The sequence below is a fragment of the Enterobacter cloacae complex sp. BZL2005 genome (assembly GCF_049238885.1).
Lineage (GTDB): Bacteria > Pseudomonadota > Gammaproteobacteria > Enterobacterales > Enterobacteriaceae > Enterobacter > Enterobacter roggenkampii.
Window position 1 is genome coordinate 679,975 of record NZ_JBMKGI010000001.1, and the last position, 57,671, is coordinate 737,645.

The 57,671-nt window shown below is 55.4% G+C and carries 50 protein-coding genes, 7 tRNA genes and 1 pseudogene (2 of these 58 only partly in view); 49 read left to right on the top strand and 9 right to left on the bottom strand.

The window, feature by feature from the left end:
• On the bottom strand, positions 1-41 hold the 5' end (the start) of the coding sequence (locus ACOTXI_RS03455) for a YbfA family protein (RefSeq protein ID WP_008501079.1). Its footprint begins 166 nt before the window's first position; 41 of the gene's 207 nt are visible here — the first part of the coding sequence; it begins with the start codon at positions 39-41; the stop codon falls past the left edge of the window.
• A gap of 309 nt (positions 42-350) precedes the next feature.
• Between ACOTXI_RS03455 and kdpF the strand changes: the two genes are divergently transcribed.
• The 9 genes and pseudogenes from kdpF (at position 351) to potE (ending at position 12,281) form a co-directional block, all read left to right on the top strand.
• Positions 351-440, top strand: coding sequence for a K(+)-transporting ATPase subunit F (gene kdpF / locus ACOTXI_RS03460; RefSeq protein WP_014069365.1), 90 nt, complete (start codon positions 351-353; stop codon positions 438-440).
• Positions 440-2,119 (top strand): potassium-transporting ATPase subunit KdpA, encoded by a 1,680-nt coding sequence (gene kdpA / locus ACOTXI_RS03465; protein WP_058653532.1) that lies wholly within the window; start codon positions 440-442, stop codon positions 2,117-2,119. Before kdpF ends, kdpA begins: the two co-directional genes overlap by 1 nt.
• Positions 2,120-2,137: 18 nt before the next feature.
• Complete coding sequence (gene kdpB, locus ACOTXI_RS03470) at positions 2,138-4,186, top strand: potassium-transporting ATPase subunit KdpB (protein WP_008501077.1); 2,049 nt, start codon at positions 2,138-2,140, stop codon at positions 4,184-4,186.
• 12 nt (positions 4,187-4,198) lie between these two features.
• Positions 4,199-4,774, top strand: coding sequence for a potassium-transporting ATPase subunit KdpC (gene kdpC, locus ACOTXI_RS03475; RefSeq protein ID WP_023343593.1), 576 nt, complete (start codon positions 4,199-4,201; stop codon positions 4,772-4,774).
• Positions 4,775-7,462 carry a two-component system sensor histidine kinase KdpD gene (gene kdpD, locus ACOTXI_RS03480; RefSeq protein ID WP_058653534.1) on the top strand — a complete coding sequence of 896 codons (2,688 nt, stop codon included), beginning with the start codon at positions 4,775-4,777 and terminating at the stop codon, positions 7,460-7,462.
• Complete coding sequence (gene kdpE, locus ACOTXI_RS03485; protein WP_008501074.1) at positions 7,459-8,136, top strand: two-component system response regulator KdpE; 678 nt, start codon at positions 7,459-7,461, stop codon at positions 8,134-8,136. The genes kdpD and kdpE overlap by 4 nt, the downstream gene beginning before the upstream one ends.
• A 278-nt stretch (positions 8,137-8,414) precedes the next feature.
• A complete protein-coding gene (speFL, locus tag ACOTXI_RS03490) occupies positions 8,415-8,519 on the top strand; it encodes a leader peptide SpeFL (protein ID WP_003858645.1) in 105 nt (34 codons plus the stop codon).
• 254 nt (positions 8,520-8,773) lie between these two features.
• Positions 8,774-10,971, top strand: a pseudogene (speF, locus tag ACOTXI_RS03495) (ornithine decarboxylase SpeF).
• On the top strand, positions 10,968-12,281 hold the full coding sequence (gene potE / locus ACOTXI_RS03500; protein WP_008501072.1) for a putrescine-ornithine antiporter: 1,314 nt from the start codon (positions 10,968-10,970) through the stop codon (positions 12,279-12,281). Before speF ends, potE begins: the two are co-directional and overlap by 4 nt.
• A 90-nt stretch (positions 12,282-12,371) precedes the next feature.
• Here the strand turns inward: potE and pgm are convergent, their stop codons facing one another.
• On the bottom strand, positions 12,372-14,012 hold the full coding sequence (gene pgm, locus ACOTXI_RS03505; RefSeq protein ID WP_058653536.1) for a phosphoglucomutase (alpha-D-glucose-1,6-bisphosphate-dependent): 1,641 nt from the start codon (positions 14,010-14,012) through the stop codon (positions 12,372-12,374).
• 24 nt (positions 14,013-14,036) lie between these two features.
• Entirely contained in the window at positions 14,037-14,585 is a 549-nt protein-coding gene (gene seqA / locus ACOTXI_RS03510) for a replication initiation negative regulator SeqA (RefSeq protein WP_008501070.1), read from the bottom strand.
• A 183-nt stretch (positions 14,586-14,768) separates the two neighbouring features.
• On the opposite strand from seqA, the gene ybfF reads away from it, so the two are divergent.
• The 4 genes from ybfF to fur all read left to right on the top strand — a co-directional run bounded on the left by ybfF (position 14,769) and on the right by fur (position 17,382).
• Positions 14,769-15,542 carry an esterase gene (gene ybfF, locus ACOTXI_RS03515; RefSeq protein ID WP_058653538.1) on the top strand — a complete coding sequence of 258 codons (774 nt, stop codon included), beginning with the start codon at positions 14,769-14,771 and terminating at the stop codon, positions 15,540-15,542.
• 128 nt (positions 15,543-15,670) lie between these two features.
• Positions 15,671-15,958 carry a LexA regulated protein gene (gene ybfE, locus ACOTXI_RS03520; protein WP_008501068.1) on the top strand — a complete coding sequence of 96 codons (288 nt, stop codon included), beginning with the start codon at positions 15,671-15,673 and terminating at the stop codon, positions 15,956-15,958.
• 155 nt (positions 15,959-16,113) lie between these two features.
• A complete protein-coding gene (fldA, locus tag ACOTXI_RS03525) occupies positions 16,114-16,644 on the top strand; it encodes a flavodoxin FldA (RefSeq protein ID WP_008501067.1) in 531 nt (176 codons plus the stop codon).
• A gap of 291 nt (positions 16,645-16,935) precedes the next feature.
• Entirely contained in the window at positions 16,936-17,382 is a 447-nt protein-coding gene (gene fur, locus ACOTXI_RS03530; protein WP_008501066.1) for a ferric iron uptake transcriptional regulator, read from the top strand.
• 91 nt (positions 17,383-17,473) lie between these two features.
• Here fur and chiQ read toward each other — a convergent pair whose 3' ends face one another.
• The 4 genes from chiQ to nagE form a co-directional block, all read right to left on the bottom strand.
• On the bottom strand, positions 17,474-17,800 hold the full coding sequence (gene chiQ, locus ACOTXI_RS03535) for a ChiQ/YbfN family lipoprotein (RefSeq protein ID WP_025912725.1): 327 nt from the start codon (positions 17,798-17,800) through the stop codon (positions 17,474-17,476).
• Between the two features lie 47 nt (positions 17,801-17,847).
• Positions 17,848-19,245, bottom strand: coding sequence for a chitoporin ChiP (chiP, locus tag ACOTXI_RS03540; protein ID WP_058653540.1), 1,398 nt, complete (start codon positions 19,243-19,245; stop codon positions 17,848-17,850).
• Between the two features lie 446 nt (positions 19,246-19,691).
• Positions 19,692-21,359 carry a glutamine--tRNA ligase gene (gene glnS, locus ACOTXI_RS03545; protein ID WP_021242997.1) on the bottom strand — a complete coding sequence of 556 codons (1,668 nt, stop codon included), beginning with the start codon at positions 21,357-21,359 and terminating at the stop codon, positions 19,692-19,694.
• A 179-nt stretch (positions 21,360-21,538) separates the two neighbouring features.
• Complete coding sequence (nagE, locus tag ACOTXI_RS03550; protein ID WP_032663960.1) at positions 21,539-23,491, bottom strand: PTS N-acetyl glucosamine transporter subunit IIABC; 1,953 nt, start codon at positions 23,489-23,491, stop codon at positions 21,539-21,541.
• A 326-nt stretch (positions 23,492-23,817) separates the two neighbouring features.
• Between nagE and nagB the strand changes: the two genes are divergently transcribed.
• From nagB to ACOTXI_RS03610, 12 genes are all read left to right on the top strand, one after another.
• Positions 23,818-24,618 carry a glucosamine-6-phosphate deaminase gene (gene nagB / locus ACOTXI_RS03555; RefSeq protein ID WP_008501061.1) on the top strand — a complete coding sequence of 267 codons (801 nt, stop codon included), beginning with the start codon at positions 23,818-23,820 and terminating at the stop codon, positions 24,616-24,618.
• 55 nt (positions 24,619-24,673) lie between these two features.
• The gene (gene nagA, locus ACOTXI_RS03560) at positions 24,674-25,822 is read left to right on the top strand and encodes an N-acetylglucosamine-6-phosphate deacetylase (RefSeq protein WP_008501059.1); all 1,149 of its coding nucleotides are present in this window, start codon (positions 24,674-24,676) and stop codon (positions 25,820-25,822) included.
• 8 nt (positions 25,823-25,830) lie between these two features.
• A complete protein-coding gene (nagC, locus tag ACOTXI_RS03565) occupies positions 25,831-27,051 on the top strand; it encodes a DNA-binding transcriptional regulator NagC (protein WP_021242995.1) in 1,221 nt (406 codons plus the stop codon).
• A gap of 45 nt (positions 27,052-27,096) precedes the next feature.
• On the top strand, positions 27,097-27,849 hold the full coding sequence (nagD, locus tag ACOTXI_RS03570; protein ID WP_008501057.1) for a ribonucleotide monophosphatase NagD: 753 nt from the start codon (positions 27,097-27,099) through the stop codon (positions 27,847-27,849).
• 249 nt (positions 27,850-28,098) lie between these two features.
• The gene (gene asnB, locus ACOTXI_RS03575) at positions 28,099-29,763 is read left to right on the top strand and encodes an asparagine synthase B (RefSeq protein ID WP_021242994.1); all 1,665 of its coding nucleotides are present in this window, start codon (positions 28,099-28,101) and stop codon (positions 29,761-29,763) included.
• 226 nt (positions 29,764-29,989) lie between these two features.
• Positions 29,990-30,066, top strand: a tRNA-Met gene (locus tag ACOTXI_RS03580).
• A 9-nt stretch (positions 30,067-30,075) separates the two neighbouring features.
• Positions 30,076-30,160 (top strand) — tRNA-Leu (locus ACOTXI_RS03585).
• Between the two features lie 23 nt (positions 30,161-30,183).
• Positions 30,184-30,258 (top strand) — tRNA-Gln (locus ACOTXI_RS03590).
• A gap of 32 nt (positions 30,259-30,290) precedes the next feature.
• A tRNA-Gln gene (locus ACOTXI_RS03595) sits at positions 30,291-30,365 on the top strand.
• Positions 30,366-30,382: 17 nt separating this feature from the next.
• Positions 30,383-30,459, top strand: a tRNA-Met gene (locus tag ACOTXI_RS03600).
• A 42-nt stretch (positions 30,460-30,501) separates the two neighbouring features.
• A tRNA-Gln gene (locus ACOTXI_RS03605) sits at positions 30,502-30,576 on the top strand.
• Between the two features lie 36 nt (positions 30,577-30,612).
• A tRNA-Gln gene (locus tag ACOTXI_RS03610) sits at positions 30,613-30,687 on the top strand.
• A 105-nt stretch (positions 30,688-30,792) separates the two neighbouring features.
• Here the strand turns inward: ACOTXI_RS03610 and ubiF are convergent.
• A complete protein-coding gene (gene ubiF, locus ACOTXI_RS03615) occupies positions 30,793-31,968 on the bottom strand; it encodes a 3-demethoxyubiquinol 3-hydroxylase (RefSeq protein WP_058653543.1) in 1,176 nt (391 codons plus the stop codon).
• 135 nt (positions 31,969-32,103) lie between these two features.
• On the opposite strand from ubiF, the gene miaB reads away from it, so the two are divergent.
• From miaB to rihA, 10 genes are all read left to right on the top strand, one after another.
• Positions 32,104-33,528 carry a tRNA (N6-isopentenyl adenosine(37)-C2)-methylthiotransferase MiaB gene (gene miaB, locus ACOTXI_RS03620; protein ID WP_028012350.1) on the top strand — a complete coding sequence of 475 codons (1,425 nt, stop codon included), beginning with the start codon at positions 32,104-32,106 and terminating at the stop codon, positions 33,526-33,528.
• 163 nt (positions 33,529-33,691) lie between these two features.
• The gene (locus ACOTXI_RS03625) at positions 33,692-34,738 is read left to right on the top strand and encodes a PhoH family protein (RefSeq protein WP_008501053.1); all 1,047 of its coding nucleotides are present in this window, start codon (positions 33,692-33,694) and stop codon (positions 34,736-34,738) included.
• On the top strand, positions 34,735-35,202 hold the full coding sequence (ybeY, locus tag ACOTXI_RS03630) for an rRNA maturation RNase YbeY (RefSeq protein ID WP_008501052.1): 468 nt from the start codon (positions 34,735-34,737) through the stop codon (positions 35,200-35,202). The genes ACOTXI_RS03625 and ybeY overlap by 4 nt, the downstream gene beginning before the upstream one ends.
• An 89-nt stretch (positions 35,203-35,291) precedes the next feature.
• Positions 35,292-36,170, top strand: coding sequence for a CNNM family magnesium/cobalt transport protein CorC (corC, locus tag ACOTXI_RS03635; protein WP_021242574.1), 879 nt, complete (start codon positions 35,292-35,294; stop codon positions 36,168-36,170).
• Positions 36,171-36,175: 5 nt separating this feature from the next.
• A complete protein-coding gene (gene lnt, locus ACOTXI_RS03640; RefSeq protein WP_025912718.1) occupies positions 36,176-37,714 on the top strand; it encodes an apolipoprotein N-acyltransferase in 1,539 nt (512 codons plus the stop codon).
• Between the two features lie 400 nt (positions 37,715-38,114).
• Positions 38,115-39,020 carry an amino acid ABC transporter substrate-binding protein gene (locus ACOTXI_RS03645; RefSeq protein WP_008501049.1) on the top strand — a complete coding sequence of 302 codons (906 nt, stop codon included), beginning with the start codon at positions 38,115-38,117 and terminating at the stop codon, positions 39,018-39,020.
• A 155-nt stretch (positions 39,021-39,175) separates the two neighbouring features.
• Entirely contained in the window at positions 39,176-39,916 is a 741-nt protein-coding gene (gene gltJ, locus ACOTXI_RS03650) for a glutamate/aspartate ABC transporter permease GltJ (protein WP_058653545.1), read from the top strand.
• The gene (gltK, locus tag ACOTXI_RS03655; RefSeq protein ID WP_058653547.1) at positions 39,916-40,593 is read left to right on the top strand and encodes a glutamate/aspartate ABC transporter permease GltK; all 678 of its coding nucleotides are present in this window, start codon (positions 39,916-39,918) and stop codon (positions 40,591-40,593) included. The genes gltJ and gltK overlap by 1 nt, the downstream gene beginning before the upstream one ends.
• A complete protein-coding gene (locus tag ACOTXI_RS03660) occupies positions 40,590-41,315 on the top strand; it encodes an amino acid ABC transporter ATP-binding protein (protein WP_014883001.1) in 726 nt (241 codons plus the stop codon). Before gltK ends, ACOTXI_RS03660 begins: the two co-directional genes overlap by 4 nt.
• Positions 41,316-41,435: 120 nt before the next feature.
• A complete protein-coding gene (rihA, locus tag ACOTXI_RS03665; protein ID WP_058653549.1) occupies positions 41,436-42,374 on the top strand; it encodes a pyrimidine-specific ribonucleoside hydrolase RihA in 939 nt (312 codons plus the stop codon).
• Between the two features lie 64 nt (positions 42,375-42,438).
• Here rihA and ACOTXI_RS03670 read toward each other — a convergent pair whose 3' ends face one another.
• Positions 42,439-42,921, bottom strand: a complete 483-nt coding sequence (locus tag ACOTXI_RS03670; RefSeq protein ID WP_023617134.1) for a zinc ribbon-containing protein — start codon at positions 42,919-42,921, stop codon at positions 42,439-42,441.
• A gap of 214 nt (positions 42,922-43,135) precedes the next feature.
• Here ACOTXI_RS03670 and leuS point away from each other — a divergent pair, with 214 nt between their 5' ends.
• From leuS to lipA, 14 genes are all read left to right on the top strand, one after another.
• Positions 43,136-45,718: a leucine--tRNA ligase gene (leuS, locus tag ACOTXI_RS03675; protein WP_058653551.1), complete on the top strand. Its 2,583-nt coding sequence runs from the start codon at positions 43,136-43,138 to the stop codon at positions 45,716-45,718.
• A gap of 14 nt (positions 45,719-45,732) precedes the next feature.
• Complete coding sequence (gene lptE, locus ACOTXI_RS03680) at positions 45,733-46,302, top strand: LPS assembly lipoprotein LptE (protein ID WP_103786706.1); 570 nt, start codon at positions 45,733-45,735, stop codon at positions 46,300-46,302.
• The gene (holA, locus tag ACOTXI_RS03685; protein ID WP_039024429.1) at positions 46,302-47,333 is read left to right on the top strand and encodes a DNA polymerase III subunit delta; all 1,032 of its coding nucleotides are present in this window, start codon (positions 46,302-46,304) and stop codon (positions 47,331-47,333) included. The genes lptE and holA overlap by 1 nt, the downstream gene beginning before the upstream one ends.
• Positions 47,326-47,991 carry a nicotinate-nucleotide adenylyltransferase gene (gene nadD, locus ACOTXI_RS03690; RefSeq protein WP_025912714.1) on the top strand — a complete coding sequence of 222 codons (666 nt, stop codon included), beginning with the start codon at positions 47,326-47,328 and terminating at the stop codon, positions 47,989-47,991. Before holA ends, nadD begins: the two co-directional genes overlap by 8 nt.
• A 269-nt stretch (positions 47,992-48,260) precedes the next feature.
• Positions 48,261-48,578, top strand: coding sequence for a ribosome silencing factor (gene rsfS, locus ACOTXI_RS03695; RefSeq protein ID WP_003858696.1), 318 nt, complete (start codon positions 48,261-48,263; stop codon positions 48,576-48,578).
• Between the two features lie 3 nt (positions 48,579-48,581).
• On the top strand, positions 48,582-49,049 hold the full coding sequence (gene rlmH, locus ACOTXI_RS03700; protein WP_058653552.1) for a 23S rRNA (pseudouridine(1915)-N(3))-methyltransferase RlmH: 468 nt from the start codon (positions 48,582-48,584) through the stop codon (positions 49,047-49,049).
• A 28-nt stretch (positions 49,050-49,077) separates the two neighbouring features.
• Positions 49,078-50,979, top strand: a complete 1,902-nt coding sequence (gene mrdA / locus ACOTXI_RS03705; RefSeq protein WP_023293034.1) for a peptidoglycan DD-transpeptidase MrdA — start codon at positions 49,078-49,080, stop codon at positions 50,977-50,979.
• 2 nt (positions 50,980-50,981) lie between these two features.
• Positions 50,982-52,094 carry a peptidoglycan glycosyltransferase MrdB gene (mrdB, locus tag ACOTXI_RS03710; RefSeq protein ID WP_008501037.1) on the top strand — a complete coding sequence of 371 codons (1,113 nt, stop codon included), beginning with the start codon at positions 50,982-50,984 and terminating at the stop codon, positions 52,092-52,094.
• A 16-nt stretch (positions 52,095-52,110) separates the two neighbouring features.
• Positions 52,111-53,223, top strand: coding sequence for an endolytic peptidoglycan transglycosylase RlpA (gene rlpA / locus ACOTXI_RS03715; protein ID WP_021242581.1), 1,113 nt, complete (start codon positions 52,111-52,113; stop codon positions 53,221-53,223).
• A gap of 139 nt (positions 53,224-53,362) precedes the next feature.
• Complete coding sequence (dacA, locus tag ACOTXI_RS03720; protein ID WP_008501035.1) at positions 53,363-54,574, top strand: D-alanyl-D-alanine carboxypeptidase DacA; 1,212 nt, start codon at positions 53,363-53,365, stop codon at positions 54,572-54,574.
• Positions 54,575-54,680: 106 nt separating this feature from the next.
• Positions 54,681-54,944 carry a DUF493 family protein YbeD gene (ybeD, locus tag ACOTXI_RS03725; RefSeq protein WP_003858718.1) on the top strand — a complete coding sequence of 88 codons (264 nt, stop codon included), beginning with the start codon at positions 54,681-54,683 and terminating at the stop codon, positions 54,942-54,944.
• A gap of 94 nt (positions 54,945-55,038) precedes the next feature.
• Entirely contained in the window at positions 55,039-55,680 is a 642-nt protein-coding gene (gene lipB, locus ACOTXI_RS03730) for a lipoyl(octanoyl) transferase LipB (RefSeq protein ID WP_058653554.1), read from the top strand.
• A 291-nt stretch (positions 55,681-55,971) separates the two neighbouring features.
• Positions 55,972-56,925, top strand: a complete 954-nt coding sequence (locus tag ACOTXI_RS03735) for a YbeF family transcriptional regulator (protein ID WP_058653556.1) — start codon at positions 55,972-55,974, stop codon at positions 56,923-56,925.
• A 207-nt stretch (positions 56,926-57,132) separates the two neighbouring features.
• Positions 57,133-57,671 carry the 5' portion of a lipoyl synthase gene (gene lipA, locus ACOTXI_RS03740; protein WP_008501032.1) on the top strand. 427 nt of this gene lie beyond the right edge of the window, so 539 of the gene's 966 nt are visible here — the first part of the coding sequence; it begins with the start codon at positions 57,133-57,135; the stop codon falls past the right edge of the window.

The following is a 57,671-nucleotide window of genomic DNA, read 5'->3' on the forward strand; positions in this document are numbered from 1 at the left end:
ATGAACACGATATGAGCCGGAAACTCTTTATAAAGATCCATATTTTTCTCCCCTATAGTTGGCCGGAAACGTCATCCGGAAAATTCAAAATCTGTGACCTGGCTAAAATAATATCGCTTTGTTTGTAATTTTACTACTCATCCGACCACTTATTTTCGTCCGTTTAGCCAAAATTTACATTCACGCCGTAATTAAGTTACAAAAAAGTTAACAATTTACTTATCAATAGTTAAATTGTGGGCTTTGCCATTTTTATACTTTTTTTACACCCGCCCTTCTCATTTTTGCGAATTCTTTGCGCCATAAATCCTACCGTTAGCACAACAACAAAAGTCACCCGGAGGTGGATTGTGAGTGCAGGTCTTATTGCCGGCATCGTGCTGGTGTTCCTGTTATTGGGTTATCTGGTTTATGCCCTGATTAATGCGGAGGCATTCTGATGGCTGCTCAGGCGTTTTTGCTTATTGCCAGTTTCTTAGTGGTGTTGTTCGTCCTGGCAAGGCCACTGGGCTCGGGGCTGGCACGGCTGATCAATAACGTTCCTCTGCCCGGCACGGGAAGCGTTGAAAAAGGGATCTGGCGCGTACTGGGTATAGACGATCGGGAGATGAACTGGCGTGACTATCTGATCGCTATTCTGCTGCTGAATATCGTTGGCCTCATCGCGCTTTTTGCCATGCTGATGTTGCAGGGTGTCCTGCCTTTGAATCCGCAGCAGTTACCGGGCCTGTCCTGGCATCTGGCGCTAAACACGGCGGTCAGTTTTGTCACCAACACCAACTGGCAGTCCTATGCCGGTGAAACCACGCTCAGCTACTTCAGCCAGATGGTCGGGCTAACCGTGCAGAACTTCCTCTCTGCCGCCAGCGGTATTGCGGTGATCTTCGCGCTAACGCGGGCGTTTGCGCGCCAGAAAGTGAGCACGCTGGGTAACGCGTGGATAGACCTGACGCGCATTACCCTGTGGATCCTGCTGCCGATTGCGCTGCTGATCGCGCTGTTCTTCATTCAGCAGGGCAGCCTGCAAAACCTGCTGCCTTACGCACCTTATACCTCGCTGGAAGGCGCAAAACAGCTCCTGCCGATGGGGCCAGTGGCGTCGCAGGAAGCCATCAAAATGCTCGGGACGAACGGTGGCGGCTTCTTCAACGCCAACTCGTCGCACCCGTTCGAAAACCCGACCGCCCTGACCAATTTTGTGCAGATGCTGGCGATTTTCCTGATCCCCGCCGCGCTCTGCTTTGCCTTTGGCGACGTGGTCAACGATCGCCGTCAGGGGCGTACCCTGCTCTGGACGATGTCGCTGATCTTTGTGGTCTGTGTTGCGCTGGTGATGTGGGCCGAATGGCAGGGTAATCCGCACTTCCTCTCACTGGGTGCAGATAGCGCAATCAACATGGAAGGTAAAGAGAGCCGCTTTGGCATTCTCGCCAGCAGCCTCTATGCAGTCGTCACCACGGCAGCGTCGTGCGGGGCCGTCAATGCCATGCATGATTCCTTTACGGCGCTGGGCGGCATGATCCCGATGTGGCTGATGCAGATTGGCGAGGTGGTGTTTGGCGGCGTGGGCTCCGGTCTTTACGGCATGCTGCTGTTCGTGCTGCTGGCGGTGTTTATTGCCGGTCTGATGATTGGCCGCACCCCGGAGTATCTGGGTAAAAAGATCGACGTTCGCGAAATGAAATTAACCGCGCTGGCAATTCTGGTCACCCCGGCTCTCGTGCTGCTCGGCACCGCGCTGGCGTTGATGACCGAGGCTGGACGCAGCGGCATCTTTAACCCCGGCATTCACGGTTTTAGCGAAGTGCTGTATGCCGTCTCCTCTGCCGCCAACAACAACGGCAGCGCCTTTGCAGGCTTAAGCGCCAACTCTCCGTTCTGGAACTGTCTGCTGGCGTTCTGCATGTTTGTGGGCCGCTTCGGGATCATTGTGCCGGTTATGGCGATAGCCGGATCGCTGGTGAACAAAAAAATCCAACCGACCACTACCGGGACATTACCGACCCACGGCGCGCTGTTTATCGGCCTGCTGACGGGCACCGTGTTGCTGGTCGGCGCCCTGACCTTTATCCCCGCCCTCGCGTTAGGCCCGGTCGCGGAATACCTCTCTTTACGCTGATTTTGCGGAGAAATTGTCATGAGTCGTAAACAACTGGCCCTGTTCGAACCGTCATTAGTTCGCCAGGCGCTCATGGATGCGGTGAAAAAGCTGAGCCCGCGCGTGCAGTGGCACAACCCGGTGATGTTTATCGTCTGGGCGGGAAGCGTCCTGACCACCGCCCTGGCGATTGCCATGGGAACGGGCCATATGCCGGGAAATGCGATGTTTACCGGCGCCATCAGCCTGTGGCTGTGGTTTACCGTGCTGTTCGCCAACTTTGCAGAAGCGCTGGCGGAAGGCCGGAGCAAAGCCCAGGCCAACAGCCTGAAAGGGGTGAAAAAGACCGCCTTCGCACGCAAGCTACGTGAGCCTAAGTACGGCGCGCAGATGGACCACGTTCCGGCAGATGAACTGCGTAAAGGCGATGTGGTGCTGGTGGAAGCCGGTGACATCATCCCTTGCGACGGCGAAGTTATTGAAGGGGGCGCATCGGTGGATGAGAGCGCCATCACCGGCGAATCCGCGCCGGTGATCCGTGAGTCCGGCGGCGATTTCGCCTCCGTGACGGGCGGGACGCGCATTCTCTCCGACTGGCTGGTGATCCAGTGCAGCGTTAACCCGGGTGAAACCTTCCTCGACCGGATGATCGCCATGGTGGAAGGCGCACAGCGTCGTAAAACGCCAAACGAAATTGCCCTGACCATCCTGCTGGTGGCCCTGACCATTGTCTTCCTGCTGGCAACCGCGACGCTGTGGCCGTTCTCTGCCTATGGCGGTACCGCGGTCACCGTCACGGTGCTGGTGGCGCTGCTGGTTTGTCTGATCCCCACCACCATCGGCGGCCTGCTGTCGGCCATCGGCGTGGCCGGCATGAGCCGTATGCTCGGTGCCAACGTCATCGCCACCAGCGGGCGTGCGGTAGAAGCCGCCGGTGACGTGGATGTGTTGCTGCTGGATAAAACCGGCACCATTACCCTCGGTAACCGCCAGGCGTCGGATTTCTTACCCGCCCCGGGCGTGGATGAAAAAACGCTGGCGGATGCCGCCCAGCTCTCCTCGCTTGCCGATGAAACCCCGGAAGGCCGCAGCATTGTGATCCTCGCCAAGCAGCGCTTTAACCTGCGCCAGCGCGACGTTCAGAGCCTGCACGCCACGTTCGTGCCCTTTACGGCGCAAACCCGCATGAGTGGCATTAACATTCAGGATCGCATGATCCGTAAAGGCTCGGTTGACGCGATCCGCCGCCACATCGAGGCTAACAACGGCCACTTCCCGCCGGAAGTGGACAGCCTGGTCGAAAGCGTGGCCCGTCAGGGGGCGACGCCGCTAGTGGTGGCCGAAGGCGCGCGCGTGCTCGGGGTCATTGCCCTGAAGGACATCGTCAAAGGCGGCATCAAAGAGCGCTTTGCCCAGCTGCGTAAAATGGGGATCAAAACGGTGATGATCACCGGGGATAACCGTCTTACCGCCGCGGCGATTGCCGCCGAAGCGGGCGTGGATGATTTCCTTTCCGAAGCCACACCGGAAGCCAAGCTGGCACTGATTCGTCAGTATCAGGCGGAAGGCCGTCTGGTGGCGATGACCGGCGACGGGACCAACGATGCTCCTGCCCTCGCGCAGGCCGACGTGGCGGTGGCGATGAACTCCGGTACCCAGGCCGCAAAAGAGGCAGGCAACATGGTCGACCTCGACTCTAACCCGACCAAGCTGATTGAAGTGGTGCACATCGGCAAGCAGATGCTGATGACGCGCGGTTCGCTGACCACGTTCAGTATCGCCAACGACGTGGCGAAGTATTTCGCCATCATTCCGGCCGCGTTTGCTGCGACCTATCCGCAATTAAACGCGTTGAACGTGATGCACCTGCACTCTCCGGCCTCGGCCATTCTGAGCGCAGTCATCTTTAACGCCCTGATTATTGTCTTCCTGATCCCGCTGGCGCTGAAGGGCGTGAGCTATAAGCCGCTCACGGCGGCTGCCATGCTGCGCCGCAACCTGTGGATTTACGGCCTGGGCGGGCTGGTGGTGCCCTTCGTCGGTATCAAGGTTATCGACCTGCTGTTGACCCTGTTCGGCCTGGTTTAAAAGGTGAATCAAATGACCATGTTACGCCCCGCTATACTTCTGTTCATACTGCTGTCTCTCATTACCGGCGGGCTGTACCCGCTGGTGACCACCGCGCTGGGCCAGTGGTGGTTTAAGGATCAGGCCAACGGCTCGCTGATACTGCAAAACGGTGAAAACCGCGGCTCTCGCCTGATTGGTCAGAACTTTACGGATGCCCGCTACTTCCAGGGACGCCCTTCCGCCACTGCCGAAAGCCCGTATAATCCGATGGCATCCGGCGGCAGCAACCTGGCGGGCAGCAACCCCGAGCTGGACAAAGCCGTCGCTGAGCGCGTGGCAGCCCTGCGCGCCGCGAATCCGCAGGCCAGCCGTGACGTTCCCGTGGAGCTGGTAACCGCCTCGGCCAGCGGGCTGGACTACAGCCTGACGCCAGCAGCCGTGGCATGGCAGATCCCGCGCGTCGCCGCTGCCCGTCAGCTGACCGTCGAACAGGTGAGCAGGCTTGTGGCAGAGCACACGCAAAAGCCGCTGGTCAGCTTCATCGGCATGCCCGTGGTAAATATTGTTGAGCTGAATCTGGCGCTGGACGCGCTAAGGAAAAACTAAATGACCGACGAGCCCATGCGCCCGGATCCGGACAGGCTGCTCGAACAAACAGCTGAAGCCCATCGCGGCAAACTGAAAATTTTCTTCGGCGCCTGCGCGGGCGTCGGGAAAACCTTCGCCATGCTGACGGAAGCCCAGCGGCTTCGGGCGCAGGGGCTCGATATTCTGATCGGCGTGGTTGAAACCCACGGACGTAAAGAGACGGCATCACTGCTGAAGGGGCTGGCTACCCAGCCGCCCCGCCGCATCAGCCACCGCGGTCGGTTAGTCACCGAATTCGATCTCGATGCCGCCCTCGCCCGCCGTCCCGCGCTTATCCTGATGGACGAGCTGGCGCACAGCAATGCGCCAGGCTCGCGCCACCCCAAACGCTGGCAGGACGTTGAAGAATTACTTGAAGCCGGTATCGATGTGTTCACCACGGTTAACGTTCAGCATCTCGAAAGCCTGAACGACGTGGTCAGCGGCGTAACCGGCATCCAGGTACGCGAGACGGTGCCCGATCCCTTCTTCGATTCCGCCGATGAGGTGGTGCTGGTCGACCTGCCGCCCGATGATTTACGCCAGCGCCTGCATGAAGGCAAGGTTTATATTGCCGGCCAGGCCGAGCGCGCCATCGAACATTTCTTCCGTAAAGGCAACCTGATTGCCCTGCGCGAGCTGGCCCTGCGCCGAACCGCCGACCGGGTGGACGATCAGATGCGCGCCTGGCGCGACCTGCAGGGCCAGGAACGCGTCTGGCACACGCGGGATGCCATCCTGCTGTGCGTGGGCCACGGCAGCGGCAATGAAAAGCTTGTCCGCACCGCCGCGCGCCTGGCGGCCAAATTTGGCAGCGTCTGGCATGCGGTGTATGTTGAAACGCCGCAGCTGCACGCGCTGCCCGAAAACCAGCGTCGTGCGATCCTGAGTTCGCTGCGCCTGGCGCAGGAGCTGGGCGCGGAAACCGCCACCCTTTCCGATCCGCAGGAAGATAAAGCGATTCTGCGCTACGCGCGCGAGCATAACCTGGGGAAAATCGTCATCGGCCGTCGCCAGCATCGCCGCTGGTTTAGCCGCGAATCCTTTGCCGACAAGCTGGCCCGTCGCGCGCCGGATCTGGATCTGGTGATCGTGGCGCTGGATGACAAACCTACTCCCTTACCCAATCGCGCGCCGGACAGCCGTACCTTCAGCGATAAATGGCGCATTCAGCTTCGCGGCTGTCTCGTCGCCGTCGTGCTCTGCGCCCTGATTACCGTGATTGCCAGCCAGTGGCTGATTGCGTTTGATGCCGCCAACCTGGTGATGATCTACCTTTTGGGCGTGGTGGTGGTGGCGCTCTTCTACGGGCGCTGGCCGTCGGTCCTGGCGACGGTGATCAACGTCATCAGCTTCGATCTGTTCTTTATTGCCCCCCGCGGTACGCTGGCCGTCTCGGACGTGCAGTACATCCTCACCTTTGCCGTCATGCTCACCGTCGGGCTGGTGATCGGCAATCTGACGGCGGGCGTGCGCTATCAGGCGCGCATCGCCCGCTATCGCGAACAGCGCACGCGCCATCTCTATGAGATGTCGAAATCGCTGGCGGTGGGCCGCACGCCGCTGGATATCGTGCAGACCAGCGAGCAGTTTATCCGCTCGACGTTTCATGCCAGCAACCTGATTTTACTCCCGGACGAACACGGCAAGCTGCGCCCACTGACCTCCGCCACAGGCATGACGCCCTGGGACGAAGCCATCGCGCGCTGGAGCTTTGACAAAGGCTTACCGGCGGGCGCAGGGACCGACACCCTCCCCGGCGTGCCCTACCAAATTCTGCCCCTGCGCAGCGCCGATAAAAATCAGGGGCTGGTCATCGTGGAGCCTTCCAACCTGCGCCAGCTGATGATCCCCGAACAGCAGCGTTTACTGGAGACGTTTACGCTGCTGGTTGCCAGCGCGCTGGAACGACTGGCCCTCACCGCCAGCGAGGAACAGGCCCGGCTGGCAAGCGAGCGTGAAAGCATTCGTAACTCGCTGCTGGCGGCGCTGTCTCACGATCTGCGTACCCCGCTCACCGTCCTGTTTGGTCAGTCAGAAATTCTGACGCTGGACCTGGCGGCGGAAGGCTCGAAGCATGCCCTTCAGGCCAGCGAGATCCGCCAGCACGTGCTGAATACCACGCGCCTGGTGAATAACCTGCTCGACATGGCGCGTATCCAGTCGGGCGGTTTTAACCTCAAAAAAGAGTGGCTCACGCTGGAAGAGGTGGTGGGCAGCGCGCTGAAAATGCTCGAACCCGGCATGGGCGGGCGACATATTGCGCTGAACATGCCCAAACCCCTGACCTTAATTCACGTTGATGGTCCGCTGTTTGAACGGGTGCTGATCAACCTGCTTGAAAATGCCGCCAAATATGCGGGCGCCAGCGCGCAGATTGGCGTGGATGCGACGGTGGACGACGGCGCGCTTCGCCTTAACGTCTGGGATACCGGCCCGGGCATTCCTGCCGGGCAGGAGTTGGCTATTTTCGAGAAATTCGCGCGCGGCAATAAGGAGTCGGCCATTCCGGGCGTGGGGCTGGGGCTGGCCATTTGCCAGGCGATCATTGACGTGCATGGCGGCTCCATTTCCGCGGAGAATCGTCCGGAAGGCGGTGCGCGTTTTTGTGTTACACTTCCTCTGGAAACCCCGCCAGAACTTAATGAATTACCAGAGGATTTGTGATCAACGTTCTGATTGTTGAAGATGAGATCGCCATTAGCCGCTTTCTGCGCGCTGCGCTGGAAGGAGACGGTCTGCGCGTCCATGATGCAGGTACGCTTCAGCGGGGGTTAATTGAAGCCGCCACCCGCAAGCCGGACCTGGTGATCCTCGATCTGGGTCTCCCGGACGGTGACGGCATCGATTTTATTCGTGAAGTCCGTCAGTGGAGCCAGATGCCGATTCTGGTGCTCTCCGCCCGTACTGAAGAGACGGATAAAATCGCCGCGCTGGATGCCGGGGCGGATGACTACCTGATTAAACCGTTTGGCATCGGCGAGCTACAGGCTCGCCTTCGCGTGGCGCTGCGTCGCCACAGCGCCACCACGCCAGCCGACCCAACCTACACGTTTGGGGATATCCGGGTTGACCTGGCCGCGCGGCGCATTGTGCGCGGCGAAGAGGAAATTCACCTCACGCCCATCGAATTTCGCCTGCTCGCCGTGCTGCTCAACAATCACGGCAAGGTTCTCACCCAGCGCCAGCTGTTAAGTCAGGTGTGGGGACCCAACGCCGTGGAACATAGTCACTATTTACGCATATATATGGGCCATCTTCGTCAGAAACTCGAAGTCGACCCCGCTCGCCCTCGCCATTTATTAACTGAAACCGGTATCGGTTATCGGTTTATGCTCTGAATAACTATTCATTTTATTTTTAAATAAAATAAAAATCTCTCAGAAAATATTTCATAAATAATCCACTCGATATTTTTTGGGTTATTTATGTCCATTTTAAACATTTGCAATACATCCTATTAACCCGATACCAACAAATCAGAATTTTGATCTGCGATATTCATCAAAAACGACTATTTATTTCTAAAATGATCGGTTAACGGTGATCTCCTTCACAGTTAATCGCGCTTTCCTGGATAAAATGACCGTGCTTTCAATTACTGAAAGGAAAATAAATCATGGAAAACAACAATCGTTTAATGCCCCATATAAGGCGGACAACACATATCATGATGTTTGCCCACCGAAACTGCTTTGACTTTCATCTCTTTAATGCCCGGTAGTCCTTCGACTTCTGGCGCACTCGCTTACAGGTTACCCTGAAACATCTTATTTTACAGGCCATTGCCTGTGAACGCGTGCGCTCATTCATTTTGATTCAGACCCATCCGCACCGGGCGGACTGAATTTCAATCATCAAAAAAGCAATGTACTGATTTTAATCAGCGGCCACCCTTTGCTTTTTTTCCGGAAAATTATCGATTTCTTTTTTGCAAGAAATCGAGGGACGCTTATTACCTAAAATAAAGAGAGAAAGATGAAAAGTTTAAAAATCGCAGCCAGCCGCGCCTGTCCTGATTGCTTTACCACCCAGCGTGAACTGGTGGATGTCCGGGCCTCGGATTATATCGACGTTGCCGCTATTGTGCTGGCGGTCAGTGATATTACCGATGGCATACTGGAAGAAATAGAAGCCACCGGATTTGGCATTCCTGTTTTTGTCGCGACGCATAAAGAAGAATTCATTCCGGCAGATTATTTATCGCGCATCATGGCGTATTTGAGTATTCAGACACCAGCAACGACTTTTATGGACGCCAGCTGGAGGCGGCTGCCCTGAAGTATGAAACCCAGCTGCGCCCGCCGTTTTTCCGCGCCCTTGTCGACTATGTAAAACAGGGCAACAGCGCGTTTGACTGCCCGGGGCATCAGGGCGGCCAGTTCTTCCGCCGCCATCCTGCCGGTAATCAGTTCGTTGATTTCTTTGGCGAGACGCTTTTCCGCGCCGATCTGTGCAACGCCGACGTGGCAATGGGCGATCTGCTGATTCACGAGGGCGCGCCGTGCATCGCACAGCAGCATGCGGCGAAGGTCTTTAATGCCGATAAGACCTATTTCGTGCTCAACGGCACCTCGTCATCCAACAAAGTGGTGCTTAACGCCCTGCTCACCCCGGGCGACCTGGTGCTGTTCGATCGTAATAACCACAAATCCAACCATCACGGTGCCCTCCTTCAGGCAGGCGCAACGCCGGTCTATCTGGAAACCGCGCGCAACCCGTACGGCTTTATCGGCGGCATTGACGCCCACTGTTTTGAAGAAAGCTATCTTCGCGAGCTGGTGGCAGAAGTCGCACCCGGCCGTGCACGCGATGCGCGTCCGTTCCGTCTGGCGGTGATCCAGCTGGGCACCTACGATGGCACCATCTACAACGCCCGCCAGGTGGTGGATAAGATTGGGCACCTGTGTGATTACATCCTGTTTGACTCGGCCTGGGTGGGTTACGAGCAGTTCATTCCGATGATGGCCGACTGCTCGCCGCTGCTGCTGGAGCTGAACGAAAACGACCCGGGGATTTTGGTTACCCAGTCCGTGCATAAACAGCAGGCCGGCTTCTCCCAGACCTCGCAAATTCACAAGAAAGACAGCCACATCAAAGGTCAGCAGCGCTATGTCCCGCATAAGCGGCTGAATAATGCCTTTATGATGCACGCCTCCACCAGCCCGTTCTATCCGCTGTTTGCCGCGCTGGACATCAACGCCCGTATGCATGAAGGCCAGAGCGGCCGCAACATGTGGATGGACTGCGTGGTGAACGGTATTGAGGCGCGAAAACTAATCCTGGAGCACTGCCGGTATCTGCGCCCCTTCGTGCCGGAGACGGTGGATGGCCGTCCGTGGGAAAGCTGGGACACGGCGGAGATTGCGACCGATCTGCGCTTCTTCCACTTCGTACCGGGTGAAAACTGGCACGCTTTTGAAGGCTACGCCGAGCATCAGTATTTTATCGACCCGTGCAAGCTCCTGCTGACCACGCCGGGCATTAACGCCCGCACCGGGGAGTATGACGGCTTCGGCGTGCCCGCCACCATCCTCGCCAACTTCCTGCGTGAAAACGGCATCGTGCCGGAGAAATGCGATCTCAACTCGATCCTGTTCCTGCTCACGCCTGCGGAAGATATGGGCAAGCTGCAGCAGCTGGTGGCGCAGCTGGTGCGTTTCGAAAAACTGCTCGAGAGCGATGCTCCATTAAAAGAGGTGCTGCCTTCCATCTGCAGACAACATCCGGAACGTTACGCGGATTACACCCTGCGCCAGATCTGCCAGGAGATGCATGACCTGTACGCCCGTCACAATGTCAAACAGCTGCAGAAAGAGATGTTCCGCAAGTCTCACTTCCCGCGCGTGATGATGAACCCGCAGGACGCGAACTACGCCTATCTGCGCGGAGAAGTGGAACTGGTCTCCCTGCGCGACGCGGAAGGCCGCATCGCCGCGGAAGGCGCCCTCCCTTATCCACCGGGGGTATTGTGCGTGGTTCCAGGGGAGGTCTGGGGCGGCTCCGTGCTGCGCTACTTCGCCGCGCTGGAAGAAGGCATCAACCTGCTGCCGGGCTTCGCGCCGGAGCTGCAGGGTGTGTACGTCGAAGAGTGCGAGGGCCGCAAACAGGTTCGCTGTAACGTCATCAAACAACCCGCCGCTCAGCCCGCGCTGCTGAAAGGAGAGAAATTATGAGTAAGTCCAATAAGATGGGCGTGGTGCAGCTGACCATCCTCACCATGGTGAACATGATGGGTTCAGGGATCATTATGCTGCCCACCAAGCTTGCCGAAGTAGGAACCATTTCAATTATCTCCTGGCTGGTGACCGCCGTCGGCTCGATGGCGCTGGCATGGGCGTTTGCCAAGTGCGGGATGTTCAGCCGCAAGTCAGGCGGCATGGGGGGCTACGCCGAGTATGCCTTTGGTAAATCTGGCAACTTTATGGCCAACTATACCTACGGGGTGTCACTGCTGATCGCCAACGTGGCGATTGCCATCTCCGCCGTGGGCTACGGTACGGAGCTGTTTGGCGCGACGCTTAGCCCGGTACAGATTGGCCTGGCCACCATCGGCGTGCTGTGGATCTGCACCGTGGCTAACTTTGGCGGGGCGCGTATCACCGGACAGCTCTCCAGCATCACCGTCTGGGGCGTGATTATTCCGGTTGTCGGCCTGTGCATCATCGGCTGGTTCTGGTTCAGCCCGACCCTGTACGCCAACTCCTGGAACCCGCACCATGTGCCGTTCTTCAGCGCAGTCGGCTCTTCTATCGCCATGACGCTCTGGGCCTTCCTGGGCCTGGAATCCGCCTGCGCGAACGCAGAAGTGGTTGATAACCCTGAAAAGAACGTGCCGATTGCGGTCCTCGGCGGTACGCTGGGCGCGGCGGTGATCTATATCGTCTCGACGAACGTCATTGCGGGCATCGTTCCGAACATGGATCTGGCCAACTCCACGGCGCCGTTCGGACTGGCCTTCGCGCAGATGTTCACGCCGGAAGTCGGGAAAGTGATTATGGGTCTGATGGTCATGTCATGCTGCGGTTCACTGCTTGGCTGGCAGTTCACCATCGCACAGGTATTTAAATCTTCGGCTGATGAAGGTTACTTCCCCAAAATCTTCTCCCGTGTGACCAAAGCCGATGCGCCGGTGCAGGGCATGCTGGCGATTGTTATCTTCCAGAGCGGATTGTCGCTGATGACCATTAGCCCGTCGCTGAACAGCCAGTTCAACGTGCTGGTCAACCTGGCGGTGGTGACGAACATCATTCCGTATATTCTGTCGATGGCGGCGCTGGTGATTATTCAGAAGGTTGCGAAGGTGGATCCGCGCAAGGCGCGTGCGGCCAATATCGTGGCGCTGATTGGCGCAATCTACAGCTTCTATGCGCTCTATTCCTCCGGCCAGGAAGCGATGCTGTATGGTGCGATGGTGACCTTTATGGGCTGGACGCTGTACGGTCTGGTGTCACCACGGTTTGAATTGAAGAATAAGCACAGTTGAAAAAAAACCCGGTGGCGCTAGCGCTTACCGGGCCTACGATCGTTGTTGTAGGCCGGGCAAACGCAGTGCCGCCCGGCACACAAACCGCACTTACGCGTTTTTCAGCACTTCGCTGACAATCTCTACCGCTTCTTTCTCAATCTGCTGACGATGCTCAGCACCGAGGAAGCTTTCGCAATAGATTTTATACGCATCTTCCGTACCGGATGGACGCGCAGCGAACCAGCCGTTTTCGGTCATTACTTTCAGACCACCAATAGACGCACCGTTACCCGGTGCCGCCGTCAGACGCGCGGTGATCGGATCGCCCGCCAGAGTGCTTGCACTGACCATCTCCGGAGAGAGTTTGGACAGGGCCGCTTTCTGGGCAGACGTTGCGCTGGCCTGAATACGGTTATAGCTTGGCGCACCAAAGCGTGCTGCCAGGTCGTTGTAATGTTCCTGCGGGTTTTTACCGGTGACCGCGGTGATTTCCGCCGCCAGCAGGCACATGATGATGCCGTCTTTATCGGTTGACCACGGCGTGCCGTCGAAGCGCAGGAAAGAGGCCCCCGCGCTCTCTTCACCACCGAAGCCAAAGCTGCCGTCGTGCAGACCGTCAACAAACCATTTGAAGCCCACAGGTACTTCCACCAGCTTGCGGCCCAGCGCCTCGACCACGCGGTCGATCATCGCGGAGGACACCAGCGTTTTACCAACAGCCACCTCTTTGCCCCACTGCGGACGGTGCTGGAACAGGTAGTTGATCGCAACAGCCAGATAGTGGTTCGGGTTCATCAGCCCGGCAGGAGTGACGATACCGTGACGGTCGTAATCCGGGTCGTTCGCAAACGCCAGATCGAATTTATCACGCAGCGCCAGCAGGCCCGCCATCGCGCACTCGGAGGAGCAGTCCATGCGGATCGCGCCGTCTTTGTCCAGGTGCATAAAGCGGAAGGTCTGATCGACGTGATCGTTCACGATGGTCAGATCCAGCTTGTAGTGCTCGGCAATACGTTTCCAGTATTCAATACCGGAGCCGCCCAGCGGATCCACGCCCAGCTTCAGGCCGGCTTTCTGGATGGCCGCCATATCGACGATCTCCGCCAGCCCTTCCACGAACGGCTGAACCAGATCCTGCTCTTTTACGTGGCCGGACGCCATGGCCGCATCCAGAGAGATGCGCTTCACGCCTTTCAGGCCGTCAGCCAGCAGGGCGTTCGCACGATCTTCCACCACTTTGGTGACGTTAGTGTCTGCCGGGCCACCGTTAGGCGGGTTGTATTTGATGCCGCCGTCTTCCGGCGGGTTGTGGGATGGCGTGATCACGATACCGTCAGCCAGCGCGCCACCTTTTTTGTTGTGCACCAGGATGGCGTTAGAGACCGCAGGCGTTGGGGTGAAGCCGTTGTTCTCCTGAACAATCACCTCGACGCCGTTCGCAGTCAGAACTTCCAGCACGGAGATAAAGGCCGGTTCAGACAGCGCATGGGTATCTTTCCCCACGTAGCACGGACCGGTAACGCCATTTTTAGCGCGCTCTTCCGCAATGGCCTGAGCAATGGCCAGAATGTGCGGTTCGTTAAAGCTGTGGCGAGCCGCGCTGCCGCGGTGACCAGATGTACCAAACTTCACTGCGTGTTCTGCGTTGCCCACGACCGGCTTCAGCACGTAATACTGCGCGGTCAGCTGAGCGACGTTAATCAAATCGCTTTGTTGTGCAGGTTGGCCTGCACGGCTGTGATTTGCCATTACCGGGTCCTTCTGATGCAAGGGTTAAATTGTACCGCAAACCTTCTCAATCAATTCCGCCGGGAACTGCATGGACTGCATGATGTGTTCAATCATGCTGCACTTGCGGCCCGTATTGGTATTGGTGATCACCCAGTATGGGGTGCCAGGAACATGTTTGGGTTTGGTTTGATTGCCATTTTGCAGCAGCGTCTGCTCGTCGCCCGCGAAGTAGACGCGAGTACGGCCGTGCAGCGACTCGGTCGCTTCAGCAAACGCTTTGTTATCCAGTGAATAAAGTGTAGACAGCACCAGCATAAAGCGGTTAACCGCCTTTTTTTGCTCCGCATATTCATCGGAGAGCAGCAGCTCGCGCATCGCGCGCACTTTATCTTTTGCCGGTGTCACGGCAGGTTTTGCTTGTGCAACAACGCTTGGCTGAGACACGACATCTTTGGTGACTGGGGTAGCAGGCTGTGAAGCGGCGGAAATTTTAAGCATGCGCCGTAAAATGTCGGACGCGCTCTCCCCGATATGCCGCGTCTGGCTGGCAATATACTGATAGAGTTCGTCATCAACTTCGATTGTTTTCATCTTAATCCAGTGCGATATCTTATCTGAATACAAGTCATTGGGATTATAAGGTCAAATCCCAACAGCGGATAGCGTCAAACCAGGTTGGCGGCAAAAGTCAGATTAAACTGGAACCTTGCAGCCGGGCGGCAGAATGGACAACATGATACCCTAACCTGACATACGTAAAAAAAGAACTTTGCCATGAAATTGAATACCCGAGCGCAAACTGCACAAACGCCGAACAATAATTCTCCCATCGTACTGGTTCACGGGCTTTTTGGCAGCCTGGATAACCTGGGCGTGCTGGCGCGCGATCTGGTTACCGACCACGATATTCTTCAGGTTGATATGCGCAATCACGGTCTTTCCGGCCGTTCCGACGAGATGACCTACGCGGCGATGGCGCAGGATCTGCGGGATACGCTGGATGCCAACGACTTGCAAAAGGTGACCCTCATCGGACATTCAATGGGCGGTAAAGCGGTGATGGCCCTGACGGCGCTGGCCCCGGAGCGTATTAACGGCCTGGTGGTGATTGATGTTGCGCCCGTGGATTACGACGTCCGCCGTCACGACGAAATTTTTGCCGCCATCAATGCGGTCACCGAAGCGGGTGCCGCGACGCGTCAGCAGGCGGCTGCCGTCATGCGTGAGCATCTTGATGAAGAAGGCGTCGTCCAGTTCCTGCTGAAGTCGTTTGTTGACGGGCAATGGCGTTTTAACGTGCCGGTGCTCTGGAACCAGTACAACAATATTGTGGGCTGGCAAACCGTACCCGCCTGGCCACACCCTACCCTCTTTATTCGCGGCGGCAATTCCCCTTACGTTACCGACGCGTACCGCGACGCCATACTGGCGCAATTCCCGCAGGCTCGCGCCCACGTCATTGCCGGAGCCGGACACTGGGTGCATGCGGAAAAACCTGACGCCGTGCAGCGCGCCATTCGCCGCTATCTTGCTGACACTGCAAATTGATTAAAAAGAAAGCGACTGGAAGGCTGCGGGCTTCCAGTCGTTGGCGCGCCGTTTTTGGTGATGTATGATGGCGCGCTTATCGCCCGGGCATTAGCAGGGCGGCGTGTTTCCCCCGAAGTCTCAGAATCATGGCCAAAGAACAAACGGACCGTACGACACTAGATCTGTTCGCGAATGAGCGTCGCCCGGGACGACCGAAGACGAATCCGCTTTCACGCGATGAACAGCTGCGTATCAATAAACGCAATCAGCTTAAACGCGATAAAAATCGTGGGCTTAAGCGTGTCGAACTGAAGCTCAACGCCGACGCGGTAGATGCGCTTAACGAGCTGGCCGACGCGCGAAATATTAGCCGCAGCGAGCTCATTGAAGAGATGTTGATCGCCCAGCTTGAGATGCTGCGCAGCCAGGCATAAGTCTGAAAATTCCCTTAATTACCCTTTTCATGTAGCACAGAGTGCAGTCCTGCGCGATAGCTGTTTCCGCAGGGTTGCCAGTTCTGCTATTATTGCCCTTATCCGTGGCCGAATTGCGCCACCATACTATTAAGTTTCAAGAGGTTATTTTACTCATGGCAATCATCGGCATTTTCTTTGGCAGTGATACCGGCAATACCGAAAATATCGCGAAAAACATTCAAAAACAGCTCGGTAAAGACGTTGCTGATGTGCATGACATCGCCAAGAGCAGCAAAGAAGATCTCGAAGGCTATGACATTCTGCTGCTGGGTATTCCGACCTGGTACTACGGCGAAGCCCAGTGCGACTGGGATGATTTCTTCCCGACGCTGGAAGAAGTGGACTTCAACGGTAAGCTGGTTGCCCTGTTTGGCTGTGGCGACCAGGAAGACTACGCCGAGTACTTCTGTGACGCGCTGGGTACCATCCGCGACATCATTGAGCCGAATGGCGCTGTGATCGTCGGCCACTGGCCAACCGCCGGTTACCACTTCGAAGCGTCCAAAGGTCTGGCCGATGACGATCACTTCGTGGGTCTGGCCATCGACGAAGACCGTCAGCCAGAACTGACTGCAGAGCGCGTCGAGAAATGGGTTAAGCAGATCCGTGAAGAACTGCACCTGGACGATATTCTCAACGCCTGATTTTTATCGCGGCGCAACGGCGGTTGCGCCCGCGCACCAGGTCAAACCGATTAAATTAATTGCTACAATCTTTTAACTTTTTCGCCCAGACCTGTACAATGTCTCCCTGATAAAATGTGGTTTTCCACCGAGCAAGTTTGTTGGTGATACCCCATTTTTATAAGCATATTTTGCCTGAGACTTGCAGTTTTCATTTAGCCATGGCAGTTCTATAATGAGACGCATTATCCCGGGTGCATTTTCTGTCACTTCCTACAGAAGTGAATCGTTTAGCAACAGGACAGATTCCGCATGACTGACAACAATACCGCATTAAAGAAGGCTGGCCTGAAAGTTACGCTTCCTCGGTTAAAAATCCTCGAAGTGCTTCAGGGTCCAGACAATCACCATGTCAGTGCGGAAGACCTTTATAAACGTCTTATCGACATGGGTGAAGAGATTGGGCTGGCTACCGTCTATCGCGTGCTGAACCAGTTTGATGACGCGGGCATTGTCACCCGTCATAATTTCGAAGGTGGTAAATCTGTCTTCGAACTGACCCAGCAGCAGCACCACGATCACCTGATCTGCCTCGACTGTGGCAAGGTCATTGAATTTAGCGATGACTCTATCGAAGCGCGCCAGCGTGAAATCGCCGCGCGTCACGGCATCCGTCTGACCAACCACAGCCTGTACCTTTATGGTCACTGCGCTGAAGGCGATTGCCGCGAAAATGAACATGCGCATGACGCAAAATAAGTGAGTGTTCATACTCTGAGCCAGCCGTAAGGTTGGCTTTTTTTTGCCAGAAAAAAGCCCGGTGGCACAGTGCCATCGGGCGTAAAGCAACTTATTTATTGTTATTGCGTATCTCGTTCCAGATCTTATCGCAACGCTTCGCCACTTCCTGATCGTTACCGGTTTTACGTGCCTGGATACAGGCCTGGTAATCCATCACGCGGACATTCTCCTGCGTCGCGAACTGCTCGTGCGCTTTCTCTTTCTTCAGCACGTTCAGCACGCTCTGGCAGGCTTCAATTTTCTCCGGCGAACCTTCCGCTGTATTAATACAGGCGCTGTAGGCCTCCTTGAGACGGGAGTCCTCTTTCGGTGCCTGAGTCTGGGCACACGCCACCAGCCCCGATGCCAACAGCGCGACGATTACGATTTTTTTCATCATTTGCAGTCTCCGGTCCGGCGGGATCTAACCCGCCGGACGATTCATCAGAAGATGGTGAACGGTGCGATAACCATGAATTTCACGTCACGTTCATCCTGGAAGATGTTGCCGTAACCGCCCGCGTAGCTCGGGATATCGGAGTGGTTGTCGTACTGGGTGAAGTGCAGTTTGAACATCGTGCCTTTCGCGCGGCCATCCTGCAGGGTATAGATAGCATCCAAGCTGTAGGAAGACTCTTTCAGGCGATAGTTTGGATCGTAGTAAGCATCCGGTGTTGCCATGTCGGCTGGTTTTGCATCCCAGGCGTAAGCATAAGAAGCGCCCACGGCCCAGCCCGGCAGGTTCCAGTTTTTCAGGTCATACATCGCGCCGAAGAAGACTGCTTTCTCACCGTCGGCGTTGAAGTCGGAGCGGTTATCCCACCAGATATCAAGACGACCGTTGGAGGAAGCATAGGTCGGGGTCATACGCTGCAGGAAGTAGCCCTGCTGCCCTTCCGCTTTCACCCATGTGCCTTCCAGACGCAAATCAACCTGACCGACCTTGTAGCCGAAGGTTAACGCCTGCAGCCACGCGGTGCCGTCGTAGATATCATTGACGCCACCGTTACTGACTTTGTCGCGCGTACCGTAGAACTGGTAGCTGGTACTCAGCGGGCTACCCGCAATATCAAACTTATAGCTGGCCTTGGCAAAGTATTGATCGATATACCCTTGCGCCTGGCCGAATGCCGCTTCGAGAACCAGATCGTTTTTGAAGTCGTATTTCGCACCCAGCGAGTGAAGGTAATCGACTTTGGTTTTCTTATCGTTCTGGTAGAACTTGTCCATTTCAATGTGCCACGGTGCTTTGTACTCGTTGGTCCACATATAGGAGAAGCTCAGCGCACCTGCGTCACCGTAGTCAAAGTTAGCCCCGGCTTCTGCACCCTGATAGGTACCCGGCATAAAGCTCCAGTGTGGGGCTAAGAGCGTCTGGCCGGTTGGCTGAATATAGCCCCCACGCGCCCAGACCGTGCCGTATTTGAATTTCGCTGCGGCTTTGTAGAGGCTGATACCGCTCTTATCCCCGGACCAGTCTTCATCATAGGCTTTGTTGCTGGAGGAGAAGGCGATTTCGTTCGGGTGGCCGCTGTCGCCGTTTTCCGCCATTTCGATCGCGGTGAACGCGGCGATATCCAGACCGAACATATCCGCGGCGTAGCCTGACTGGAAGTCCAGGTTGGCGTTCCAGGTGGAGTGCGAGAGGTTGGTTTTGTATTTATTTTCAGTGACGTCTTTACGGTCACGCTCACGCTGCCAGTAATAAATACCGCCCGTGAGGGTAGAATCTTCGATGAAACCCGCTGCTTTTGCCTCTGGCGCAATCACCAGGCCCGACATTGCTGTCACACCGGCAATAGCCAGCGCCAGCGCACTACGTTTGCCACTGAACGTACGCATAGATTATTCCTCTTTGACGAATTAAAACGCCTGAAACGGCGTAAATAAAAAAGACCAAATGGTCAGGGGTAGTGTTAAATACCCTCGAATTAACTACCGTCTTTAGGTTATTTTTCGCGACGCGAATTATCAATGCTTTTCAGCGGGCAAAAGTCAGGATTATGACGAAGTGCACATAATTGGTAGTGCTTTGTAACATTTACAGGAAGGCGAGGAATGACGGGAAATTCTCAGCTATTTCAGTGTCCAGGCGTGGGATCGGTTTCCTTTTTTATAACCCTTTTGAATTTCGTAATGACACAAACTTTTTTTTAAAAAATAAGTAGCACCTCATTGACCTGTTATTTTCATGACGCCCCTTTAACCCCTGACTTAATACTCTGATCGTTAAATAAAAAAACGCCGCATAATGCGGCGTTTGTTTCTCATTGACCAGAGCAGCAATATTATTCGCCGATCTTCGTCCAGGTATCACGCAGACCCACGGTACGGTTAAATACCGGTTTTTCCGCCGTGCTGTGACGGCTGTCCAGGCAGAAGTAACCTTCACGTTCGAACTGGAACGCTTTGCCTGCTTCAGCCGCTTTCAGAGAAGGCTCCGCATAACCCTGCTTGATCACCAAAGATTCCGGGTTAATGGTCGCCAGGAAGTCTTCCGCCGCACCTGGGTTAGGCACGCTGAACAGGCGATCGTACAGACGAATCTCCACCGGCAGCGCGTGGGATGCGCTCACCCAGTGGATAACGCCTTTCACCTTGCGGCCATCCGCCGGATCTTTACTCAGCGTCTCAGCGTCATAAGAACAGAAGATGGTGGTGATATTCCCTTCCGCATCTTTTTCAACGCGCTCGGCTTTGATGACGTAAGCATTACGCAGACGCACTTCTTTACCCAGCACCAGACGCTTGTACTGCTTGTTGGCTTCTTCACGGAAGTCAGCGCGGTCAATCCAGATCTCGCCGCTGAACGGCACGTCGCGGCTTCCCATTTCCGGTTTGTTCGGATGGTTAGGCATGGAGACCAGCTCGCTCTCGCCCTGCGGATAGTTTTCGATAACCAGCTTCACCGGGTCGATAACGGCCATCGCGCGCGGGGCATTTTCATTGAGGTCTTCACGAATGCAGGATTCCAGAGACGCCATCTCAATGGTGTTGTCCTGCTTGGTCACGCCGATACGCTTGCAGAACTCACGGATTGACGCAGCGGTGTAGCCACGGCGGCGCAGACCCGAGATGGTTGGCATACGCGGGTCGTCCCAGCCCTCAACGTGCTTGTCGGTGACCAGCAGGTTCAGCTTACGCTTGGACATCACGGTGTATTCCAGATTCAGACGAGAGAACTCGTACTGACGCGGATGCACTGGAATGGTGATGTTATCCAGCACCCAGTCGTACAGACGACGGTTGTCCTGGAACTCCAGCGTACACAGCGAGTGGGTGATGCCTTCCAGCGCATCGCTGATGCAGTGGGTGAAGTCGTACATCGGGTAGATGCACCACTTGTTGCCGGTCTGGTGGTGTTCTGCGAACTTGATGCGGTACAGCACCGGATCGCGCATCACGATGAACGGAGACGCCATATCGATTTTGGCACGCAGGCACGCTTTGCCCTCTTCGAAGCCACCGGCACGCATTTTTTCAAACAGCGCCAGGTTCTCTTCCACGCTGCGATCGCGGAACGGGCTGTTTTTACCCGGTGCGGTCAGCGTACCGCGGTACTCACGGATCTCATCTGCAGACAGTTCGTCTACATACGCCAGACCTTTGTTGATGAGCTCTACCGCGTAGGCATACAGCTGATCAAAATAGTCAGAGGAGTAGCAGATATCGCCAGACCAGTTGAAGCCCAGCCATTGCACGTCGTTTTTGATGGACTCAACGTATTCGATGTCTTCTTTTACTGGGTTGGTGTCATCGAAACGCAGGTTGCACTGTCCCTGGTAGTCTTGCGCAATGCCAAAGTTCAGGCAGATGGACTTCGCATGCCCGATATGCAGGTAGCCATTCGGCTCCGGCGGGAAACGGGTATGAATTGTGGTGTGCTTACCACTGGCCAGATCTTCATCGATGATCTGACGAATAAAGTTACTCGGGCGGGCTTCTGCCTCACTCATCGTGGATTCCTCAAAGCGTAAACAACGTATAACGGCATATGATCTTATAAGCCGGACGTAGTGACAACCCTTAGTTACGGAAAATACGTATCAGATGAAAATAATGGGGGCATTTGCTGCAAAAAAAAGCGGCGGAGGATATCCCCCGCCGCTTAAGGCATGACTCTACTCAGGAGCGATTACTTGCCTTTAATCTCATACAGCGGGGTTTGACCCGCAACAACCTGACCTTTCGCCTGGATGACCAGACCGCTGAAGTCGTCAATGTTGCTGCAAACCACCGGGCTAATCATGGAACGCGCGTTGGCATTCAGGAAGTCCAGATCCATTTCCAGAATCGGCTGCCCGGCCACCACTTCAGCGCCCTCTTCCACCAGGCGAGTAAAGCCCTGACCATTCAGCGCAACGGTATCGATACCCATGTGGACAACGATCTCCGCGCCCTTTTCGGTTTCGAGGCAGAACGCGTGGTTGGTGTTGAAGATTTTCACGATGGTACCGGCAGCAGGAGACACCACGGTTTTATCCGTTGGTTTCACCGCCACACCGTCACCGACCGCTTTGCTGGCGAACGCTTCATCAGGTACCTGCTCAAGGTCAACCACGTCACCCGTTACCGGAGAGACCAGCGCGGCCACCGTTACGGCGTTAGGCACGGCCTGCGGCTTCGCTACCGGGGCAGCCGTCGACGCAGGCGCGCTGTCGGCTGATGCCGCCGCGACCGGTCCACGGGCAACCACTTTCTTCATTTCGTCACCGATGGATTCCGCTTTGGCACCCACGATAACCTGGATAGTTTGTTTGTTCAGTTTAACCACGCCCGATGCACCAAGGCGTTTACACATTGCGTCGCTGACGCGCGCAGAGTCACCTACCGTCAGACGCAGACGGGTGATACAGGCATCAATGGCTTTCAGGTTGTCAGTCCCCCCGACGGCAGCGATATAGCTGGTCGCCAGCTGGGTCAGACCCTCTTCGGTGTTGCTGTTGGCTTCGTTGGTGACCACTTCATCTTTGGTGTCTTCGCGGCCCGGCGTTTTGAGGTTAAACATACGAATAACCGCAGTGAACAGCACGAAGTAGATGACGAAGAAGACCAGACCCATTACCACCAGCATCCAGACGTTCTTGCTTGCCGCCGGCAGGTTGTACATCAACACGTAGTCGATCGCGCCTGCAGAGAAGGAGAAGCCAGCATGGATACCCAGCAGGGTCGCCACAAACAGGCTGATACCGGTCAGGACCGCATGCATGAGGTACAGCACCGGCGCCAGGAACATGAACAGGAATTCCAGCGGCTCGGTTACACCGGTCAGGAACGCGGTAATCGCAACGGACAGCAGCATGCCGCCAACCATTGGGCGACGCGCTTTTGGCGCAGCCAGGTACATTGCCAGCGCAGCGCCCGGCAGACCAAACATCATGATTGGGAAGAAGCCAGACATGAACATGCCTGCGGTGCCGTCACCCGCGTAGAAGCGGTTGATGTCGCCGTGGAATACGGTGCCCGCAGCATTGGTGAACTCACCAATCTGGAACCATGCGATAGTGTTCAGCACCTGATGCAGACCGGTTGGGATCAGCAGACGGTTGATGAAACCAAAGATACCTGAGCCAAGTGCACCCGCTGATACAATCCACTCACCACCCGCATGGATCGCATGCTGTACCGGTGGCCAGACGTAGCCAAAGATAGCGGCCAGAACCAGACAGAAGAAACCTGTCGCGATCGGCACGAAACGTTTGCCGCCAAAGAAACTCAGGAAGTCTGGCAGCTTAATGTTTGCCCAGCGGTTGTACACAGCACCACCGACCAGACCGGTAATGATACCTGCCAGCACGCCCATGTTGATTTCTGGGTTAATGGTTACCATCGCTTTCGTCAGGATGAAATAACCGACTGCCCCTGCCAGCGCTGCGGCACCCGCGCTGTCTTTTGACCAGCTAGAGGCAACACCGATGGCGAAAATCAGCGCCAGGTTGTCAAAAATGGCACCGCCAGCCTGAGCAATAAACGGTACGTTAAGAAGATCGGGTTGCCCGAATCGCAGCAGCAGCGCTGCAACCGGTAGCACGGCGATAGGGAGCTGCAAAGCCCTACCGAGGCGCTGGAAAAAACCTAAAATATTCATCCTATTCCCCCTACGAGACCCTTTTTCAGGCTCGCGCATAAACTATGTTTTTATTGTGTCACGAACGATAGATACCGTTGATAATTCACTGGCAGTCTGAGTGTGTGAAAAATTAATTCGTATCGCAAATTAAACACCTATTTTTTGTGATTTTTGTCACCAAATATCGTATTCAGCCCTCCCTTGCACTGGCTAACAGTGAAAACTTATTTTATCATTCAAAAAATCAAGACGGATTGATCCGGCCTGAAAGTTTCCAGGTTACGCTTTAGTATCAGGTTCCGAAGCCATCCGCCCACTCTTCTACTTAAACTTTGAGGTGAACAATGAGACTGATTCCCCTTGCAACTGCAGAACAAGTTGGTAAATGGGCCGCTCGCCATATCGTAAACCGCATTAACGCGTTCAAACCGACCGCCGATCGTCCTTTCGTTCTGGGCCTTCCAACCGGCGGCACACCGCTGACCGCTTACAAGGCGCTGGTTGAGATGCATAAAGCAGGCCAGGTTAGCTTCAAACATGTTGTGACCTTCAATATGGATGAATATGTTGGCTTACCGAAAGACCACCCGGAAAGCTACCATAGCTTTATGCACCGCAATTTCTTTGATCACGTTGATATCCCAGCTGAAAATATTAACCTGCTGAATGGAAACGCGCCGGATATTGACGCAGAATGCCGTCAGTATGAAGAAAAAATCCGTTCCTACGGTAAAATCCACCTGTTCATGGGTGGCGTAGGTAATGATGGTCATATCGCGTTTAACGAACCGGCGTCCTCTCTGGCTTCCCGTACCCGTATTAAAACGCTGACCCATGACACGCGCGTGGCAAACTCCCGCTTCTTTGACGGTGACGTGAACCAGGTTCCAAAATACGCCCTGACCGTAGGCGTAGGCACCCTGCTAGATGCTGAAGAAGTGATGATTCTGGTGCTGGGCGGCGTGAAAGCGCAGGCGCTCCAGGCTGCTGTTGAAGGCAACGTTAACCATATGTGGACCATCAGCTGTCTGCAGCTGCATCCTAAATCAGTCATCGTCTGCGACGAACCGTCCACGATGGAGCTGAAGGTTAAAACGCTGAAATACTTCAACGAGTTAGAAGCCGAGAACATCAAAGGTCTGTAATTGAATAACCGCCTCTTTCTCAAGAGGCGGCCGCTTTTTTTAACCGGGGGTCGTTATGTACGCTTTAACCCACGGTCGGATTTATACCGGCCATGAAATTCTGGATGACCACGCGATTGTTATCGCGAATGGCCTGATTGAACGTGTTTGTCCGCTGGCAGAACTGCCGCCGGAGATTGAACAGCGCTCACTCAATGGAGCAGTAATCTCCCCCGGTTTCATCGACGTACAGCTCAACGGCTGCGGCGGTGTGCAATTCAATGATACCGCCGATGCGGTAACGGTCGAAACGCTGGAGATCATGCAGAAAGCCAACGAGAAATCGGGCTGCACCAGCTATCTGCCAACGCTCATCACCAGCAGTGATGACCTGATGAAGCAGGGTATCCGCGTGATGCGCGAATACCTGGCCAAACATCCGAATCAGGCGCTCGGTCTGCACCTGGAAGGGCCATGGCTGAACATGGTCAAGAAAGGAACGCATAACCCTGACTACGTGCGTAAACCTGATGCGGAGCTGGTTGACTACATGTGTGCCAACGCCGATGTGATCACCAAGGTGACGCTGGCACCGGAAATGACCGGCACGGACGTCATCAGCAAGCTGGCCGCCGCCGGAATTGTGGTTTCAGCGGGCCACTCAAATGCCACGCTGAAAGAAGCGAAAGCCGGTTTCCGCGCGGGCATTACCTTTGCGACGCACCTTTATAACGCCATGCCATACATCACAGGTCGTGAACCGGGTCTGGTTGGCGCGATTCTGGATGAGCCAGACGTTTACTGCGGCATTATCGCGGACGGCTTACACGTTGATTACACCAACATTCGCAACGCCAAGCGGCTGAAAGGTGACAAGCTCTGCCTGGTAACGGACGCTACCGCACCGGCAGGTGCAAATATTGAGCAGTTCATTTTTGCCGGTAAAACAATATACTACCGCAATGGACTGTGTGTGGATGAAAACGGTACGCTGAGCGGTTCCTCTTTGACCATGATTGAAGGGGTGCGTAACCTGGTTGAGCATTGCGGAATTGCGCTTGATGAAGTCCTGCGCATGGCCACCCTTTATCCTGCGCGCGCTATCGGCGTGGATAAACAGCTTGGCGGAATTGCACCAGGTATGGTTGCAAACCTGACGGCATTCACACACGATTATAAAATTATTAAGACCATCGTTAATGGTAACGAGGTCGTCACTGAGTAAGTAAAAGTATGACACCTGGCGGACAAGCTCAAATCGGTAATGTCGATCTCGTTAAACAGCTTAACAGCGCGGCGGTATATCGCCTGATTGACCAACACGGGCCAATCTCACGTATTCAGATAGCCGAACAAAGCCAGCTTGCTCCCGCCAGCGTGACAAAAATTACCCGCCAGCTCATTGAGCGCGGTTTGATCAAAGAAGTCGATCAGCAGGCCTCCACCGGGGGCCGCCGCGCTATCTCCATTATTACCGAAACCCGCAATTTTCAGGCAATTGGCGTCCGTCTGGGCCGTCATGACACCACGCTCACGCTGTACGATCTGAGCAGTAAAGCCATTGCGGAAGAGCACTATCCGCTTCCGGAACGCACCCAGGAGACGCTGGAGCATGCGCTGCTGAATACCATCGCGCAGTTTATTGAAAGCTGTCAGCGCAAGATCCGCGAACTCATCGCCATCTCGGTGATTCTGCCCGGTCTGGTCGACCCGGAAAGCGGCGTGATCCGCTATATGCCGCACATTCAGGTTGAAAACTGGGGGCTGGTCGACGCGCTGGAAAAGCGCTTTAAAGTGACCTGCTTTGTGGGCCATGACATTCGCTCTCTGGCGCTGGCAGAGCACTACTTTGGTGCGAGCCAGGACTGTGAAGACTCTATTCTGGTGCGCGTTCACCGCGGTACGGGCGCAGGCATTATCTCTAACGGCCGAATTTTTATTGGTCGCAACGGTAACGTCGGTGAGATCGGCCACATTCAGGTTGAACCGCTCGGGGAGCGCTGCCACTGCGGCAACTTTGGCTGCCTTGAAACCATTGCCGCCAACACCGCCATCGAGCAGCGCGTTCGCCATCTGCTTGAACAGGGTTACCAAAGCCGCGTGACGCTGGATGACTGCAAGATAGGCACCATCTGCAAAGCTGCTAATAAAGGCGACGCGCTGGCCTGTGAAGTGATCGAGCAGGTGGGACGCCATCTGGGGAAAACCATCGCCATCGCCATTAACCTGTTTAACCCACAAAAAGTGGTGATCGCCGGTGAAATTGTGGAAGCGGAAAAGGTGCTGCTCCCCGCGATTGAAGGCTGTATTAACACCCAGGCGCTGAAAGCATTCCGCCAGAATCTTCCGGTGGTTCGTTCAAAGCTTGACCATCGTTCGGCGATTGGCGCGTTCGCGCTGGTCAAACGCGCCATGCTCAACGGAATTCTGCTGCAGCATTTGCTGGAAAGTTGATCGGACCTTATAGTAACGCCTTCTTTTTTTGATGTCGGACTGTCCATGACCATTAAGAATGTAATTTGTGATATCGACGGCGTGCTGATGCACGACAACGTTGCCGTGCCGGGTGCTGCGGAGTTTCTTCACCGCATCATCGACAAAGGAATGCCTCTGGTTCTTCTCACGAACTACCCTTCTCAGACCGGTCAGGATCTGGCAAACCGCTTTGCCACGGCGGGAGTCGACGTCCCGGACAGCGTGTTTTATACCTCGGCGATGGCCACGGCGGATTTTCTGAAGCGTCAGGAAGGAAAAAAAGCCTATGTGGTCGGTGAAGGCGCGCTGATCCATGAGCTGTATAAAGCGGGCTTTACCATCACCGACGTCAACCCGGACTTTGTGATTGTAGGTGAAACGCGTTCCTACAACTGGGAGATGATGCATAAGGCATCCTTCTTTGTGGCTAACGGCGCGCGCTTTATTGCGACCAACCCGGATACCCACGGTCGCGGTTTTTATCCGGCCTGCGGCGCGCTGTGTGCCGGTATCGAGAAGATCTCCGGGCGCAAGCCGTTCTATGTCGGCAAGCCCAGCCCGTGGATCATTCGCGCCGCGCTCAACAAGATGCAGGCCCACTCTGAAGAGACCGTGATTGTCGGCGACAACCTGCGCACCGATATTCTGGCCGGTTTCCAGGCCGGTCTGGAGACGATTCTGGTGCTCTCTGGGGTCTCTCAGCTTGATGACATTGACTCAATGCCGTTCCGCCCAAGCTGGATTTACCCCTCCGTCGATGAAATTGACATCATCTGATACCGAACCACGCCTCAGGGCGTGGTTTTTTATTTTCTCACCTGCAAAATACGACTACATCTAACGAAAAAGCACTTTCATTGCATAATCCTCAATAAAAGCGCTCATGACATACGCGTTTTTCACCGATCCGCAACCACCATTGCACTATTTCCGTTTTCGCCCGTAAAACGCTTGCGCGCCCTGCCCCTTTGCGGCATTTTCATAAGCAAGCAACATTACAAAGCAACAGGGTTAACGGAGAAGGTTATGTGTTCAATTTTTGGCGTACTGGATATTAAAACTGACGCGGGCGAACTGCGTAAAAAGGCACTCGAACTGTCCCGCCTGATGCGCCATCGCGGCCCGGACTGGTCAGGCGTTTACGCCAGTGACAAAGCAATTCTGGCTCACGAACGTCTGTCTATTGTTGACGTCAACGCCGGTGCACAGCCGCTGTATAACGAGAAAAAAACGCACGCGCTGGCTGTCAACGGTGAGATCTATAACCACCAGGCGCTGCGCGCCGAGTACGGCGACCGCTACGCGTTCCAGACCGGGTCCGACTGTGAAGTGATCCTGGCGCTGTATCAGGAGAAAGGTCCCGAGTTTCTGGACGACCTGCAGGGTATGTTTGCCTTCGCCCTGTACGACAGCGAAAAAGACGCTTACCTGATTGGCCGCGACCACATCGGTATTATCCCGCTGTACATGGGCCACGATGAACACGGAAACTTCTACGTTGCGTCTGAAATGAAAGCCCTGGTGCCGGTCTGCCGCACCATCAAAGAGTTCCCGGCAGGCAGTTACCTGTGGAGTAAAGACGGCGAGATCCGTCCGTACTACCAGCGTGACTGGTTCGACTACGACGCGGTAAAAGACAACGTGACAGACAAAGCCGAGCTGCGTCAGGCGCTGGAAGATTCCGTGAAAAGCCACCTGATGTCAGACGTACCTTACGGCGTGCTGCTCTCCGGCGGTCTGGACTCCTCCGTGATCTCTGCCATCACCAAGAAATTTGCGGCTCGTCGCGTGGAAGATCAGGAGCGCTCAGAAGCCTGGTGGCCACAGCTGCACTCCTTTGCCGTGGGCCTGGAAGGCGCGCCGGATCTGAAAGCCGCGCAGGAAGTGGCAAACCACCTCGGCACCGTGCACCATGAAATTCACTTCACCGTGCAGGAAGGCCTGGATGCGATCCGCGATGTGATCTATCACATTGAAACCTATGACGTAACGACAATTCGCGCCTCCACGCCGATGTACCTGATGTCGCGTAAGATCAAGGCGATGGGCATCAAAATGGTGCTCTCCGGTGAAGGTTCTGACGAAGTGTTTGGCGGCTACCTGTACTTCCACAAAGCGCCAAATGCCAAAGAGCTGCACGAAGAGACCGTGCGTAAACTCCAGGCGCTGCATATGTTTGACTGCGCGCGTGCCAACAAAGCGATGTCGGCATGGGGTGTCGAAGCGCGTGTACCGTTCCTGGATAAGAAATTCCTCGACGTGGCGATGCGCATCAACCCGCAGGATAAAATGTGCGGCAACGGTAAAATGGAAAAACATATCCTGCGTGAGTGTTTTGAATCCTACCTGCCGGCGAGCGTGGCATGGCGTCAGAAAGAGCAGTTCTCCGATGGCGTAGGCTACAGCTGGATCGACACCCTGAAAGAGGTGGCGGCGAAACAGGTTTCTGACCAACAGCTGGAAACCGCAAGCTTCCGCTTCCCGTACAACACGCCGGGCTCGAAAGAAGCGTACCTCTACCGTGAAATTTTTGAAGAACTGTTCCCGGTACCGAGCGCTGCAGAGTGTGTGCCGGGTGGTCCATCCGTCGCCTGCTCGTCTGCCAAAGCGATTGAATGGGATGAATCGTTCAAATCCATGAACGATCCGTCAGGACGTGCGGTAGGCGTTCACCAGTCAGCCTACAAATAATCACGTATTTCATCTCAGGCCCTGCGGGGCCTGATTTTTTTTGCCCCGCTTTTGCACAGCTAAAACCGATTAATAACCAATAATTGCCGAATATTCGGTCACGCTGTTCGCAACCTAACCAAACAGTCACATTCCGGCTATTTTCGTTGAAAAAGGTGTTGACGCTGCAAGGGTCTATACGCATAATGCGCCCCGCAACGCCGATAAGGTAACGCGAAAAAAAGATGGCTACGTAGCTCAGTTGGTTAGAGCACATCACTCATAATGATGGGGTCACAGGTTCGAATCCCGTCGTAGCCACCATCTTTTTTTGCGGGAGTGGCGAAATTGGTAGACGCACCAGATTTAGGTTCTGGCGCCGCAAGGTGTGCGAGTTCAAGTCTCGCCTCCCGCACCATTCCCGGGTAAGCGTTGCACGGATGGGGTATCGCCAAGCGGTAAGGCACCGGTTTTTGATACCGGCATTCCCTGGTTCGAATCCAGGTACCCCAGCCATATTTCTTCGATTTTGCGGTTCTCCGCGGTATTGGGGTATCGCCAAGCGGTAAGGCACCGGTTTTTGATACCGGCATTCCCTGGTTCGAATCCAGGTACCCCAGCCATCGAAGATTGCAGTACTGGCTACGTAGCTCAGTTGGTTAGAGCACATCACTCATAATGATGGGGTCACAGGTTCGAATCCCGTCGTAGCCACCAAATTGAGATTATCGATCGATTTCGGTAATGAGAAAAAATTGTTGGGGTATCGCCAAGCGGTAAGGCACCGGATTCTGATTCCGGCATTCCGAGGTTCGAATCCTCGTACCCCAGCCAATTTACAAAGTCGTTAGGCAGCTTGTTTAACGCAATTGGGGTGTCGCCAAGCGGTAAGGCTCTGGTTTCTGATACCAGCATTCCGGGGTTCGAATCCCTGCACCCCAGCCACTTAAAACAAAAAAGCCCGCTCTGCGGGCTTTTTTGTTTTTGTACAGAATTGTGCGGCCTGATGCCCTCACCCAGGCCCTCTCCCACGGGGAGAGGGAAAAAAGTTTAGAGTCCGAGAGCGTACTTAAGGGCCTGACGCTTCAGGCCACCGGCGCGTTCCGCTGCCATCAGACCTATGTTACGCAGAATACGCACCGGGGCTACGTCATTGCTAAACCCGGCATAGAACAGATCCATTCCCGACTGCATGAGGAAGTTATCCGCCATACGCCGCGTCTGATAACGCTTCAGCACCTGATGGCTGGCCCAGTTTTCCGCGTGTCCGCGGGCGTTGCCCAGCACATCCAGCAGGGCATCGACGTCACGATATCCCAGGTTCACGCCCTGCCCGGCCAGCGGATGAATGGTGTGTGCCGCATCACCCACCAGCGCTAAGCCTGCGCGGGCATACTGCAACGCATGACGACGCGTGAGTGGGAACGCCCCGGCGGCGACCGGCGTGACGTGCCCCAGACGGCTCGGGAAGTGCAGCAGGATCTCGCGCTGCAGCTGTTCCATGTTCATCCCCTGCAGCTGACGAATGCGCGCCGGTTTGTCGTACCACACCAGCGACGCCCAGTTATCAAACAGCGGTAAAAAGGCATGCGGGCCGTTCGGCGTAAAGTGCTGCCAGGTGCTTTCGCCCGGCGCATTCTCGCACTCGGCGGTAATCAGCATACAAGACTGTTCATACTGCCAGGCATGAACCCCGATCCCCGCCATCTGTCTGACCTGCGAGTTAGCGCCGTCCGCCCCGATGACCAGCTTCACGGCCAGCTCATCGCCGTTGTCGAGCGTCAGTAGATAGCCACGCTCGTGAGGATGCAGCGCCTTAAGCGACGCAGGCACGCGCAGCGTCACCTTCGGATTCGCCTCCAGCGCCTGCCAGAGCGCCCGCTGGAGCACGTTGTTTTCCACCATATACCCCAGGCGCGGCAGCTTTAGCTCAGCGGCATCAAACGCGACGTGGGCATTTTCCCACTCCCAGGTTTCGAGGCGGCTGTAAGGGTGCGCGCGCATCGCCTGCACTGCCTCCCAGACGCCCAGCCCGCGCAGCAGATCGACGGATGCCGCGCTGATCGCAGAAATGCGCACGTCCGGTTTACTGGCGGGATCGTAGGCTGGCGGAGCCGCCTGTTCGATTACCGTTACCTCAAATCCCTGCTGCGCCAGCCCCAGCGCCAGCGCGCCGCCGACCATACCGCCGCCGACAACGGCAACTTCGGTGTGTTGGAGTGTCATGGTCAATTTTCCTTATTGGAGAATCCCTTAAGTTTACCGGATTTTTGCGGTCCTGAGACACATAACCTTCATACTGGTCACAACCCCACCAAAGCATTACAATACGCGGCTTGCAATCCTGAGCTGAGCAAGTCGATGACTAAAAAACTCCATATAAAAACCTGGGGCTGTCAGATGAACGAATACGATTCATCCAAGATGGCCGATCTGCTGGATACCACCCACGGATACCAGCTGACTGAAAATGCGAAAGAAGCCGATGTGCTGCTGCTGAACACCTGTTCAATTCGTGAAAAAGCGCAGGAAAAAGTCTTTCACGTGTTAGGCCGCTGGAAACTTCTCAAACGAAAAAATCCGGACCTGATCATCGGCGTGGGCGGCTGCGTCGCGTCGCAGGAAGGCAAGCTGATCCGCCAGAGAGCCCCGTATGTGGACATTGTCTTTGGCCCTCAGACCCTGCACCGTCTGCCTGAGATGATCAATCAGGTTCGTGGCAACCGTAGCCCGGTCGTTGACGTCAGCTTCCCGGAAATCGAAAAATTTGACCGTCTGCCTGAGCCGCGTGCCGATGGCCCGACCGCCTTCGTCTCCATCATGGAAGGCTGCAACAAATACTGCACGTACTGCGTGGTGCCGTACACCCGTGGTGAAGAGGTCAGCCGCCCGGCAGATGACATTCTGTTTGAAATCGCGCAGCTTGCCGCGCAGGGTGTGCGCGAAGTGAACCTGCTGGGCCAGAACGTTAACGCCTGGCGCGGTGAGAACTACGACGGCACGACCGGCAGCTTTGCCGAGCTGCTGCGTCTGGTGGCCGCGATTGACGGCATCGACCGCATTCGCTTTACCACCAGCCATCCGATGGAATTTACCGATGACATCATTGACGTCTATCGCGATACGCCAGAGCTGGTGAGCTTCCTGCACCTGCCGATCCAGTGCGGCTCTGACCGCGTGCTGAACCTGATGGGCCGTCCCCATACGGTGCTGGAGTATAAATCCACCATCCGTAAGCTGCGTGAAGCGCGTCCGGATATCCAGATTAGCTCTGACTTTATCGTCGGCTTCCCTGGCGAAACCGCTGATGACTTCGAGCGCACCATGAAGCTCATCGGCGAAGTGAACTTTGACGTCAGCTACAGCTTCATCTTCTCCGCGCGTCCTGGAACACCGGCGGCCGATATGGTTGACGATGTGCCGGAAGAAGAGAAAAAGCAGCGTCTGTACATTCTGCAGGAGCGCATCAACCAGCAGGCTAACGCCTGGAGCCGCCGCATGCTCGGCACCGTTCAGCGCATTCTGGTGGAAGGCACTTCCCGCAAGAGCATTATGGAACTCTCTGGTCGTACGGAAAATAACCGCGTGGTGAACTTTGAAGGCACCCCGGATATGATCGGTAAGTTTGTGGACGTCGAGATTGTCGAAGTGCTGACCAACTCGCTGCGCGCGAAAGTGGTCCGCACCGAAGACGAAATGGGCCTGCGTATCGCAGAGTCACCGGAATCCGTGATCTCGCGAACCCGCAAAGAAAACGATTCTGGCGTTGGGATTTACCAGCCATAATCCTTCAGGCCTGCCGCTTTGGCAGGCCTTGTATTTCCTCTCATCGCCCCCAATATCTTCCGCAACGCTTGCGCCTTTATTCTGTGGCGTGAATAATTTCGGTAATGACCGTTTTATTGCGCCGTGTGGCAGCGGGTCAGTTAATCAATCAAAGAGGAACAGTTTGAACATAGATACGCGTGAAATTAGCCTTGAGCCAGCAGACAATGCTCGCCTGCTGAGCCTGTGCGGGCCGTTTGATGACAACATCAAACAACTGGAGCGACGTCTGGGTATCGAAATCAATCGTCGCGATAATCATTTCAAACTCACCGGACGCCCTATCTGCGTCAACGCCGCTGCGGACATTCTGCGTAGCCTGTATGTCGACACCTCCCCCATGCGCGGCGAAATTCAGGATATCGAACCGGAGCAGATTCACCTCGCCATTAAAGAGGCGCGCGTGCTTGAGCAGAGCGCGGAGAGCGTGCCGGACTATGGCAAGGCGATCAACATTAAGACCAAGCGTGGCGTCATCAAGCCGCGTACGCCAAACCAGGCGCAGTATATCGCCAATATTCTCGACCACGACATCACCTTCGGCGTGGGGCCGGCGGGTACGGGTAAAACCTATCTGGCCGTTGCCGCGGCGGTTGATGCGCTGGAGCGTCAGGAGATCCGACGTATTCTGCTGACCCGCCCTGCCGTTGAAGCCGGTGAAAAACTGGGCTTCCTGCCAGGCGATCTGAGCCAGAAGGTCGATCCGTATCTGCGTCCTTTATACGATGCGCTGTTCGAAATGCTGGGCTTTGAGAAGGTCGAGAAGCTCATTGAGCGTAACGTGATCGAAGTGGCCCCGCTCGCCTACATGCGCGGCCGTACGCTGAACGATGCGTTCATCATTCTCGATGAGAGCCAGAACACCACCATCGAACAGATGAAAATGTTCCTGACGCGTATTGGCTTTAACTCGAAAGCGGTGATTACCGGCGACGTCACGCAGATCGATCTGCCGCGCAGCACCAAATCGGGCCTGCGCCACGCCATCGAAGTGCTGGCCGAGGTCGATGAAATCAGCTTTAACTTCTTCCACAGTGAAGACGTGGTACGCCACCCGGTGGTCGCGCGTATCGTTAACGCTTATGAAGCCTGGGAAGAGGCAGATCAGAAGCGTAAGGCCGAACTGGCCGCAGAACGTAAGCGCGAAGCGCAGGAGCAAGAACAGAAATGAGTCAGGTGATCCTCGATTTACAGCTGGCCTGTGAAGACAATTCCGGCATGCCAGATGAGGCACAGTTTCAGAAATGGCTGGATGCCGTTATCCCGCAGTTTCAGGAAGAATCAGAAGTCACGATTCGCCTGGTGGATGAAGCAGAAAGCCATGAGCTTAACCTGACCTATCGCGGGAAAGATAAGCCGACCAACGTGCTCTCTTTCCCGTTCGAAGCCCCGCCGGGCATCGAGATGCCGCTGTTGGGCGATCTGATCATCTGCCGCCAGGTGGTTGAACAGGAAGCTAAAGAGCAGCAGAAACCTCTTGAAGCCCACTGGGCGCACATGGTGGTACACGGCAGCCTGCATCTGCTCGGCTACGATCATATTGAAGACGACGAAGCGGAAGAGATGGAGTCCCTCGAGACAGAGATAATGCTTGCTCTGGGCTATGAGGATCCGTACATTGCCGAGAAAGAATAGTCAGTCACCGGACTGACTCCCCTGCCGCCACGAAAGGACATCGCGTGGCGGTAAACATTGAACTAACAAGAGAACCCTTAACAAACGCCATGAGCGACGACAATTCACACAGTAGCGACACGACAACCAGTAAAAAGGGATTTTTCTCCCTCATTCTGAACCAGCTTTTCCACGGCGAACCGAAAAACCGTGATGAACTGCTGGAGCTGATTCGTGATTCCGGGCAAAACGACCTTATCGACGAAGATACGCGCGAAATGCTCGAAGGGGTTATGGACATCGCCGACCAGCGCGTTCGCGATATCATGATTCCCCGCTCGCAGATGATCACCCTGAAACGTAACCAGACGCTGGACGAGTGTCTCGATGTCATCATCGAATCCGCCCACTCGCGTTTCCCGGTCATCAGCGAAGACAAAGATCACATCGAAGGGATTTTGATGGCGAAAGATCTGCTGCCGTTTATGCGCAGCGATGCCGAAGCCTTCAGCATGGAAAAAGTGTTACGCCAGGCCGTGGTTGTGCCGGAAAGTAAACGTGTGGATCGGATGCTGAAAGAGTTTCGCTCTCAGCGTTACCACATGGCGATTGTTATTGATGAATTTGGTGGCGTCTCCGGTCTGGTCACGATCGAGGATATCCTTGAGCTGATCGTGGGCGAAATCGAAGATGAGTATGACGAAGAAGAGGATATCGACTTCCGTCAGCTCAGCCGCCACACCTGGACCGTGCGGGCGCTGGCCTCCATTGAGGACTTCAACGACGCCTTCGGGACCCACTTCAGCGATGAAGAGGTCGATACCATTGGCGGGCTGGTGATGCAGGCCTTTGGCCACCTCCCGGCGCGCGGAGAGACCGTTGACATCGACGGTTACCAGTTCAAAGTAGCCATGGCCGACAGCCGACGTATTATACAGGTTCACGTCAGAACGCCGGACGACTCACCGGTGCCAAAACTGGAAGATTAATGTAAATGGCATTTGCCCCATTGCTTGAACGCCAGCGCGTCCGTTTGCTGCTGGCGCTGTTACTCGGAGCCAGCGGTACGCTGGCTTTTTCTCCTTACGATATCTGGCCTGCGGCCGTTCTCTCCCTGATGGGGCTTCAGGGTTTGACCCTGAACCGTCGTCCGGTACAGGCTGCCGCTATTGGCTACTTCTGGGGACTGGGGCTGTTTGGCTCAGGTATTAACTGGGTCTACGTCAGCATCGCGCAGTTTGGCGGTATGCCGGGCCCGGTAAACGTCTTCCTGGTGGTACTGCTCGCCGCGTATCTCTCGCTCTATACCGGTCTGTTCGCCGGCATCCTTTCTCGCCTGTGGCCCAAAACCACCTGGCTGCGCGTTGCCATTGCCGCGCCGGTGGTCTGGCAGATCACGGAATTCCTGCGCGGCTGGGTGCTGACCGGCTTCCCGTGGCTGCAGTTCGGCTACAGTCAGATTGACGGCCCGCTGAAAGGCCTGGCGCCGGTCATGGGCGTTGAGGCCATTAACTTCCTGCTGATGGTCGTTAGCGGCCTGCTGGTATTAGCGCTGGTTTCACGATGCTGGAAACCGCTGGCTGTGGCGCTGGTGCTGTTCGCCCTGCCCTTCCCGCTGCGCTATATCCAGTGGTTCACGCCGGAGCCCGCGCGCGCCATGCAGGTCTCCATGGTGCAGGGGAATATCCCGCAGTCGATGAAGTGGGACGAGAAAGAACTGCTGAATACGCTGAAGATCTACGCCAACGCCACCGAAGAGGTGATGGGTAAATCGCAGCTGATTATCTGGCCGGAGTCTGCTATTCCCGATCTGGAGATCAACCAGCAGCCGTTCCTCAACATGATGAACGACCTGCTGCTCTCGCGTGGCAGTACGCTGATCACCGGGATTGTCGATGCGCGTCTGAATCAGCAGAACCGCTACGACACCTACAACACCATCATTACGCTCGGCAAAGACAGCGAATACAGCTACCACTCCACCGATCGGTACAACAAGAACCACCTGGTGCCGTTTGGTGAATTTGTGCCGCTGGAGTCAATTCTTCGCCCGCTGGCCCCGTTCTTTGATCTGCCGATGTCCTCCTTCAGCCGCGGACCGTACGTTCAGCCTCAGCTGCACGCGCACGGCGCAGCCCTGACGGCGGCCATCTGCTACGAAATCATCTTAGGCGAGCAGGTGCGCGATAACTTCCGCCCGGATACGGACTATCTGCTGACCATCTCCAACGATGCGTGGTTTGGTAAATCAATCGGCCCGTGGCAGCACTTCCAGATGGCACGCATGCGCTCCCTGGAGCTGGCCCGTCCCCTGCTGCGCAGCACCAACAACGGCATCACCGCCGTGATTGGTCCGCAGGGTGAAATCCAGGCCATGATCCCGCAGTTCACCCGAGAAGTGCTGACCACCAACGTCACTCCTACCACCGGGCTGACGCCGTACGCACGCACCGGCAACTGGCCGCTGTGGATCCTGACCGCGCTGTTCGGCTTTGGCGCGGTGCTGATGAGTCTGCGCCAGCGTCGTCGATAATCCCTCCTCTTCCTGCCGGGTGGCGCTGACGCTTACCCGGCCTACTGTTTCGCTTTTGTAGGTCGGGTAAGCGTCAGCGCCACCCGACAATACTCTCCAGACTTCAATTCTGGCACGCCTATTGCTTTGTTTATTCAGGTAAACGCAGTTTGGCTTACTGTGCAACTTTGTCGCACCAGCGTAGATCATCGGTAGCACCGAAACGGTGCAACGGGAGATATTTGCCTCTGAATGGTGCGGCGTGCTTCGCAAAAATAAACAATAACGCAGCAAAATCTTTACATTAAGCCAGACTAAATGTTAACAAGCTTGCATAACACTGCACTCGCATTGCGCGAGATATAACAACATCACAATGGGTATCAATGCGTCGCTGGCGCTGATAAAAAAGGAGTTGGGTATGCAATTACGTAAACTGGCCACAGCAATGCTGGTTATGGGGATGTCCGCAGGCGTGGTTCACGCTGAAGACGCTCCGGCAGCAGGCAGCACTCTCGACAAGATTGCCAAAAACGGCGTTATCGTGGTCGGCCACCGTGAATCTTCTGTCCCGTTCTCTTACTACGACAACACGCAAAAAGTCGTGGGCTATTCACAGGATTACTCCAACGCCATCGTTGAAGCTGTGAAGAAAAAGCTGAACAAACCTGACCTGCAGGTGAAGCTGATCCCCATCACTTCACAGAACCGTATTCCGCTGCTGCAAAACGGCACCTTTGACTTCGAGTGTGGCTCCACCACCAACAACCTCGAGCGTCAGAAGCAGGCTGCCTTCTCCGACACCATCTTTGTTGTGGGCACCCGCCTGCTGACGAAGAAAGGTGGTGAGATCAAAGACTTCGCTGACCTGAAAGGGAAAGCGGTCGTTGTCACCTCCGGGACCACGTCTGAAGTGCTGCTGCACAAGCTGAACGACGAGAAGAAAATGGATATGCGCATCATCAGCGCGAAAGACCATGGCGACTCCTTCCGTACCCTGGAAAGCGGTCGTGCCGTCGCGTTTATGATGGACGACGCCCTGCTGGCAGGCGAGCGTGCGAAAGCGAAGAAACCAGACAACTGGGATATCGTCGGTACCGCGCAGTCGAAAGAAGCCTACGGCTGTATGCTGCGTAAAGACGATCCGCAGTTCAAAAAGCTGATCGATGACACCATCGCCCAGGTGCAGACCTCAGGCGAAGCGGAAAAATGGTTCGACAAATGGTTCAAGAACCCGATTCCACCAAAAAACCTGAACATGAATTTTGAACTGTCTGACGACATGAAAGCGCTGTTCAAATCTCCAAATGACAAGGCTCTTAACTAATTAGAACAACAGGGGCGGGATCTCCTGCCCTCTCGATTGTCGGGAAGCATGGACAGACTATACGTTGAGTGGTCGTTCCCCACTCAGCGCGAAAAATGAGCTTCTCACCAATCTTCGAGGGTAGCGCTGCTACCCTTTTTTTTCTGGAGTTTATTATGTCAATCGACTGGAACTGGGGCATATTCCTGCAACAAGCCCCGTTCGGCAACACCACCTATCTTGGCTGGCTGTGGAGCGGCTTTCAGGTCACCGTGGCATTATCGATAACGGCGTGGATCATCGCGTTTCTTGTCGGTTCTCTGTTCGGTATTCTGCGCACCGTCCCTAACCGTTTTCTTTCAATACTCGGCACCCTGTACGTGGAACTGTTCCGTAACGTTCCGCTGATCGTGCAATTCTTTACCTGGTATCTGGTTATCCCGGAACTGCTGCCGGAAAATATTGGCATGTGGTTCAAGTCGGAACTGGATCCGAATGTGCAGTTCTTTGTCTCCTCCATGATGTGTCTGGGGCTGTTTACCGCTGCGCGCGTTTGCGAGCAGGTGCGTGCCGCCATTCAGTCATTACCCCGCGGACAAAAAAATGCGGGTCTGGCGATGGGGTTAACCCTGCCACAAACCTACCGCTACGTGCTGCTGCCTAACGCCTACCGCGTCATCGTTCCACCAATGACCTCCGAGATGATGAACCTGGTGAAAAACTCGGCCATCGCCTCGACCATCGGTCTGGTCGATATGGCCGCGCAGGCGGGCAAGCTGCTGGATTACTCCGCTCACGCGTGGGAATCCTTCACCGCGATCACGCTCGCCTACGTTCTGATTAACGCTTTCATCATGCTGGTGATGAACCTGGTTGAACGCAAAATTCGCCTGCCGGGCAACATGGGGGGCAAATAATGTACGAATTTGACTGGAGTTCTATCGTTCCATCCATGCCTTACCTGCTTGATGGACTGATGATTACCTTAAAAATCACCGTCATTGCCATTATCGTCGGTATCGTCTGGGGCACCCTGCTGGCCGTCATGCGCCTGTCGAGCTTTAAGCCGCTCGCCTGGTTTGCGACCGCCTACGTTAACGTGTTCCGTTCCATCCCGCTGGTAATGGTGCTGCTGTGGTTTTACCTGATTGTGCCCGGCTTCCTGCAAAACGTGCTGGGTCTGTCGCCGAAAACCGATATCCGTCTGATCTCGGCGATGGTAGCGTTCTCAATGTTTGAGGCCGCTTACTACTCTGAGATTATCCGTGCAGGCATTCAGAGTATCTCCCGCGGGCAATCCAGCGCCGCGCTGGCGCTGGGGATGACGCACTGGCAGTCCATGCAGCTCATTATTCTGCCGCAGGCGTTTCGCGCCATGGTTCCGCTCCTGCTGACCCAAGGAATTGTGCTGTTCCAGGATACGTCCCTGGTCTACGTGCTGAGCCTGGCAGACTTCTTCCGTACCGCGTCCACCATCGGTGAGCGTGATGGTACGCAGGTTGAGATGGTGCTCTTTGCGGGAGCGGTCTATTTTGTGATTAGTTTAAGCGCGTCGCTGTTTGTCAGCTGGCTGAAGAAAAGGACGGTACAATGATTTCCCTGAAAAATGTTTCTAAATGGTATGGGCACTTTCAGGTGCTGACCGACTGCTCCACCGAAGTGAAAAAAGGCGACGTGGTAGTGGTGTGCGGACCGTCCGGTTCCGGTAAATCGACGCTGATCAAAACCGTTAACGGACTGGAGCCGGTCCAGCAGGGTGAGATCGTCGTCAACGGCACCAAAGTCAACGACAAGAAAACCAATCTTGCTCAGCTTCGCTCTCACGTTGGCATGGTGTTCCAGCATTTTGAGCTGTTCCCTCACCTCTCCATTATTGAGAACCTGACCCTGGCCCAGGTGAAAGTGCTCAAGCGTGATAAAAAAGCGTCGCGCGAGAAAGGCCTGAAGCTCCTGGAACGCGTTGGCCTCTCTGCGCATGCCGATAAGTTCCCGGCGCAACTTTCTGGCGGCCAGCAGCAGCGTGTGGCGATCGCCCGTGCGCTGTGCATGGATCCGGTTGCCATGCTATTTGACGAGCCCACGTCGGCGCTCGATCCGGAGATGATCAACGAAGTGCTGGACGTGATGGTCGAGCTGGCGCACGAAGGGATGACCATGATGGTGGTGACCCACGAAATGGGCTTTGCCCGCAAGGTGGCCAACCGCGTGATCTTCATGGATGAAGGGAAAATTGTCGAAGATTCCCCGAAAGAGGAGTTCTTCGCCAACCCGAAATCCGAACGTGCGAAAGATTTCCTCGCCAAAATCCTGCACTAACCTTCTCAGTGCGCAATCTGCGGATTGCGCACTGCCTCACGCTTTCGCTCACTTCTTCTCGTCGGTGCCCCATTGCAGCGTTAACCTTGTCACAAAATAACGCTATGAATGGAGAACGCTATGGCACAACCTATAATTTTCGATTGCGACCCGGGTCATGATGACGCGATCGCGCTCGTCCTTGCACTTGCCTCCCCCGAGCTCGACGTCAAAGCCGTCACCTCTTCTGCCGGAAACCAGACGCCGGATAAAACCCTGCGTAACGTTTTGCGCATGCTGACGCTGCTCAAGCGCACGGATATTCCTGTCGCCGGCGGCGCCCTCAAGCCCCTGATGCGTGAATTAATTATTGCGGATAACGTGCATGGCGAAAGCGGGCTGGACGGTCCGGCGCTGCCGGAACCTGGCTTCACGCCGCAAAGCTGCACCGCCGTGGAGCTGATGGCAAAGGTGCTGCGCGAGAGCGCGGAACCCGTCACCCTGGTGGCAACGGGACCGCAAACCAACGTCGCGCTGCTGCTGAACAGCCATCCTGAACTGCACAGCAAAATCGCTCGTATCGTCATCATGGGCGGGGCTATGGGCCTGGGAAACTGGACGCCTTCCGCAGAGTTCAACATTTTTGTCGACCCGGAAGCAGCGGAAATCGTCTTCCAGTCGGGCCTGCCAGTTGTGATGGCAGGGCTGGATGTGACGCATCGCGCACAGATTATGGCAGACGACATTGAGCGCTTCCGTTCCGTTAGTAATCCGGTCGCGACAACCGTGGCTGAGCTGCTCGACTTCTTTATGGAGTATCACAAAGCCGAGAAATGGGGATTCCACGGTGCGCCGCTGCACGATCCGTGCACCATTGCCTGGCTGTTAAAACCGGAGATGTTTACCACCGTCCACAGGTGGGTTGGCGTCGAAACGCAGGGGAAATACACCCAGGGGATGACGGTGGTGGACTACTACTCGCTGACGGGGAATAAACCGAATACCACGGTGATGGTGGATATTGACCGTGAGGCGTTTGTGGATTTCCTGGCGGAGAGACTGGCTTACTATAGTGCGTAGTGCGGCCTGATGCCCTCACCCCGGCCCTCTCCCACGGGGAGAGGGCGCAAACCTGCGCTTTTACCTAGGGCTCAAACGGCCGACGCTGGAACTGATCGTGGCCGCATTTCGGACACAGCGACAGGACCTCCGGCGTATACACCGCAATATGATGGTGGCAATTCTCGCACACCAGATTTCCCAGCCCGACCACTTCACCGCTGTGGTACACACCGTGGTGGTTTAAATCCTGAAAGACTTCACGCCACTCCAGCTGCGTTTTATCGGTGATATCGGCCAGCTCCTGCCACAGGCTCTCTTTGATCACCCGCATGAAAACGCTGTCCGTGACCTCCTCCTGGCTTTCCTGGTAGCTGCGCGCGAACTCTTCCAGATCGCGACGCACGGCGCGGGTCACCTCTTCCACTTCGGTTCGCGTTAACTCACCCGTTTGCGACACGCGGGCACGCGCCTGCTCCACCAGCGCGTCGATATCACGCTCGCCGTTACGCAGCCGTTCCGTCAGTGTCGCCACCAGTTCGCGGTAAAATTGAGCAACCTTGTTCATCATTTTGCCTCCCGGGTCAGTAACTATTTCTAATAATAGACCTTATTTCAGCGCCGCTTTGTCAGGTGAAGCACAGACCCGGTAAATTCCTGCAAAGCGCATTTGTGCGAAAGGCTGTTTTGACGCGGGCGTTTGGGCTATGCTATGCGGATCTGAATTACCACATCCATTGGCTACATTTGTAGCTGTATTGAACACAGGACCACTGGCTGCCATGCAAGAGCAATACCGCCCGGAAGAGATAGAATCAAAAGTCCAGCAACACTGGGACGAGAAGCGCACCTTTGAAGTAACCGAAGACGAGAGCAAAGAGAAGTATTACTGCCTGTCGATGCTTCCCTATCCTTCTGGTCGACTACACATGGGCCACGTGCGTAACTACACCATCGGTGATGTGATTGCGCGCTACCAGCGCATGCTGGGCAAAAACGTTCTGCAACCCATCGGTTGGGATGCGTTCGGTCTGCCTGCGGAAGGCGCGGCGGTCAAAAACAATACGGCGCCGGCACCGTGGACGTACGACAACATCGCGTACATGAAAAACCAGCTCAAAATGCTGGGCTTTGGCTATGACTGGAACCGCGAGCTGGCAACCTGTACCCCGGAATACTACCGCTGGGAACAGAAATTCTTCACCGAGCTGTACAAAAAAGGCCTGGTGTACAAGAAGACCTCTGCCGTTAACTGGTGCCCGAATGACCAGACCGTTCTCGCGAACGAACAGGTTATCGATGGCTGCTGCTGGCGCTGTGATACTAAAGTAGAGCGTAAAGAGATCCCGCAGTGGTTTATTAAAATCACCGCTTACGCTGATGAGCTGCTGAACGATCTGGATAATCTGGACCACTGGCCAGATACCGTTAAGACCATGCAGCGCAACTGGATCGGCCGTTCTGAAGGCGTGGAAATTACCTTCAACGTTGAGAACTACGACCAGACCCTGACCGTCTACACCACCCGTCCGGACACCTTCATGGGCGCGACCTACCTGGCCGTGGCCGCAGGTCACCCGCTGGCGCAGAAAGCGGCAGAAAACAATCCGGAACTGGCTACCTTCATCGACGAGTGCCGCAACACGAAAGTGGCCGAAGCCGATATGGCAACGATGGAGAAAAAAGGGATTGATACCGGCTTTAAAGCCATTCACCCGCTGACGGGCGAAGCGATCCCTGTCTGGGCCGCCAACTTCGTACTGATGGAATACGGCACAGGTGCCGTGATGGCCGTTCCAGGTCACGACCAGCGCGACTATGAATTTGCCACTAAATATGGCCTGACCATCAAGCCTGTTATTCTGACGGCTGACGGTTCTGAACCAGACCTGTCCGAACAAGCGCTGACCGAAAAAGGGACCTTGTTCAACTCCGGCGAGTTTAACGGTCTGAGCTTCGAAGAGGGCTTCAACGCTATCGCCGACAAGCTGGCCTCCCTTGGCGTGGGCGAGCGTAAAGTTAACTTCCGTCTGCGCGACTGGGGCGTTTCCCGTCAGCGTTACTGGGGTGCGCCAATTCCAATGGTGACGCTGGAAGATGGCACCGTAATGCCAACGCCGGAAGATCAGCTGCCGGTGATCCTGCCGGAAGACGTGGCCATGGACGGTATCACCAGCCCGATCAAAGCCGATCCTGAGTGGGCAAAAACCACCGTCAACGGTCAGCCCGCGCTGCGCGAAACCGACACCTTTGACACCTTTATGGAGTCATCCTGGTACTATGCTCGCTACACCTGTCCGCAGTATCAGGACGGCATGCTGGATTCCAAAGCAGCGAACTACTGGCTGCCGGTAGATATCTACATCGGTGGTATCGAACACGCCATCATGCACCTGCTCTACTTCCGCTTCTTCCACAAGCTGATGCGCGATGCGGGCATGGTGAACTCTGACGAACCTGCAAAACAGCTGCTGTGCCAGGGCATGGTGCTGGCGGATGCCTTCTATTACGTCGGGGCAAACGGCGAGCGTAACTGGGTATCTCCGGTTGACGCGATCGTTGAGCGCGACGAGAAGGGCCGTATCGTGAAGGCGAAAGACGCGGAAGGTCACGAGCTGGTCTACACCGGCATGAGCAAAATGTCCAAGTCGAAAAACAACGGTATCGACCCGCAGGTGATGGTTGAGCGTTATGGTGCGGATACCGTGCGTCTGTTCATGATGTTTGCCTCTCCGGCAGACATGACGCTGGAATGGCAGGAGTCTGGCGTGGAAGGCGCAAACCGCTTCCTGAAACGCGTCTGGAAGCTGGTTTACGAGCACACCTCACTGGGCGATGCCCCGGCGCTGAACGCTGCTGCCCTGACTGAAGATCAGCAGGCGCTGCGTCGTGACGTTCATAAAACCATTGCGAAAGTGACCGATGATATTGGTCGTCGTCAGACCTTCAATACCGCAATTGCGGCTATTATGGAACTGATGAACAAGCTGGCGAAAGCCCCGCAGGACGGCGAGCAGGATCGTGCCTTAATGCGTGAAGCGCTGCTGGCCGTCGTTCGCATGCTGAACCCGTTCACGCCGCACGTTAGCTTTACCCTGTGGCAGGAGCTGAAAGGCGAAGGCGATATCGACAACGCGCCGTGGCCGCAGGCTGACGAAGCCGCGATGGTGGAAAACACCACGCTGGTCGTGGTCCAGGTGAACGGTAAAGTCCGCGGTAAAATTACCGTGGCGGTCGATGCAACCGAAGAACAGGTTCGCGAGCGCGCGGGCCAGGAACCACTGGTCGCTAAATATCTTGAGGGCGTTACCGTACGTAAAGTGATCTACGTACCTGGTAAACTGCTGAATCTGGTCGTTGGCTAAGCGCGGGAGGAAACGTGCGACAACTGGCAACAATACTCTTATCTCTGGCGGTGCTTGTCACCGCTGGCTGCGGCTGGCACCTGCGCAATACCACGGCGGTGCCTGCTCAGATGAAAACCATGATTTTTGATTCCGGAGATCCGAACGGTCCACTCAGCCGGGCAATTCGCAATCAGCTGCGTCTGAACGGCGTTGAGCTTGTTGAGAAACAGACGCTGCGTCAGGATGTACCGTCTCTGCGTGTGACAGGAAGTGGTCTGTCGAGAGACACTGCGTCTATCTTCCAGGATGGCCGTACCGCAGAGTATCAAATGGTGTTGATGGTCAACGCGGCAGTTCTGATCCCGGGTAAAGACATCTATCCGATCAGCACGAAAGTGTACCGTTCGTTCTTCGATAACCCGCAGACGGCGCTGGCAAAAGATGCCGAACAGCAGATTATCATCAACGAAATGTATGACAAGGCGGCGGAACAGCTGATCCGTAAACTGCCAAGTATTGCAGCGTCAACCAAACAAGGATCTGACATTGTTGATAAACCGGTTGATGGCACGCTTCCTGCTGCTAACTCTCTGGGTAAATGATGATCAGGCTGTATCCTGAACAACTCCGCGCGCAGCTCAATGAAGGGCTGCGCGCGGCGTATCTGCTTCTTGGAAACGATCCGTTATTACTTCAGGAAAGCCTGGATGCCGTGCGGCATGCCGCCGCCGCGCAGGGCTTTGATGAACACCATACCGTCCAGCTGGATAACAATACCGACTGGAACGCCCTCTTCTCGCTCTGTCAGGCGATGAGCCTGTTCGCATCGCGCCAGACGATTCAGATCCTGCTGCCGGAAAACGGGCCTAACGCGGCGATGAACGAGCAGCTTGCTACGCTGGTCAGCCTCTTACACAGCGATCTGATCCTGATTGTGCGTGGCAACAAGCTGACCAAAGCGCAGGAAAACGCGGCATGGTTTACCCAACTCGCGCCCCACGCGGTGCTGGTCACCTGTCAGACGCCTGAGCAGGCGCATCTGCCTAAATGGGTCGCCGCGAGAGCGAAGCAGCACAACCTTCAGCTGGATGATGCGGCGAACCAGCTGCTCTGCTACTGCTATGAAGGTAACCTGCTGGCCCTGGCGCAGGCGCTGGACAGACTCTCCCTGCTCTGGCCGGACGGCAAGCTGACCTTGCCGCGCGTCGAGCAGGCCGTTAACGACGCGGCGCACTTCACGCCGTTCCACTGGGTGGACGCACTGCTGTCGGCAAAAAGTAAGCGTGCCCTGCATATTTTGCAGCAGCTGCGCCTCGAAGGGAGCGAACCGGTCATTCTGCTGCGTACGCTGCAGCGCGAACTGCTGCTGCTGATTACGCTCAAGCGTCAGTCTGCCCATACGCCTTTGCGTTCGCTGTTTGATAAACACCGGGTGTGGCAAAATCGCCGGGCTTTGACTTCCGAGGCCATCAACCGTCTGAGTCATGAACAGCTTCGCCAGGCGGTACAGCTTCTGATGCGCGCCGAACTCACGTTAAAACAAGATTACGGCCAGTCGGTCTGGGCAGAGCTGGAAAGCCTTTCCCTGCTGCTCTGCCACAAGGCGCTGGCAGACGTTTTTATTGATGGATAGTATGCACTCTTTACAGGCCCTGTATGGCGGCACCTTCGACCCGGTACACTACGGGCATCTGAAGCCGGTTGAAATTCTGGCGAATCTGATCGGCCTTCAGCGCGTTACCATCATGCCCAATAATGTCCCGCCCCACCGTCCACAGCCCGAGGCGACCAGCGAGCAGCGAAAAGAGATGCTTGCCCTGGCCATCGCAGATAAGCCGCTCTTCCGGCTTGACGAGCGTGAGCTGCGTCGCGATACGCCCTCCTGGACCTCGCAGACGCTTCAGGAGTGGCGCGCAGAACAGGGTCCAGACCAGCCGCTGGCTTTTATCATCGGACAGGACTCCCTGCTGAACTTCCCCACATGGCATAAATATGAAACCATCCTGGAGAACAGCCACCTGCTCGTCTGCCGCCGTCCTGGCTATCCGCTGACCATGCGCGAAGCGCAGTACCAGCAGTGGCTGGAAGATCATCTCACCGCCAATGTTGAAGATCTCCACAATCAGCCTGCCGGGAAGATTTATCTGGCGGAAACGCCGTGGTTCGATATCTCTGCAACCCTCATTCGCGAGCGCTTACAGCAGGGTTTAGCGTGTGACGATCTGCTCCCCGCACCGGTGCTGGCCTATATCCATACGCATGGTTTGTATCAGAAAAGCGCAGATGAATAGCCGGAGGGCATAAAAAGCGGCTTATTGTTTATCCTGCCTTGACAGGGTAAGCCATACTGTTATTCTCCGCTGCCAGACTTTCCCGCCGATGATTGCTTTACAGAAATTGTTTTACAAAAATGGCGATGCAATCTCAGGCAGAGGGTGGGATGATACCCGCCTTCAAAAGCCCGACCGGAGACTTTTGTCCCGACACAGGCATGAGTTCAGGTATACTGTCTGGCTACGAATTCAACGTTTTACAATCTCATTCACCCCAGGGGGAAAACTTGCAGGGTAAAGCACTCCAGGATTTTGTTATTGACAAAATTGATGACCTGAAAGGTCAGGACATCATCGCTATCGACGTTAAGGGTAAATCCAGTATTACCGACTGCATGATCATCTGCACCGGTACGTCCACACGTCATGTTGTTTCAATTGCCGATCACGTGGTACAGGAATCACGTGCTGCAGGGCTGTTGCCGCTCGGCGTTGAAGGTGAAGCGACGGCTGACTGGGTGGTTGTCGATCTCGGCGATGTGATTGTCCACGTCATGCAGGAAGAGAGCCGTCGCCTGTATGAGCTGGAAAAACTCTGGGGTTAATGCGTGAAGTTGCAGCTGGTCGCCGTCGGCACCAAAATGCCGGACTGGGTACAAACCGGTTTTACTGAATATCTGCGTCGTTTTCCAAAAGACATACCGTTCGAACTGGTGGAAATCCCCGCCGGTAAGCGCGGCAAGAACGCCGATATCAAACGTATTCTCGATAAAGAGGGCGAACTGATGCTGGCTGCCGCTGGCAAAAACCGCATCGTCACCCTCGATATTCCAGGAAAACCCTGGGATACGCCGCAGCTGGCGCACGAACTGGAGCGCTGGAAGCAGGATGGCCGTGACGTCAGTCTGTTGATTGGCGGGCCCGAAGGGTTATCCCCTGCCTGCAAAGCGGCAGCAGAACAAAGTTGGTCCCTCTCCGCGCTGACGCTTCCCCACCCGCTCGTTCGGGTACTGGTGGCAGAAAGCCTGTATCGCGCGTGGAGCATTACTACCAACCACCCCTATCACCGCGAGTAATGACTGACCAGGGTAGATTAAGCAGCGGATGAAACTACAGAATTCTTTTCGCGACTATACGGCTGAGTCCGCGCTGTTTGTGCGCCGGGCGCTGGTCGCCTTCACCGGGATTTTGCTGCTTACCGGCGTGCTGATCGCCAACCTTTATAATCTGCAAATTGTCCGTTTTACCGACTACCAGACGCGTTCCAACGAAAACCGTATCAAGCTGGTGCCTATCGCGCCCAGCCGCGGCATTATTTACGATCGCAACGGCACCCCGCTGGCGTTAAACCGCACCATCTATCAAATCGAGATGATGCCGGAAAAAGTCGATAATGTTCAGGATACGCTGGAAGCGCTGAAAAGCGTTGTCGACCTTAACGACGACGATATCGCCGCCTTCAAAAAAGAGCGCGCCCGCTCTCACCGTTTCACCTCCATCCCGGTTAAAACCAACCTGACGGAAGTCCAGGTGGCCCGCTTTGCGGTAAACCAGTACCGTTTCCCCGGCGTGGAAGTAAAGGGGTACAAGCGTCGCTACTACCCCTACGGCTCCGCGCTGACGCATGTGATTGGCTACGTCTCCAAGATTAACGACAAAGACGTCGACCGCCTCGATAAAGACGGCAAGCTGGCGAACTACGCCGCAACGCACGACATCGGTAAGCTCGGTATTGAACGCTACTACGAAGATGTCCTGCACGGGCAAACCGGCTATGAAGAGGTTGAGGTTAACAACCGTGGCCGCGTGATTCGCCAGCTTAAAGAAGTGCCGCCTCAGGCGGGGCACGACGTCTATCTGACCCTCGACCTTAAGCTACAGCAGTATATTGAAACCCTGCTGGCGGGCAGCCGCGCAGCCGTTGTGGTCACCGATCCCCGCACCGGCGGCATCCTGGCGATGGTGTCTATGCCAAGCTATGACCCGAACCTGTTTGTTGACGGCATTTCCAGTAAAGACTACTCCGGTCTGCTGAATGACCCCAACACGCCGCTGGTGAACCGCGCGACGCAAGGGGTTTACCCGCCGGCATCCACGGTTAAACCGTACGTGGCGGTCTCTGCACTGAGTGCTGGCGTCATCAACCGCAATACCAGCCTGTTTGACCCAGGCTGGTGGCAGCTGCCCGGTTCAGAAAAGCGCTATCGCGACTGGAAAAAATGGGGCCACGGTCATCTGAACGTCACCAAATCGCTGGAGGAGTCTGCGGATACCTTCTTCTATCAGGTGGCGTATGACATGGGGATCGACCGCCTGTCAGAATGGATGAGCAAATTCGGCTACGGACACTACACCGGCGTTGACCTGGCGGAAGAACGCTCCGGCAACATGCCGACGCGCGAATGGAAGCTGAAGCGCTTTAAAAAACCGTGGTATCAGGGCGACACCATTCCGGTGGGTATCGGTCAGGGTTACTGGACGGCAACGCCGCTTCAGATGAACAAAGCCATGATGATCCTCATCAATGACGGCGTGGTGAAAGTGCCTCACCTGCTGCAGAGTACGGTTGAAGACGGCAAAAAAGTGCCGTGGAACCAGCCGCACGAAGCGCCGGTGGGTGACATTCATTCCGGCTTCTGGGAAATCGCGAAAGACGGTATGTACGGCGTGGCAAACCGCCCCAACGGTACCGCCCACAAGTATTTCGCCGGTACGCCGTACAAAGTGGCGGCGAAGTCCGGTACTGCGCAGGTCTTTGGTCTGAAAGCCAACGAAACCTATAACGCGCACCGCATTGCCGAACGTCTGCGTGACCACAAGCTGATGACGGCGTTTGCCCCATATGACAACCCGCAGGTCGCGGTGGCGATGATTCTGGAGAACGGCGGTGCCGGGCCTGCAGTAGGGACCATCATGCGCCAGATCCTTGACCACATTATGCTGGGTGATAACAACACCGAACTGCCGGCTGAAAACCCGGCCGCCGCTGCGGCGGAGGACCAATAATCATGACGGATAATCCAAATAAAAAATCGCTGTGGGACAAAATCCACATCGACCCAGCCATGCTGCTGATCCTGCTGGCTCTGCTGGTTTACAGCGCGCTGGTTATCTGGAGCGCCAGCGGCCAGGACATCGGGATGATGGAGCGCAAAATCGGCCAGATCGCCATGGGCCTGATCATTATGGTGGTGATGGCGCAGATCCCGCCGCGCGTCTACGAAGGCTGGGCGCCCTACCTCTACATCTTCTGTATTATTTTGCTGGTTGCGGTCGATGCCTTTGGGGCCATTTCAAAAGGGGCGCAACGCTGGCTGGATTTGGGCATTGTCCGCTTTCAGCCTTCGGAAATTGCCAAAATCGCCGTGCCCTTAATGGTGGCACGCTTTATCAACCGCGACGTCTGCCCGCCGTCGCTGAAGAATACCGCTATCGCGCTGGTGCTGATTTTCCTGCCAACGCTGCTGGTTGCGGCACAGCCTGACCTGGGTACCTCTATCCTCATCGCCCTCTCCGGCCTGTTTGTCCTGTTCCTGTCGGGCCTGAGCTGGCGCCTGATTGGTATCGCGGTAGTGCTGATTGCGGCGTTCATCCCTATTCTCTGGTTCTTCCTGATGCACGATTACCAGCGCCAGCGCGTCATGATGCTGCTCGATCCGGAAACCGATCCGCTGGGCGCGGGCTATCATATTATTCAGTCCAAGATTGCGATTGGCTCCGGCGGCCTGCGCGGTAAAGGCTGGCTGCACGGCACGCAGTCGCAGCTGGAATTTTTACCGGAACGCCACACCGACTTTATCTTTGCCGTCCTGGCGGAAGAGCTGGGGCTGGTGGGCATCTTAATACTCCTGGCCCTATACGTTCTGCTGATCATGCGGGGATTGTGGATTGCAGCACGCGCGCAAACGACCTTTGGTCGCGTCATGGCTGGCGGGTTGATGCTGATTTTATTCGTTTATGTCTTCGTAAATATTGGTATGGTGAGTGGTATTCTGCCGGTGGTAGGCGTACCGCTGCCGCTGGTGAGTTACGGAGGCTCGGCACTGATCGTGTTGATGGCCGGGTTTGGTATCGTGATGTCGATCCATACCCACAGAAAAATGTTGTCAAAAAGCGTATAAAAATAAGGGGATCGGAATGCGTAAGCAGTGGCTGGGGATCTGCATTGCGGCAAGTTTACTTGCGGCCTGTACTAGTGATGATGGTCAGCAACAGGCAACCGTCGCGCCGCCGCAGCCTGCGGTGTGTAATGGCCCGATCGTAGAAATCAGCGGTGCCGATCCCGTTTATGAACCGCTGAATGCCAGTGCCAATCAGGATTACGAGCGCGACGGCAAAAGCTATAAAATTGTTCAGGATCCTTCCCGTTTCAGCCAGGCGGGCTTTGCCGCCATTTATGATGCCGAGCCAGGCAGTAACCTGACGGCCTCCGGAGAGACGTTCGACCCCATGCAGCTGACGGCGGCACATCCGACGCTGCCGATCCCGAGCTATGCTCGTATCACCAACCTGGCAAACGGCCGCATGATCGTCGTGCGTATCAACGACCGCGGCCCGTACGGAAATGACCGGGTGATCTCCCTGTCGCGCGCATCTGCCGATCGCCTGAATACCTCGAACAACACCAAAGTCCGTATTGACCCGATTATCGTGGCGCAGGATGGCTCCCTCTCCGGGCCGGGTACCGCGTGTACGACGGTGGCGAAACAGACTTATGCCCTTCCCGACCGCCCAAATCTTGACGGGGGAATGGGCAGCGTCTCTTCTCCGGCCGAGCCTGCTCAGCCGGGGGGAGAAATACGCCCAATCAGCAACGACACGCTGCAAAGCGACGATTCAACGGGCGCACCGGTAAAGAGCAGCGGCTTTCTTGGCGCACCGACGACCTTAGCCTCGGGCGTGCTGGAAGGCAGTGAACCTACCCCAGCCCCCGCTCCCGTTGCTGCACCAGCGACCCAGTCGGCTCCCGTAACGGCGCCCGCGGCCACGCAAAGTGCCGCGGTGGCGGCTCCAACAGCGGCCAGCGGCAGCTATGTGGTTCAGGTCGGTGCTGTGAGCGATCAGGCCCGGGCTAAACAGTATCAGCAGCGCCTGAGCCAGCAGTTTGGCGTACCAGGACGCGTTGAGCAGAACGGTGCGGTCTGGCGCATTCAGATGGGTCCGTTTGGCAGCAAATCGCAGGCAGCTTCCCTGCAGCAGCGTCTGCAGAATGAAGCTCAGCTTCAGTCATTTATCGCTGTTGCGAAATAATTAACCGGCGGTATCCGAATTGTCAGTTTGTGTAAAACACATTCACAAACTCATGCTTAAAGTCGGATGCCTGCCTGAATAGCATTTGCTATAGTAAGGCACTTTTTTTAATTCCATCACGGATGTCGTAGTTCTGACCATGAAGACCACTTTTTCTGCTCGTTTTGTGCAGCGCATGGCGCTGACCACGGCCCTTTGCGCGGCTGCGCTCTCTGCAGCTCACGCCGATGACCTGAATATCAAGACCATGATCCCTGGCGTTCCGCAAATCGACGCGGAATCCTACATCCTGATCGATTACAACTCTGGCAAAGTGCTGGCAGAACAGAATGCCGATGCCCGCCGTGACCCGGCCAGCCTGACCAAAATGATGACCAGCTACGTTATCGGCCAGGCGATGAAGGCAGGTAAATTCAAAGAAACGGATCTGGTCACCATCGGTAACGATGCGTGGGCAACCGGGAACCCGGTCTTTAAGGGCTCCTCTCTGATGTTCCTGAAACCGGGTATGCAGGTTCCTGTTTCCCAGCTGATTCGCGGTATCAACCTGCAGTCGGGTAACGATGCCTGCGTAGCGATGGCCGATTTCGCCGCCGGTAGTCAGGATGCCTTCGTAGGCCTGATGAACAGCTACGTGAACGCGCTGGGTCTGAAAAACAGCCATTTCCAGACCGTACACGGCCTGGACGCAGACGGTCAGTACAGCTCGGCACGTGACATGGCGTTGATTGGTCAGGCGCTGATCCGCGATGTTCCTAATGAGTACTCTATCTATAAAGAGAAAGAGTTCACCTTCAACGGTATCCGTCAGACCAACCGTAACGGCCTGCTGTGGGATAACAGCCTGAACGTTGACGGCATCAAAACCGGTCACACCGACAAAGCGGGCTACAACCTGGTCGCCTCCGCCACTGAAGGCCAGATGCGTCTGATCTCTGCCGTGATGGGTGGCCGCACCTTTAAAGGCCGTGAAACAGAAAGCAAGAAGCTGCTGACCTGGGGCTTCCGTTTCTTCGAAACCGTGAATCCACTGAAAGCAGGCAAAGAGTTTGCGTCTGAACCGGTCTGGTTCGGCGACAACGACCGTGCTTCTCTCGGCGTTGATAAAGACCTCTACCTGACCATTCCGCGCGGTCGTATGAAGGATCTGAAAGCCAGCTACGTCCTGAACAGCACCGAGCTGCACGCCCCGCTGCAGAAAAATCAGGTCGTGGGCACAATCAACTTCCAGCTGGATGGCAAAACGATCGATCAGCGCCCGCTGGTGGTCCTGCAAGAAATTCCTGAAGGCAATTTCTTCGGCAAAATCATTGATTATATTAAATTGATGTTCCACCACTGGTTTGGTTAAAAATCGAACACTTGAAAGTGTGATTTTGATCCCCATATACTAAGTATCCTGATAACTCCCACCTGACGTGGGAGTTATTATTTTTTGACGTTACGCCGGAGCTGACATGAAAACCAAACTTAACGAACTGCTTGAATTCCCTACCCCATTTACCTACAAAGTAATGGGTCTGGCGAAACCTGAGCTGGTTGATCAGGTGGTTGAAGTGGTACAGCGCCATGCGCCGGGTGACTACTCTCCGTCAGTAAAACCAAGCAGCAAGGGCAACTACCACTCGGTTTCTATTACCATCACTGCGACACACATTGAGCAGGTTGAGACGCTGTACGAAGAGCTCGGCAATATCGAAATCGTTCGTATGGTGCTGTAGTCCCTTTGCGGTTACCCGGTTTGCCGGGTAACCCCTCTCCCCGCTGTGATATACTCCCGCATACCTTTTGTCCCTCGTCTTCGGAGACGCAGTTTTGTATCAGGATAAAATTCTGGTCCGTCACCTCGGGCTGCAACCTTACGAGCCTGTCTCCCAGGCTATGCATGACTTCACCGATTCACGCGATGACACTACCCCCGATGAGATCTGGCTGGTCGAACACCTGCCGGTCTTTACGCAGGGTCAGGCGGGAAAAGCAGAACATTTATTAATGACGGGCGATATTCCGGTTATCCAGAGCGATCGCGGCGGTCAGGTCACGTACCATGGTCCCGGGCAGCAGGTAATGTACGTCCTGCTCAATCTGAAGCGCAGAAAGCTCGGCGTGCGTGAACTGGTTACCTTACTGGAACAGACAGTCGTCAATACGCTGGCGGAATACGGGATTGACGCGCATCCGCGGGCCGATGCGCCTGGGGTCTACGTTGGGGAAATGAAGATCTGCTCTCTGGGGCTGCGTATTCGTAAAGGCTGCTCATTCCATGGCCTGGCCTTGAATATTAATATGGATCTCGCGCCTTTCCAGCGCATAAACCCCTGCGGCTACGCCGGCATGGAAATGACGCAAATGCGCCAGTGGGTAGAAACCGCTACGCCAGACACGATTCGTCCCGTGCTGTTAAAGAACGTGTTAGCACTACTTAACAATCCCCCGCACGAATATACCCCTGCTTAATATATCGTACAACAGGGCTCGCTAATTTGACGGGCCACTGTCTATTTACCGTTTTTGCACTTTACAATAATCCATAGATTCTATATTTTCGAAGCGCCCGAATATTACCGCTACATATTATTTAGCCTCCAGCATGCACGGCAAACACGGCATAAGTAACGTGAGCAATTATCACACAAGTGTTTGCTTTTGATAAACAAATGAAACAAAACCAACACTTTACGAATCTCTACAAGCATAATAAATAAATTCAACTATCATTCATATTGTGAATGTATACGGAGTGAAAGCGTGGAGTATAATAATTTACCAGCCAAACGACTGAATGAACCTGGTGGCGAAGACAAGCCGCAAATTTTTCGGACTTTACGTAATATTGATCTCAATTTACTGACTATTTTTGAGGCAGTATATGTCCATAAGGGTATCGTTAACGCTGCGAAAATTCTTAATCTCACGCCATCAGCAATTAGCCAGTCCATCCAAAAGCTACGCGCTATATTTCCTGACCCGTTATTTATCCGTAAGGGCCAGGGGGTAACGCCGACGGCCTACGCCACGCATCTTCATGAGTACATCAGCCAGGGGCTGGAGTCGATTCTGGGCGCACTGGATTTAACCGGGAGCTATGATAAGCAGAGAACCATCACCATCGGCTGTTCTCCTTCGGTGGGTGTGCTGGTCATGCCTGCGATCTTCCAGGCCGTAAAAGAGCATGCTCCGCAGCTCCTGCTTCGCAATGTGCCTCTCCATGAACCTGACGTTCAGCTTGCCCAGTTCCAGACGGACCTGATTATTGAAAGCGGCAGCTTCAGTGCCAGAGCGCTGGGGCAAAATGTGCTCTATGCGGATAACCTGGTGCTGGTTTGCCGTCAGCAGCATCCTGCCCTCAGCGAGCCGCTGACCATCGAAAACCTGCGCAACTACGACCACTCGTCTTTCATGACCGAAGGGCAGTCCAACCATGGCCTTCGTCAGCGTATTGATGAAATTTTCCCGGAACGTCAGATCAGCTTCAGCAGTTACAATATGTTCACCACCGCATCCCTGATAGGCAGCAGCGATATGCTGTGCATCATGCCATTGCGCCTGTACAGCCTGCTCCGGAAATGCTGGCCGCTGGACAGTATCCCCCTCAGCCAGCTTAATGCGGAATCTATTGAAATTTCACTGCATTACAACAAGCTGAGCTTGCGCGATCCGGTTCTGGAAAACGTCATCCGCATTATCCGTCAGGCCTTCTGACAGGTTGAGCCAGCATAAGCCCCTGCGACAGGCAGGGCAAAAGGCACAAAACAACAACTATTTTACAAATTGGCGATCTGGCAGGCTGCTTTAACGACCGTTTCAATGATATACTGCCTGTCGTTCGTTCAAAAATAGTTGATAAATACAACATTCCCTTGAATTGAAACGCTTTCCTTCGATATTCGCAACTGGAACACGCACGCTATGAGTAAACCCATTGTGATGGAACGCGGTGTTAAATACCGCGATGCCGATAAAATGGCCCTTATCCCGGTTAAAAACGTGGCTACAGAGCGCGAGGCGCTGTTAAGAAAACCGGAATGGATGAAAATCAAACTTCCGGCCGACTCTTCGCGTATCCAGGGGATCAAAGCGGCGATGCGCAAGAATGGCCTTCACTCCGTTTGTGAAGAAGCCTCTTGTCCGAACCTTGCTGAATGTTTCAATCACGGTACCGCGACGTTTATGATTCTGGGTGCTATCTGTACCCGCCGCTGCCCGTTCTGCGATGTTGCTCATGGCCGTCCGGTCGCACCTGATGCTAACGAACCCCAGAAGCTGGCGCAGACCATCGCCGACATGGCGCTGCGTTACGTGGTTATCACGTCCGTTGACCGTGACGATCTGCGCGACGGCGGAGCGCAGCACTTCGCTGACTGTATTACGGCCATTCGCGAGAAAAGCCCAAACATCAAAATCGAGACGCTGGTGCCAGACTTCCGCGGCCGTATGGACCGCGCGCT

Bases quoted from the DNA above. Each gene is read 5' to 3' on its own strand.
- nagE (WP_032663960.1), bottom strand. From the start codon at position 23,491: ATGAATATTTTAGGTTTTTTCCAGCGCCTCGGTAGGGCTTTGCAGCTC.
- nagD (WP_008501057.1), top strand. From the start codon at position 27,097: ATGACCATTAAGAATGTAATTTGTGATATCGACGGCGTGCTGATGCAC.
- speFL (WP_003858645.1), top strand. From the start codon at position 8,415: ATGGAAAACAACAATCGTTTAATGCCCCATATAAGGCGGACAACACAT.
- mrdA (WP_023293034.1), top strand. From the start codon at position 49,078: ATGAAACTACAGAATTCTTTTCGCGACTATACGGCTGAGTCCGCGCTG.
- leuS (WP_058653551.1), top strand. From the start codon at position 43,136: ATGCAAGAGCAATACCGCCCGGAAGAGATAGAATCAAAAGTCCAGCAA.
- kdpA (WP_058653532.1), top strand. From the start codon at position 440: ATGGCTGCTCAGGCGTTTTTGCTTATTGCCAGTTTCTTAGTGGTGTTG.
- ybfE (WP_008501068.1), top strand. From the start codon at position 15,671: ATGGCCAAAGAACAAACGGACCGTACGACACTAGATCTGTTCGCGAAT.
- kdpC (WP_023343593.1), top strand. From the start codon at position 4,199: ATGACCATGTTACGCCCCGCTATACTTCTGTTCATACTGCTGTCTCTC.
- ACOTXI_RS03670 (WP_023617134.1), bottom strand. From the start codon at position 42,921: ATGAACAAGGTTGCTCAATTTTACCGCGAACTGGTGGCGACACTGACG.
- asnB (WP_021242994.1), top strand. From the start codon at position 28,099: ATGTGTTCAATTTTTGGCGTACTGGATATTAAAACTGACGCGGGCGAA.
- ybeY (WP_008501052.1), top strand. From the start codon at position 34,735: ATGAGTCAGGTGATCCTCGATTTACAGCTGGCCTGTGAAGACAATTCC.
- ubiF (WP_058653543.1), bottom strand. From the start codon at position 31,968: ATGACACTCCAACACACCGAAGTTGCCGTTGTCGGCGGCGGTATGGTC.
- kdpB (WP_008501077.1), top strand. From the start codon at position 2,138: ATGAGTCGTAAACAACTGGCCCTGTTCGAACCGTCATTAGTTCGCCAG.
- potE (WP_008501072.1), top strand. From the start codon at position 10,968: ATGAGTAAGTCCAATAAGATGGGCGTGGTGCAGCTGACCATCCTCACC.
- glnS (WP_021242997.1), bottom strand. From the start codon at position 21,359: ATGAGTGAGGCAGAAGCCCGCCCGAGTAACTTTATTCGTCAGATCATC.
- ACOTXI_RS03660 (WP_014883001.1), top strand. From the start codon at position 40,590: ATGATTTCCCTGAAAAATGTTTCTAAATGGTATGGGCACTTTCAGGTG.
- ACOTXI_RS03645 (WP_008501049.1), top strand. From the start codon at position 38,115: ATGCAATTACGTAAACTGGCCACAGCAATGCTGGTTATGGGGATGTCC.
- gltK (WP_058653547.1), top strand. From the start codon at position 39,916: ATGTACGAATTTGACTGGAGTTCTATCGTTCCATCCATGCCTTACCTG.
- ybfF (WP_058653538.1), top strand. From the start codon at position 14,769: ATGAAATTGAATACCCGAGCGCAAACTGCACAAACGCCGAACAATAAT.
- holA (WP_039024429.1), top strand. From the start codon at position 46,302: ATGATCAGGCTGTATCCTGAACAACTCCGCGCGCAGCTCAATGAAGGG.
- ybeD (WP_003858718.1), top strand. From the start codon at position 54,681: ATGAAAACCAAACTTAACGAACTGCTTGAATTCCCTACCCCATTTACC.
- chiQ (WP_025912725.1), bottom strand. From the start codon at position 17,800: ATGAAAAAAATCGTAATCGTCGCGCTGTTGGCATCGGGGCTGGTGGCG.
- rihA (WP_058653549.1), top strand. From the start codon at position 41,436: ATGGCACAACCTATAATTTTCGATTGCGACCCGGGTCATGATGACGCG.
- nagB (WP_008501061.1), top strand. From the start codon at position 23,818: ATGAGACTGATTCCCCTTGCAACTGCAGAACAAGTTGGTAAATGGGCC.
- seqA (WP_008501070.1), bottom strand. From the start codon at position 14,585: ATGAAAACAATCGAAGTTGATGACGAACTCTATCAGTATATTGCCAGC.
- miaB (WP_028012350.1), top strand. From the start codon at position 32,104: ATGACTAAAAAACTCCATATAAAAACCTGGGGCTGTCAGATGAACGAA.
- gltJ (WP_058653545.1), top strand. From the start codon at position 39,176: ATGTCAATCGACTGGAACTGGGGCATATTCCTGCAACAAGCCCCGTTC.
- fldA (WP_008501067.1), top strand. From the start codon at position 16,114: ATGGCAATCATCGGCATTTTCTTTGGCAGTGATACCGGCAATACCGAA.
- fur (WP_008501066.1), top strand. From the start codon at position 16,936: ATGACTGACAACAATACCGCATTAAAGAAGGCTGGCCTGAAAGTTACG.
- corC (WP_021242574.1), top strand. From the start codon at position 35,292: ATGAGCGACGACAATTCACACAGTAGCGACACGACAACCAGTAAAAAG.
- lnt (WP_025912718.1), top strand. From the start codon at position 36,176: ATGGCATTTGCCCCATTGCTTGAACGCCAGCGCGTCCGTTTGCTGCTG.
- nagA (WP_008501059.1), top strand. From the start codon at position 24,674: ATGTACGCTTTAACCCACGGTCGGATTTATACCGGCCATGAAATTCTG.
- mrdB (WP_008501037.1), top strand. From the start codon at position 50,982: ATGACGGATAATCCAAATAAAAAATCGCTGTGGGACAAAATCCACATC.
- nagC (WP_021242995.1), top strand. From the start codon at position 25,831: ATGACACCTGGCGGACAAGCTCAAATCGGTAATGTCGATCTCGTTAAA.
- rlpA (WP_021242581.1), top strand. From the start codon at position 52,111: ATGCGTAAGCAGTGGCTGGGGATCTGCATTGCGGCAAGTTTACTTGCG.
- kdpD (WP_058653534.1), top strand. From the start codon at position 4,775: ATGACCGACGAGCCCATGCGCCCGGATCCGGACAGGCTGCTCGAACAA.
- nadD (WP_025912714.1), top strand. From the start codon at position 47,326: ATGGATAGTATGCACTCTTTACAGGCCCTGTATGGCGGCACCTTCGAC.
- chiP (WP_058653540.1), bottom strand. From the start codon at position 19,245: ATGCGTACGTTCAGTGGCAAACGTAGTGCGCTGGCGCTGGCTATTGCC.
- dacA (WP_008501035.1), top strand. From the start codon at position 53,363: ATGAAGACCACTTTTTCTGCTCGTTTTGTGCAGCGCATGGCGCTGACC.
- pgm (WP_058653536.1), bottom strand. From the start codon at position 14,012: ATGGCAAATCACAGCCGTGCAGGCCAACCTGCACAACAAAGCGATTTG.